Source organism: Kitasatospora sp. NPDC093679, from assembly GCF_040683455.1.
Classification (GTDB): Bacteria; Actinomycetota; Actinomycetes; order Streptomycetales; family Streptomycetaceae; genus Kitasatospora; species Kitasatospora arboriphila.
Map to the genome: position 1 here is coordinate 35749 of NZ_JBFBDW010000024.1, position 56527 is coordinate 92275.

At 73.1% G+C, this 56527-nt stretch carries 53 protein-coding genes (1 of these 53 cut by a window edge); 26 read left to right on the forward strand and 27 right to left on the reverse strand.

The annotated features are described in order from the left end of the window. Window positions 1-87 precede the first annotated feature (87 nt). The 3 genes from AB0O09_RS20680 to AB0O09_RS20690 all read right to left on the reverse strand — a co-directional run bounded on the left by AB0O09_RS20680 (window position 88) and on the right by AB0O09_RS20690 (window position 1740). Window positions 88-759, reverse strand: coding sequence for an RDD family protein (locus AB0O09_RS20680; RefSeq protein WP_363543270.1), 672 nt, complete (start codon window positions 757-759; stop codon window positions 88-90). A 142-nt stretch (window positions 760-901) separates the two neighbouring features. Then, window positions 902-1336, reverse strand: a complete 435-nt coding sequence (locus tag AB0O09_RS20685; RefSeq protein WP_363543272.1) for a DUF2752 domain-containing protein — start codon at window positions 1334-1336, stop codon at window positions 902-904. Next, window positions 1333-1740 (reverse strand): hypothetical protein, encoded by a 408-nt coding sequence (locus AB0O09_RS20690; protein WP_344623517.1) that lies wholly within the window; start codon window positions 1738-1740, stop codon window positions 1333-1335. Before AB0O09_RS20690 ends, AB0O09_RS20685 begins: the two co-directional genes overlap by 4 nt. A gap of 316 nt (window positions 1741-2056) precedes the next feature. On the opposite strand from AB0O09_RS20690, the gene AB0O09_RS20695 reads away from it, so the two are divergent. The 7 genes from AB0O09_RS20695 (at window position 2057) to AB0O09_RS20725 (ending at window position 9049) form a co-directional block, all read left to right on the forward strand. Beyond that, the gene (locus tag AB0O09_RS20695) at window positions 2057-2911 is read left to right on the forward strand and encodes a bifunctional methylenetetrahydrofolate dehydrogenase/methenyltetrahydrofolate cyclohydrolase (protein ID WP_363543275.1); all 855 of its coding nucleotides are present in this window, start codon (window positions 2057-2059) and stop codon (window positions 2909-2911) included. 4 nt (window positions 2912-2915) lie between these two features. Beyond that, entirely contained in the window at window positions 2916-3329 is a 414-nt protein-coding gene (locus AB0O09_RS20700) for a DUF3017 domain-containing protein (RefSeq protein WP_344623519.1), read from the forward strand. 217 nt (window positions 3330-3546) lie between these two features. Continuing rightward, window positions 3547-4539, forward strand: a complete 993-nt coding sequence (locus AB0O09_RS20705; protein WP_344623520.1) for a malate dehydrogenase — start codon at window positions 3547-3549, stop codon at window positions 4537-4539. A gap of 80 nt (window positions 4540-4619) precedes the next feature. Beyond that, on the forward strand, window positions 4620-5933 hold the full coding sequence (locus AB0O09_RS20710) for a hemolysin family protein (RefSeq protein ID WP_363543277.1): 1314 nt from the start codon (window positions 4620-4622) through the stop codon (window positions 5931-5933). Between the two features lie 30 nt (window positions 5934-5963). After that, window positions 5964-7001 carry a tryptophan--tRNA ligase gene (gene trpS / locus AB0O09_RS20715; RefSeq protein ID WP_363543278.1) on the forward strand — a complete coding sequence of 346 codons (1038 nt, stop codon included), beginning with the start codon at window positions 5964-5966 and terminating at the stop codon, window positions 6999-7001. Further along, window positions 7001-7579, forward strand: coding sequence for a 2'-5' RNA ligase family protein (locus AB0O09_RS20720; RefSeq protein ID WP_363543280.1), 579 nt, complete (start codon window positions 7001-7003; stop codon window positions 7577-7579). The genes trpS and AB0O09_RS20720 overlap by 1 nt, the downstream gene beginning before the upstream one ends. A 42-nt stretch (window positions 7580-7621) precedes the next feature. Further along, window positions 7622-9049 carry a glycosyltransferase gene (locus AB0O09_RS20725; protein ID WP_363543282.1) on the forward strand — a complete coding sequence of 476 codons (1428 nt, stop codon included), beginning with the start codon at window positions 7622-7624 and terminating at the stop codon, window positions 9047-9049. A gap of 73 nt (window positions 9050-9122) precedes the next feature. Here AB0O09_RS20725 and AB0O09_RS20730 read toward each other — a convergent pair whose 3' ends face one another. From AB0O09_RS20730 to AB0O09_RS20740, 3 genes are all read right to left on the reverse strand, one after another. Further along, on the reverse strand, window positions 9123-10664 hold the full coding sequence (locus tag AB0O09_RS20730; RefSeq protein ID WP_363543285.1) for a hypothetical protein: 1542 nt from the start codon (window positions 10662-10664) through the stop codon (window positions 9123-9125). 98 nt (window positions 10665-10762) lie between these two features. Beyond that, window positions 10763-13090: a CDP-glycerol glycerophosphotransferase family protein gene (locus AB0O09_RS20735; protein ID WP_363543287.1), complete on the reverse strand. Its 2328-nt coding sequence runs from the start codon at window positions 13088-13090 to the stop codon at window positions 10763-10765. Between the two features lie 225 nt (window positions 13091-13315). Further along, window positions 13316-16873: a bifunctional glycosyltransferase family 2 protein/CDP-glycerol:glycerophosphate glycerophosphotransferase gene (locus AB0O09_RS20740; RefSeq protein ID WP_363543289.1), complete on the reverse strand. Its 3558-nt coding sequence runs from the start codon at window positions 16871-16873 to the stop codon at window positions 13316-13318. 283 nt (window positions 16874-17156) lie between these two features. On the opposite strand from AB0O09_RS20740, the gene AB0O09_RS20745 reads away from it, so the two are divergent. From AB0O09_RS20745 to AB0O09_RS20755, 3 genes are all read left to right on the forward strand, one after another. Further along, window positions 17157-18320, forward strand: a complete 1164-nt coding sequence (locus tag AB0O09_RS20745) for a glycosyltransferase (protein ID WP_363543292.1) — start codon at window positions 17157-17159, stop codon at window positions 18318-18320. A gap of 146 nt (window positions 18321-18466) precedes the next feature. Continuing rightward, the gene (locus AB0O09_RS20750; protein WP_363543293.1) at window positions 18467-19378 is read left to right on the forward strand and encodes a YhjD/YihY/BrkB family envelope integrity protein; all 912 of its coding nucleotides are present in this window, start codon (window positions 18467-18469) and stop codon (window positions 19376-19378) included. A gap of 157 nt (window positions 19379-19535) precedes the next feature. Next, entirely contained in the window at window positions 19536-20414 is an 879-nt protein-coding gene (locus AB0O09_RS20755; protein WP_363543295.1) for a class I SAM-dependent methyltransferase, read from the forward strand. A 34-nt stretch (window positions 20415-20448) separates the two neighbouring features. On the opposite strand, the gene AB0O09_RS20760 is transcribed toward AB0O09_RS20755, so the two are convergent. Further along, entirely contained in the window at window positions 20449-21732 is a 1284-nt protein-coding gene (locus tag AB0O09_RS20760) for a D-alanyl-D-alanine carboxypeptidase (RefSeq protein WP_363543297.1), read from the reverse strand. A gap of 127 nt (window positions 21733-21859) precedes the next feature. Between AB0O09_RS20760 and AB0O09_RS20765 the strand changes: the two genes are divergently transcribed. Next, a complete protein-coding gene (locus AB0O09_RS20765) occupies window positions 21860-22114 on the forward strand; it encodes a hypothetical protein (protein WP_363543299.1) in 255 nt (84 codons plus the stop codon). Window positions 22115-22201: 87 nt separating this feature from the next. After that, entirely contained in the window at window positions 22202-23791 is a 1590-nt protein-coding gene (locus AB0O09_RS20770; protein ID WP_363543302.1) for a hypothetical protein, read from the forward strand. Between the two features lie 71 nt (window positions 23792-23862). Here the strand turns inward: AB0O09_RS20770 and AB0O09_RS20775 are convergent, their stop codons facing one another. Genes AB0O09_RS20775 through sdhC form a run of 4 tightly spaced genes read right to left on the reverse strand, consistent with a single transcriptional unit; the run spans window position 23863 to window position 27284 of the window. After that, complete coding sequence (locus AB0O09_RS20775; protein ID WP_263105034.1) at window positions 23863-24636, reverse strand: succinate dehydrogenase iron-sulfur subunit; 774 nt, start codon at window positions 24634-24636, stop codon at window positions 23863-23865. Beyond that, a complete protein-coding gene (gene sdhA, locus AB0O09_RS20780; protein WP_363543305.1) occupies window positions 24636-26378 on the reverse strand; it encodes a succinate dehydrogenase flavoprotein subunit in 1743 nt (580 codons plus the stop codon). The genes AB0O09_RS20775 and sdhA overlap by 1 nt, the downstream gene beginning before the upstream one ends. 27 nt (window positions 26379-26405) lie before the next feature. After that, a complete protein-coding gene (sdhD, locus tag AB0O09_RS20785) occupies window positions 26406-26900 on the reverse strand; it encodes a succinate dehydrogenase, hydrophobic membrane anchor protein (protein ID WP_363543307.1) in 495 nt (164 codons plus the stop codon). A 6-nt stretch (window positions 26901-26906) separates the two neighbouring features. Then, the gene (gene sdhC / locus AB0O09_RS20790) at window positions 26907-27284 is read right to left on the reverse strand and encodes a succinate dehydrogenase, cytochrome b556 subunit (RefSeq protein ID WP_344623535.1); all 378 of its coding nucleotides are present in this window, start codon (window positions 27282-27284) and stop codon (window positions 26907-26909) included. Window positions 27285-27535: 251 nt separating this feature from the next. Between sdhC and AB0O09_RS20795 the strand changes: the two genes are divergently transcribed. Continuing rightward, window positions 27536-28282 carry a hypothetical protein gene (locus tag AB0O09_RS20795; protein WP_363543309.1) on the forward strand — a complete coding sequence of 249 codons (747 nt, stop codon included), beginning with the start codon at window positions 27536-27538 and terminating at the stop codon, window positions 28280-28282. Window positions 28283-28350: 68 nt separating this feature from the next. Here AB0O09_RS20795 and AB0O09_RS20800 read toward each other — a convergent pair whose 3' ends face one another. Together AB0O09_RS20800 and AB0O09_RS20805 are read right to left on the reverse strand one after the other, a co-directional pair. Further along, complete coding sequence (locus AB0O09_RS20800) at window positions 28351-28848, reverse strand: 2-oxo-4-hydroxy-4-carboxy-5-ureidoimidazoline decarboxylase (RefSeq protein WP_363543369.1); 498 nt, start codon at window positions 28846-28848, stop codon at window positions 28351-28353. Between the two features lie 315 nt (window positions 28849-29163). Further along, window positions 29164-29907 (reverse strand): SDR family oxidoreductase, encoded by a 744-nt coding sequence (locus AB0O09_RS20805; protein WP_344623537.1) that lies wholly within the window; start codon window positions 29905-29907, stop codon window positions 29164-29166. A gap of 208 nt (window positions 29908-30115) precedes the next feature. Between AB0O09_RS20805 and AB0O09_RS20810 the strand changes: the two genes are divergently transcribed. The 8 genes from AB0O09_RS20810 (at window position 30116) to AB0O09_RS20845 (ending at window position 40553) form a co-directional block, all read left to right on the forward strand. Then, window positions 30116-31696 (forward strand): methylmalonyl-CoA mutase family protein, encoded by a 1581-nt coding sequence (locus AB0O09_RS20810; protein ID WP_363543311.1) that lies wholly within the window; start codon window positions 30116-30118, stop codon window positions 31694-31696. Window positions 31697-31981: 285 nt separating this feature from the next. After that, window positions 31982-33172, forward strand: a complete 1191-nt coding sequence (locus AB0O09_RS20815; RefSeq protein WP_363543371.1) for an amidohydrolase — start codon at window positions 31982-31984, stop codon at window positions 33170-33172. A gap of 266 nt (window positions 33173-33438) precedes the next feature. Further along, a complete protein-coding gene (locus tag AB0O09_RS20820) occupies window positions 33439-34503 on the forward strand; it encodes a BMP family ABC transporter substrate-binding protein (protein WP_363543313.1) in 1065 nt (354 codons plus the stop codon). A 249-nt stretch (window positions 34504-34752) separates the two neighbouring features. Then, the gene (locus AB0O09_RS20825) at window positions 34753-36354 is read left to right on the forward strand and encodes an ABC transporter ATP-binding protein (RefSeq protein ID WP_363543373.1); all 1602 of its coding nucleotides are present in this window, start codon (window positions 34753-34755) and stop codon (window positions 36352-36354) included. Between the two features lie 3 nt (window positions 36355-36357). Beyond that, window positions 36358-37512, forward strand: coding sequence for an ABC transporter permease (locus AB0O09_RS20830; RefSeq protein WP_363543315.1), 1155 nt, complete (start codon window positions 36358-36360; stop codon window positions 37510-37512). Beyond that, window positions 37509-38774, forward strand: coding sequence for an ABC transporter permease (locus AB0O09_RS20835; RefSeq protein WP_363543317.1), 1266 nt, complete (start codon window positions 37509-37511; stop codon window positions 38772-38774). Before AB0O09_RS20830 ends, AB0O09_RS20835 begins: the two co-directional genes overlap by 4 nt. Beyond that, window positions 38771-39166, forward strand: a complete 396-nt coding sequence (locus AB0O09_RS20840) for a cytidine deaminase (protein ID WP_363543319.1) — start codon at window positions 38771-38773, stop codon at window positions 39164-39166. The genes AB0O09_RS20835 and AB0O09_RS20840 overlap by 4 nt, the downstream gene beginning before the upstream one ends. Before the next feature lie 109 nt (window positions 39167-39275). Continuing rightward, window positions 39276-40553, forward strand: coding sequence for a thymidine phosphorylase (locus AB0O09_RS20845; RefSeq protein WP_030263185.1), 1278 nt, complete (start codon window positions 39276-39278; stop codon window positions 40551-40553). A gap of 39 nt (window positions 40554-40592) precedes the next feature. On the opposite strand, the gene AB0O09_RS20850 is transcribed toward AB0O09_RS20845, so the two are convergent. Together AB0O09_RS20850 and AB0O09_RS20855 are read right to left on the reverse strand one after the other, a co-directional pair. Next, entirely contained in the window at window positions 40593-41147 is a 555-nt protein-coding gene (locus AB0O09_RS20850) for a Uma2 family endonuclease (protein ID WP_363543321.1), read from the reverse strand. Window positions 41148-41175: 28 nt separating this feature from the next. After that, window positions 41176-42486: an MFS transporter gene (locus AB0O09_RS20855; RefSeq protein ID WP_363543322.1), complete on the reverse strand. Its 1311-nt coding sequence runs from the start codon at window positions 42484-42486 to the stop codon at window positions 41176-41178. 63 nt (window positions 42487-42549) lie between these two features. Between AB0O09_RS20855 and AB0O09_RS20860 the strand changes: the two genes are divergently transcribed. Then, on the forward strand, window positions 42550-43506 hold the full coding sequence (locus tag AB0O09_RS20860) for a LysR family transcriptional regulator (RefSeq protein WP_363543324.1): 957 nt from the start codon (window positions 42550-42552) through the stop codon (window positions 43504-43506). Window positions 43507-43554: 48 nt separating this feature from the next. On the opposite strand, the gene AB0O09_RS20865 is transcribed toward AB0O09_RS20860, so the two are convergent. Together AB0O09_RS20865 and AB0O09_RS20870 are read right to left on the reverse strand one after the other, a co-directional pair. Then, the gene (locus tag AB0O09_RS20865; protein WP_344623546.1) at window positions 43555-43956 is read right to left on the reverse strand and encodes an SRPBCC domain-containing protein; all 402 of its coding nucleotides are present in this window, start codon (window positions 43954-43956) and stop codon (window positions 43555-43557) included. Next, window positions 43953-44264, reverse strand: a complete 312-nt coding sequence (locus AB0O09_RS20870) for a metalloregulator ArsR/SmtB family transcription factor (RefSeq protein WP_363543326.1) — start codon at window positions 44262-44264, stop codon at window positions 43953-43955. The genes AB0O09_RS20865 and AB0O09_RS20870 overlap by 4 nt, the downstream gene beginning before the upstream one ends. Window positions 44265-44378: 114 nt before the next feature. Here AB0O09_RS20870 and AB0O09_RS20875 point away from each other — a divergent pair, with 114 nt between their 5' ends. Both AB0O09_RS20875 and AB0O09_RS20880 read left to right on the forward strand, forming a co-directional pair. After that, on the forward strand, window positions 44379-45524 hold the full coding sequence (locus AB0O09_RS20875; RefSeq protein WP_363543327.1) for an adenosine deaminase: 1146 nt from the start codon (window positions 44379-44381) through the stop codon (window positions 45522-45524). A gap of 221 nt (window positions 45525-45745) precedes the next feature. Then, window positions 45746-46144 (forward strand): hypothetical protein, encoded by a 399-nt coding sequence (locus AB0O09_RS20880; RefSeq protein WP_363543329.1) that lies wholly within the window; start codon window positions 45746-45748, stop codon window positions 46142-46144. An 84-nt stretch (window positions 46145-46228) separates the two neighbouring features. On the opposite strand, the gene AB0O09_RS20885 is transcribed toward AB0O09_RS20880, so the two are convergent. The 5 genes from AB0O09_RS20885 to AB0O09_RS20905 all read right to left on the reverse strand — a co-directional run bounded on the left by AB0O09_RS20885 (window position 46229) and on the right by AB0O09_RS20905 (window position 50135). Continuing rightward, a complete protein-coding gene (locus tag AB0O09_RS20885; RefSeq protein WP_263105051.1) occupies window positions 46229-46411 on the reverse strand; it encodes a PspC domain-containing protein in 183 nt (60 codons plus the stop codon). A 531-nt stretch (window positions 46412-46942) separates the two neighbouring features. Then, window positions 46943-47593 carry a VanZ family protein gene (locus tag AB0O09_RS20890; protein WP_363543331.1) on the reverse strand — a complete coding sequence of 217 codons (651 nt, stop codon included), beginning with the start codon at window positions 47591-47593 and terminating at the stop codon, window positions 46943-46945. Between the two features lie 56 nt (window positions 47594-47649). Further along, window positions 47650-47916, reverse strand: coding sequence for a hypothetical protein (locus AB0O09_RS20895; RefSeq protein ID WP_363543332.1), 267 nt, complete (start codon window positions 47914-47916; stop codon window positions 47650-47652). Continuing rightward, a complete protein-coding gene (locus AB0O09_RS20900) occupies window positions 47913-49400 on the reverse strand; it encodes a HAMP domain-containing sensor histidine kinase (protein WP_363543334.1) in 1488 nt (495 codons plus the stop codon). The genes AB0O09_RS20895 and AB0O09_RS20900 overlap by 4 nt, the downstream gene beginning before the upstream one ends. A 54-nt stretch (window positions 49401-49454) precedes the next feature. Next, window positions 49455-50135, reverse strand: a complete 681-nt coding sequence (locus tag AB0O09_RS20905; protein ID WP_263105055.1) for a response regulator transcription factor — start codon at window positions 50133-50135, stop codon at window positions 49455-49457. Window positions 50136-50740: 605 nt separating this feature from the next. On the opposite strand from AB0O09_RS20905, the gene AB0O09_RS20910 reads away from it, so the two are divergent. After that, window positions 50741-51349 carry a SigE family RNA polymerase sigma factor gene (locus AB0O09_RS20910; RefSeq protein WP_363543374.1) on the forward strand — a complete coding sequence of 203 codons (609 nt, stop codon included), beginning with the start codon at window positions 50741-50743 and terminating at the stop codon, window positions 51347-51349. A 223-nt stretch (window positions 51350-51572) separates the two neighbouring features. Here AB0O09_RS20910 and AB0O09_RS20915 read toward each other — a convergent pair whose 3' ends face one another. From AB0O09_RS20915 to deoC, 5 genes are all read right to left on the reverse strand, one after another. Further along, window positions 51573-52217, reverse strand: a complete 645-nt coding sequence (locus tag AB0O09_RS20915) for an ATP-binding protein (RefSeq protein WP_344622117.1) — start codon at window positions 52215-52217, stop codon at window positions 51573-51575. 91 nt (window positions 52218-52308) lie between these two features. Beyond that, complete coding sequence (locus AB0O09_RS20920) at window positions 52309-52716, reverse strand: hypothetical protein (protein ID WP_363543335.1); 408 nt, start codon at window positions 52714-52716, stop codon at window positions 52309-52311. 150 nt (window positions 52717-52866) lie between these two features. Then, a complete protein-coding gene (locus tag AB0O09_RS20925; protein ID WP_363543337.1) occupies window positions 52867-53769 on the reverse strand; it encodes an aldehyde dehydrogenase family protein in 903 nt (300 codons plus the stop codon). Then, complete coding sequence (locus AB0O09_RS20930) at window positions 53762-55264, reverse strand: aldehyde dehydrogenase family protein (RefSeq protein ID WP_363543339.1); 1503 nt, start codon at window positions 55262-55264, stop codon at window positions 53762-53764. The genes AB0O09_RS20925 and AB0O09_RS20930 overlap by 8 nt, the downstream gene beginning before the upstream one ends. Window positions 55265-55269: 5 nt before the next feature. Beyond that, on the reverse strand, window positions 55270-56256 hold the full coding sequence (deoC, locus tag AB0O09_RS20935; RefSeq protein WP_344622192.1) for a deoxyribose-phosphate aldolase: 987 nt from the start codon (window positions 56254-56256) through the stop codon (window positions 55270-55272). 124 nt (window positions 56257-56380) lie between these two features. On the opposite strand from deoC, the gene AB0O09_RS20940 reads away from it, so the two are divergent. Then, a protein-coding gene (locus tag AB0O09_RS20940; protein WP_363543341.1) for a TetR family transcriptional regulator crosses the window boundary here: on the forward strand, window positions 56381-56527 show its beginning. It continues 465 nt past the right edge of the window; the window shows 147 of its 612 coding nt (coding positions 1-147); it begins with the start codon at window positions 56381-56383; its stop codon lies off the right edge, out of view.

Here is a 56527-nt window from a genome sequence, read left to right on the forward strand (position 1 = left end):
TCTCATCCCCTTGCCCCGACCCGCGCGACCCCCCCCAACCCGCGGGGGGGGGGGGGCCTTCGGCGTTGCGGCCGGCGGGAGGGCCGATCACTGGGACTTGACGACCACCGAGCTCATGATCTTGTCGGCGAAGGTCTGCTTCTTGGCGTCCCACAGCGGCCACAGGTAGCCGAGGCAGCAGATGCCGTCGACGGCGTGGCAGATCTTGCGGACGAAGGCCATGCCGAAGCCCAGCGGCTGGCCGTCGGCCTCGCGCAGGACGCGGATGTTGACCATCTTCTTGCCCGGGGTCTGGCCGGTGGTGCCCTCGCGGTGGATCAGCCACAGGCCGCCCGCGATCGCCAGCAGCCAGCCGATGGCCATGATGGCCATGCCGGCGCCGGAGACGCCGCCGCCGGTGCAGCTGTAGGTGTAGGTGGTCGGGTCGGTGGTGCACTCCGCCTTGGAGATGCCGACCGCGGCACCGATGCCGTAGAAGATGCCGGCGGGCACGCCGACGATCAGGTAGTCGACGATGTACGCCGCCACCCGCGAACCCCAGCCCGCGTAGAACTGCTGCACCTGGGCCGCGTTGCCGTACGGGCCCGGCTGCGGCGGGATGCCGTAGCCGCCGGGGGCGCCGTAGCCGGGGGCCGGCGGCGGGGCCTGCTGCGGGTAGCCGTAGCCCGGCGCGGGCGGCGGGGCCTGCTGCGGGTAGCCGTAGCCCGGCGCGGGCGGCTGCTGGCTGTACGGGTTGTTCGGGTCGGGCGGGTAGCTCATCGAATGCCTCCGGGCAGGAAGGAGTGTGGACGGAACTGCAGGAAAACCCTGGGACGGACGGGCAGTTGAGGCACCGACCGGATGGGACACTAGCGGAGGGGCCTGACATCGGGAGGTCAATGCCCGTCAGGTCCCGCGGACTTCAGGGACGCGAGATGCCGAGTCGGTTCAGCTGCCACGTCCAGGCCAGCAGTAAGGCGGCGCCGATCACCGCGTTGCGCCGCTTGTTCGACAGCTCCCACCACCAGCGCCCCGGGCCGAGCGGTGCGAGCAGCAGCGCGAGCGCGGCCACCACGGTGACCGGGTTGGCGGCCAGCGCGGCCGCCCAGTTGCCGTGTCCGGCCTCGATGAAGACGGTGGTGCTGCCGCAGGCCGGGCAGGGGATGCCGGTGAAGCGGCGCAGCAGGCAGAGCACGCCGGGGTCGTGGGCGTCGTGCAGCTGGGCCACCGCGACCGCGGCGACCGCGCCGCCGGCTCCGCGCAGCAGCACCCGCATCAGCCCGCCCGACACCGTGCCGGCGGTCCGCCGCCAACGGGTCGTCAGCGCACCTGCGGACGGGGGCGCGGCGACGGTCACGGCTGGACGCTGAAGTAGAAGACCACGATCGCGATGGAGATCAGCACCGCGAGGACGTTCAGCACGATCCCGCCGATGGCCGCGTTGCGGCCGACGCCCGTCTGGTTCGACTTGTTCAGGCCGGCGATGCCGACGCCGAGGCCGATCAGGCCGAGGAAGCCGCCGTAGAAGCAGGACGTCAGGATGGCGACGAAGCCCAGCACCACGGACGCGGTGGCCGGCGAGTTCGCCTGGACGACCACCGGGCCGGCCGGGGCGTACGGCTGGGGCTGCTGCGGGTAGCCGTAGCCGGGCTGCGGCTGGGGCTGCTGGTACTGCGGTGCGCCGTACCCGGGCGTGCCGTAGGGCTGCTGCTGCGGCTGGCCGTAGCCGCCGTAAGGATCCGGCTGGTACGGATTGCTCACTGTGGTCTTCCCCCGACGATCGTCCCCCGTGGTCCCCGATGGCCTGTCACCAGGACGCGGGCAGCAGAGATTGCTCGGGCCATCGTGGTCGTTACCACGGCGCGCTGTCCAGCCGCGACCGCCCCGCGGACGCAACTGTGGCGCAACCGCAACCGGGCCGCGCACGCCCTGCCCGCCTTTGCGGCGGTTCGTTCCGGAGGCGCGCCGGCCGGGCCGCCCGGGGCACCGGGGCGGCGCGCACACCGAGGGCCGCGCCCCCGGGCGGCGGCCCGGCCCGCGGCGCGTCCGCCTCCGCCGATCCGGGACAATGGGGGCCATGACTGCCCAGATTCTCGATGGCAAGGCCACCGCCGCCGCGATCAAGTCCGAACTCGCCGTCCGCGTGGCGGCCCTCAAGGAGCGGGGCGTCGTCCCCGGCCTCGGCACCGTCCTGGTCGGCGACGACCCGGGCAGCCGCTGGTACGTCAACGGCAAGCACAAGGACTGCGCCGAGGTCGGCATCGCCTCCATCCAGCGCGAACTGCCCGCCACCGCCACCCAGCAGGACGTCGAGGACGTCGTCCGCGAGCTCAACGCCGACCCGGCCTGCACCGGCTACATCGTGCAGCTGCCGCTGCCCAAGGGCCTCGACCAGAACACCGTCCTGGAGCTGATGGACCCGGACAAGGACGCCGACGGCCTGCACCCGACCTCGCTCGGCCGCCTCGCCCTCGGCATCCGGGGCCCGCTGCCGTGCACCCCGCTCGGCATCGTCGAGCTGCTCCGCCGCCACCAGGTCGAGATCGACGGCGCCGAGGTGGTCGTGATCGGCCGCGGCGTGACCGTCGGCCGCTCCATCGGCCTGCTGCTGACCCGCCGCAGCGAGAACGCCACCGTCACCCTCTGCCACACCGGCACCCGGGACCTCGCCTACCACCTGCGCAAGGCCGACATCGTGATCGCCGCCGCCGGTGTGCCGCACCTGGTCAAGCCGGCCGACGTCAAGCCCGGCGCGGCCGTCCTCGACGTGGGCGTCAGCCGCAGCGAGGGCAAGATCGTCGGCGACGTGCACCCCGGCGTGGCCGAGGTCGCGGGCTGGATCTCCCCGAACCCCGGCGGCGTCGGCCCGATGACCCGCGCCATGCTGCTCAACAACATTGTCGAGGCGGCCGAGCGCCGCGCCGACGGCTGAGCCGATGGCCGTCGTGCGCGCCCCCCGCACCGGACGCCGTCCGCTGAAGACCACCGGCACCCTGCCGCCGGAGGGCTCGGCCGCGGCGCTCGGGCGCGGCCACTCGCTGCCGGTGCGGCAGTGGCCGATAACGCTCTGCCTCGCGGTGGCCGGGCTCGGTCTCGCCGTCATCTGGTTCGCCGATTTCAAGATCGGCCTGTTGATCGTCGGCCTGGCCCTGCTGCTGGGCGCCGCCCTGCGCGCCGCCCTGCCCGAGGTCGGCATGCTCGCGGTGCGCAGCCGGTTCACCGACGTCGGCGTGCTGACCTTCCTCGGCGGTGTGATCGTGCTGCTCACCCTGGTCGCGCAGCCCGATCCGTGGCTGCACCTCTCGTGGCTGGACGACATCGGGCGGCTGGTCGGCCGGCCCCGGCACTGACCCGGCGGGGGCGCGGGGCGGTCGCGGGACGGGCGGCCCCGCGCCCCGCCCCGACGGCGTGGCGCGCGCTGTGTGACGCAACAGCCACGCCCGGCGAGGCGGCATACCCTTGCCTTTGCGATAACCTGACGCAGGTCTCTCGACGTCGAGAGATCATCCTCGGCTCCAGTGCGCCGACGTGCCTGGGGCACCTGGCGATTTGCTGGAGAAGGTAGAAATGACTCGCACCCCCGTCAACGTCACCGTTACCGGAGCGGCCGGCCAGATCGGCTACGCCCTGCTCTTCCGCATCGCCTCGGGCCACCTGCTCGGTGCCGACGTCCCGGTGAACCTCCGCCTCCTGGAGATCCCGCAGGGCCTGAAGGCCGCCGAGGGCGTCGCGATGGAGCTCGACGACTGCGCCTTCCCGCTGCTGCGCGACATCACCATCACCGACCAGGCCGCCACCGCCTTCGACGGCGCCAACGTCGCCCTGCTGGTCGGCGCCCGCCCGCGCACCGCCGGCATGGAGCGCGGCGACCTGCTGCAGGCCAACGGCGGCATCTTCGGCCCCCAGGGCAAGGCCATCAACGACCACGCCGCGGACGACATCAAGGTCCTGGTCGTCGGCAACCCGGCCAACACCAACGCCCTGATCGCCCAGCGCAACGCCCCGGACGTGCCGGCCGAGCGCTTCACCGCGATGACCCGCCTCGACCACAACCGCGCCGTTGCCCAGCTCGCCAAGAAGGCCGGCGTCACCGTCGAGGACGTCAAGAAGGTCACCATCTGGGGCAACCACTCCGCCACCCAGTACCCCGACGTCTTCCACGCCGAGATCGCCGGCAAGTCCGCCTTCGAGGCCACCGGCTCCGACCAGGCCTGGGTCCAGGACTTCTTCATCCCGAAGGTCGCCAAGCGCGGCGCCGAGATCATCGAGGTCCGCGGCGCGTCCTCGGCCGCCTCGGCCGCCAACGCCGCCATCGACCACGTGTACACCTGGGTCAACGGTACCCCGGCCGGCGACTGGACCTCCATGGGCATCGTCTCCGACGGTTCCTACGGCGTGCCGGAGGGCCTGATCTCCTCCTTCCCGGTCACCACCGAGAACGGCACCTTCACGATCGTCCAGGGCCTGGAGCTCTCCGAGTTCGACCGCGCCCGCATCGACGCCTCCGTCAACGAGCTGGCCGAGGAGCGCGACGCGGTGCAGGAGCTCGGCCTCATCTGAGCCCCGCGGCCGACGCGGCCCGCACAGGAAGGACGGCCGGGTGCCCGGGGGGCGCCCGGCCGTCCTTCTACACTCCTGCCGTGACCGAAAACATCGAGGACGCCGCGCTCGTCCTCGTCTTCATCATGCTGGGCGGTCTGTTCAACGTCGCCGAGATCTCGCTGATCTCGCTGCGCGAGGGCCAGATCCGCGCCCTGGAGGCGGTCGGCACCCGGCGCGCGGCCCGGGCCGCCCACCTCGCGGCCGACCCCAACCGCTTCCTCGCCGCCGTCCAGGTCGGCGTGACCTGCATGGGCTTCCTCTCGGCCGCGTTCGGCGCCGACACCCTGGCCGGCAAGGTCGCCCCGCTCTTCGTCCGCCTCGGCCTCTCCGAAGGACTCGCCGACACCGTCGCCCTGGTCGGGCTCACCCTGGTCATCAGCTACGCCTCGCTGGTCCTCGGCGAGCTGACCCCCAAGCGGATCGGGCTGCAGCGGGCCGACTCCATCGCGGTGCTCGCCGCCCCGGTCGTCGACGTCATGTCGGTGGTGCTGCGCCCGGCGATCTGGGTGCTCGGCCTCTCCACCAACCTGATGGTGCGCCTGCTCGGCGGCGACCCGACGGCCGGCCGCGGCTCGATGAGCTCCGAGGAGCTGCGCGGCCTGGTCGCCGCCAACACCGAGCTGGGCAGCGACGAGCGCGCCCTGATCAACGACGTCTTCGCGGCCGGCGAACGCCAGCTGCGCGAGGTGATGAAGCCCCGCACCGAGGTCACCTTCCTCGACGCCGAGCGCCTAGTCTCCGAGGTCCGCCCGGAGACCGACTCCGCCCCGCACTCCCGCTACCCGGTCGTCGAGGGCTCCTACGACTCCGTCACCGGCTTCGTCCACGTCCGGGACCTCTACGGCGCCCGCGGCGCCAAGGCCGTGCGGGTGCGCGACCTCACCCGGCCGGTCAAGCTGCTGCCCGCCACCAAGCGGGTGCTGGAGGCCATGGGCGAGATGCGCCGCGAGGGCCACCACCTGGCGATCGTCGTCGACGAGTACGGCGGCACCGCCGGCATCGTCACCCTGGAGGACCTCGTCGAGGAGGTCATCGGCGAGATCCGCGACGAGTACGACGCCCTCGACACCACCGCCACCCGCCGGCTGGCCGGCGGCGGCATGGAGCTCGACGGCATGCTGAACCTCGCCGACTTCTCCGACGAGACCGGCGTCGTCCTGCCCGAGGGCCCGTACGAGACGGTGGCCGGCTACCTCGTCCGCGAGCTCGGCCGGCTGCCCGAGTCCGGCGACCAGGTCACCACCGAGGACGGGGTGCGCCTCACCGTCGCCAAGCTCGACGGCCGCCGGATCGAACGGATCCGGGTGAGTGCGGTCACACTGGCGGAACCTCCAGGGGCAGATGTTTCCTGAGCGGTCGGTGAAACTGGAACAATGGCCGACATGGTCAACGCAGCGGTCGCAGGTCCGGTCAAGGACCGTCCCCGGGTGCTCTCCGGCATCCAGCCCACCTCGGGCTCGTTCCACCTCGGCAACTACCTGGGCGCCGTCCAGCAGTGGGTCGCCCTGCAGGACGCCAACGACGCCTTCTACATGGTCGTCGACCTGCACGCGATCACCGTCGAGCAGGACCCGGCCCAGCTCCGCGAGAACACCCGGATCTCCGCGGCCCAGCTGCTCGGCGCCGGCCTCGACCCGGAGCGCTGCACCCTGTTCGTCCAGTCGCACGTGCCCGAGCACGCGCAGCTCGGCTGGGTCATGAACTGCCTCACCGGCTTCGGCGAGGCGTCCCGGATGACCCAGTTCAAGGACAAGTCCGCCAAGCAGGGCAGCGACCGCACCACCGTCGGCCTGTTCACCTACCCGATCCTGCAGATTGCGGACATCCTGCTCTACCAGGCCGACCTCGTCCCGGTCGGCGAGGACCAGCGCCAGCACCTGGAGCTCACCCGCGACCTCGCGGAGCGCTTCAACACCCGGTACGAGCCCACCTTCACCGTGCCGAAGGCGCACATCCTCAAGGAGACCGCCAAGATCCTGGACCTCCAGGACCCGACGGCGAAGATGAGCAAGTCGGCCTCCTCCGCCAAGGGCCTGGTCAACCTGCTCGACGACCCCAAGGCCAGCGCCAAGAAGTTCAAGAGCGCCGTCACCGACACCGGCACCGTCGTCTCCTACGACGAGGAGGAGAAGCCGGGCGTCTCCAACCTGCTGCGCATCCACTCCGCGCTCAGCGGGCAGTCGATCGAGCAGCTGGTCGCCCACTTCGAGGGCCGGATGTACGGCGCGCTCAAGACCGAGCTGGCCGAGCTCTTCACCGAGTGGGTCACGCCCTTCCAGGCCCGCACCCGGACCTACCTCGACGACCCGGCCGAGCTCGACCGGGTGCTCGGCCTCGGCGCGGAGAAGGCCCGCGAGGTCGCCTCGCAGACCCTCGCCACGGTCTACGACCGCATCGGCTTCCTGGCGCCCAAGCGCTGATGGCGCGCACCGCCGGAGCAGGCGCCGACGGCGGCGGCCCCCCGGAGTTCCGCGGACTCCCGGAGGCCGTCACCATCGGCGTGTCGATATCGGTGCCGGAGCCGTACGGCTCCGCCGTCCAGGACGCCCGCGCGGGCCACGGCGACCCGCACGCCCGGTCCATACCCACCCACGTCACGCTGCTGCCGCCGACCGAGGTGCCCACCGTGCGCCTGCCGGAGATCGAGGCGCACCTGCTCGGCGTCGCCGCCGCGCACCGGCCGTTCCCGATGCTGCTGCAGGGCAGCGGCACCTTCCGGCCGGTCTCCCCGGTGGTGTTCGTCCGGGTCGAGGGCGGCGCACAGGAGTGCCGCGAACTGGAGGCCGCGGTGCGCTCCGGGCCGCTCGCCCGCGAGCTGGCCTTCCCGTACCACCCGCACGTCACCGTGGCGCACGGGCTGCCCGAGGACATCCTCGACGAGGCCCAGGAGAAGGCCCGCGCCTTCCACGCCGCCTTCACCGTGCCCGGCTTCGGCCTCTCCCGGTTCGGCCCCGACGAGGTCTGGCGGCCCTGGCGCGACTACGCCTTCGGCGGGTAGCCGCGCCCGGGCGCCCGGGCGCGGCGACCTATCATGTCCCGCATGGTCGAGCAGGCGATACCCAAGGTCAGCGTGGTCATTCCGGTCTACAACGCGGTGGACCACCTCGACGAGTGCCTGGGTTCGATCCTCGACCAGACCCTCGGCCGCGACCTGCTGGAGGTCGTCGCGGTGGACGACGGCTCCACCGACGGCAGCGGCGCGGCACTGGACCGCTGGGCCGCCGAGCACCCGCAGGTCACCGTCGTCCACCAGCCCAACAGCGGCGCCCCCGGCGGCCCGCGCAACCGCGCGATCGCCCTCGCCCGCGGCGAGTTCCTCTTCTTCGCCGACCCCGACGACCACCTCGGCCCCGACGCCCTGCGGCGCATGGTCGACGCCGCCGAACGGGACGGCTCCGACGTCGTCCTCGGCCGGATCAGGGGCGTCGGCCGCAGCGCCGCCCGCATACCGTTCGAGACCGGCGTCACCACCGGCGACGTCCGCACCACCCGCGCCGTGTGGAGCCTGACCGCGCACAAGCTGTACCGCCGCTCCCTCGTCGCCGAGCACGGCCTGCGGTTCGCCGAAGGAGTCCGGCTCGCCGAGGAGCAGGCGTTCGTCGTCCCCGCCTACTTCCTGGCCCGCGCCATCTCGGTGGTCGCCGACTACGACTGCTACTACCTCGTGCAGCGCGACGGCTTCGACCACCTCACCCGGCAGGTGGTCGAGCCCGAGCCCTTCTACGCCCAGGTCCGCGGCGCCGTGGAGACGGTGCTCGCGCACACGGAGCCCGGCGCCGACCGGGACGGGCTGCTGCTGCGCTGGGTCCAGGAGGAACTGCTCAACCGGTTCCGCGGCGAGTTCCTCGACTGGTCCGACGACCTGCGCGAGCGGTACGCCCGCGAGTCCGGCGCGATCCTGGCCGAACTCGTCCCCGACTCGGCGCTCACCGCACTGCCGCCGCTCGACCGGATCCGCGTGCGGCTGCTGCGCGAGGGCCGGCGCACCGAACTCGAAGACCTCGCCCGCCTCCAGCAGGCCGGCTGCCCCGACCACGGCGCCGTCCACCGCGACGGCCGCGGCTACCTCGTCGAGACGCGCACCGCGCTGACCCTGCCGCCCGGCGCCTACGGCCCCGACCGGCCCCGGCAGAGCCTGCTGCTGCGGCGCACCGGCGGCGGACCGGAGGTCGAGCTCCCGCTGCCCGCCGAGGACGGCGGCCTCTTCACCGCCCGCGTCCACGTCGACCCGGCCGCCCTGCCCGCCCCGGGCAGCTGGCGCCTCCTGCTGCGCCTGCGGCTCGGGACGGGCACCTACGACATGCCGCTGCGCCCCGACGGCCTCGGCCCGGCCGGACGGGCCAGGCCCGCACTGACCGGCGGCCGACCGCGCGCGACCCGGATCCGCACCGACCGCAAGGGCGAGGCGCTGCTCGACGTCCTCTCGCCGCGCGCGGCGGCCGGCGCACTGCGCCGCCGACTGTTCTGAAACGCCTGCGGGCGCCGCCGCGGGCCGTACCGGTCCGCGGCGGCGCCCGCAGGTGCTGCTCGTGCCCGCAGCGCTACTTGCGCTCGCGGGCGCGGCGCGCCGCCGCGAACAGCCCGAGGCAGAGCGGCCCGATGAACAGCGGGGCCACGTTGTAGCGGAACAGCCCGGCGGGCGTGGAGACCATCAGCATCAGCTGCATGCCCAGCAGCACACCGGCCGTCCCCCACACCGCCCGGTTCCGGCGTCCCACCGCGTAGCAGGCGAGCGCCGCGTACGCCAGGTACGTCCAGGTGGCGCCGCGCCACAGCAGCGTGTCGAAGTGCCGGGCCTTCGAGAGGTTGGTGAGCCAGGTGGCGGCCAGGTTCAGGCTCTTCGACAGCGGGTGGCTGCGCAGCGCCGGGAGGTAGGGGCTGTCGGCCATCCGGCCGCTGATCTGCACCGCGCCGGCCGCGGGGTCGGCGGTCTCGGGGGCGGCGGCCCATCCCCACAGGTCACCGGGGCGCTCCAGCGGCGCGACGATGGTGGCGCCGGCGTCCACGCTCCAGTCGGAGAACGGGTCCCAGGCGATCGCGCCGCGGCACAGCCGGGCGTCGACGAGCACGTCGGGCCGCTTCTTGAAGACCTTCGTCCAGAGGCCGACCAGCTCGTCGTTGTGCTGCTGGGCGGCGTTCCGGTCGAACGGGGCCTTGCTGTTGGAGAGCAGGTCGGCGGTGCGGCAGTTGGCGCCGGTCTCCCAGGTGGACATCGGCGCGACCTCCGCCAGCAGCCGGCGGTCGGCGCCGCTGAACACCCACGGCACCTCCTTGTAGGCGACCGCGATGTCCGCGTAGTTCATGCCGAACACGGAGTTGGCCGGGGGCTGCGCGACACCGAGCATCCGGTAGCCGCCGAGCTGGGCGGCACCCGGCAGGACGACCGCGACCAGCGTCAGCACCGCCAACGACCTGCGGAGCCCGGGCAGGAACGGCAGCAGCACCAGGCCGGCGAAGAGCGCGACGATCAGCCCGTTGTTGCGGAACAGCCCGAGGCCCAGCAGACCGGCGGAGAACACCAGCAGGTCGAAGCGGTAGCCGCCGGGCCGCAGCCAGCGGCCGGGCTCCGGCGCGGTGCCGCGCCGGGCGACCAGCCGGGCCGCCGCGGCGAACACCAGCACCGCGCTGATGGTGAAGGGCACGTCCTTCCAGACGAACACCACGAAGGTCCCGGTCGGCGGCAGCGCGGCGGTGGCCAGCGCGGCGGGGACGCACCAGCGCGCCCGCACCCCGAGGTCCCGCACGGCCGCGCAGGTGTAGCCGAGCGCCACCGACATCACGGTCGTCTGCGCCAGCGTGAGCAGCGCGAACTTGCCCGGGAGGTGCAGCGCCAGCCAGACCGCGGCGTCGTAGAGCACCGAGTGGTCGGAGGTCCAGTGCCCGGTGGTGACCTGCCAGGTGTACATCACCGAGTCGTAGCTGAGCAGGCCCGGGTAGAAGGCCGCCCAGTAGAACAGCCAGATCACCTGGCAGCCGACCGTCACCAGCAGCGGCATGCGCCACCGCGGTGCGACCCGCCGGGCCGCCCGGTGGAGGCGCCGGCCGGCGGCGGGACCGACGGCGACGGCTGAGGTGTCCAGCACGGTTCACTCCGTATGGGGTTGCGGGGGCGGCGCGGAACGGGTGTCCGAGCGGTGCCACCCTATCGGGCGGGTCCCGGCCGGCCCCCGCGGCGGTGGCGTCAGCCGGCGAGCATCCGGTCGACGACCCGGGCGCTCGCCTTGCCGTCGTCCAGCACGCAGTGCAGTGCACGGAACGCCGCGTACCGCTCGGCGTGGTCCGCGGTGGCGGCCGTCACGTCGCGCAGCGCCTCGACCAGCTCCGAGGAGGTGTGGACCAGCGGTCCGGGGGCCTCGGTCTCGAAGTCGAAGTAGAAGCCGCGCAGGACGTCGCGGTAGCGCTCCAGGTCGTAGGTGAAGAAGAGGATCGGGCGGCCCGTGATCGCGAAGTCGAACATGATCGACGAGTAGTCGGTGACCAGCACGTCGGCGATGAGCAGCAGCTCCTGGACGTCCGGGTAGTCGCCGACGTCGTACAGGAAGCCGTCCCCGGCACCGGGCAGCGGCTCCCGGACGTGTGCGTGCGGGCGCACCAGCAACACGTGGTCCTCGCCGAGCGCGGCCCGGGCCGCCTCGGTGTCCAGCTGCAGGTCGAGGCGGAAGCCGGCGCCGTTGTCCCGCTGCTGGTCCTCGCGCCAGGTCGGCGCGTACAGCACGATCCGGCGGCCCTCAGGGATGCCGAGCCGGGCCCGGACCCGCGCCGCGAGGGCGTCGTCGCCGGTGGCCAGCAGGTCGTTGCGGGGGTAGCCGGACTCCAGGATCTCGCCGTCGTAGCGGAACGCCCGGCCGAGGATCGGGGTGGCGAACGGGCTGGGGGAGACCAGCACGCTCCAGTGCGGCGTCTCGTGGTCCAGCGCCTCCAGGTAGCCGGCGTCGGCCAGCCAGGCGTTCTCCACGTCGTGCGCGATCCGCTTGAGCAGCGAGCCGTGCCAGGTCTGCACGACCACCTGGCCGGGCCGGCGCTCGACGAAGTCCGGGAAGTGCGTGTTGCCGACCAGGTAGCGGCTGGTCGCCAGCGCCTCGTACCACTCGGGGCTCTGCACCCGCACCGTCCGCACCCCGGCCGGCACCTGCCCCTGGGCGTCGTTGACGGCCCAGATGTGCTCGACGTCGACGCCGCGGCGGACGAGCTCGCGGTGGATCGCGCCCGGGGAGTCGGCGTACCCGCGGCCGCCGAACACGTCGTAGAAGACCGCCTCGCGCAGCTCGCCGTGGCCGGCCGCCGGGTAGTCCACCGTCCGCAGCCTGTGCTGGGCGAAGGCGCTGCGCTCCTCGGCGGTCAGGACGGAGGAGGAGTCCACGAAGAGGGTGTCCAGCCAACGGCGTTCCAGCTTCACCGTCTTGGGGCCGACGGTGACCGCGGCCGGCAGGGCGTCGAAGGCGGCCGGCGCCACGGTCACCCGCCGTTCGGTGCCGTCGGCGGTGCGCAGCAGCAGCTCCCACACGCCCATCCGCAGCGGGAGGCGGTCGCCGCCGGCGGTGGCCGTCCCGGCGGGCAGGGTGACCCGGAAGCGCTCGGCGCTGGTCGCGGTGGCGGGGTGGCGCAGTTCGGCGGTGCCGTCCGAGTGCCGCAGCACGAGTTCCAGCGGGCCCTGGCCGGTCGTCGGGGTGGAGCCGCCGAGGACGAAGCCGTCCTGCAGCTCGGTGATCTCGTCGACCCGGGCGACGGGCGGGCGGACGGCGAGTTCGAGGGCGTCCCGGCGGTCCCGCGCGACGTGCAGCAGGTCCGCGGTGCCCGGCAGCGGGAACTGGCCGGTGACCGGGCCGCCCCGCTCGTCGACGACCAGCGGCTCGGTGCGGCCGTCGGCGTGCACCAGCTCGGCCTGCCACGGCTCGTCGGACTCCGCACCGCCGGTCAGCACCGCCAGCGGTATGCGGGCGGTGAAGCCCGCGCCGTCGGCGGTCAGGTCGACCACCGTCTCGGCGCCGCCCTCCGGGCGGTGGAGCCGGATCGCGGTGCGCCCGACCGCGCCGTCGACGGCGCCGGAGAGTTCGAGCGCGTCCTCGGTGAGGACGGCCGCGCGCACCCGGACGGGTATGCGCTCGACCCGCAGCCGCAGGTGCTTGGCGCGGAACACCGGGACCACCCGGACGTCGTCCGCGACCCAGTGCGCCGGCGGCGTCTCCGCGGTGCCGCACCAGTGGCCCTGGAACCCGCCCTGGCTGCGCCTGAGGCCGGTGAAGACCGTGGCGGACACCCGCCACTCGCCCTCCGTCCAGGTACCGCGGCGCCGGAACCGGGTCGGGTCGATCGCGGCCGTGAAACCGGCCCAGTCGTGGTTGAGCTCCGCCAGGCCGCTGTCCTCGGTGGACTCGGGGAGGTACACCGGGCTGGTGTTCACCCAACCGAACGCCCGGCTGCCGGTGCGGCGCAGCACCAGCAGGGTCCGGGCGCTGCCCCGGGTGGCCGAGGGCCGGTCCTGCGGGTGCGCGAACCCGGTCAGCAGCAACGTGTCGTCCTCCCAGCGCAGGGAGCGTATGACGGCACGCGGCTCGGTCGGCGACGGAGCGCCGGCGGATTTCACAGACACGGGAGGCGGCCCTTCACGGCGGGAGCCGGTCAGGAGGAGTGACCGGCGGACCCGGCCGCCGTCGGGCGGTCCGGGTCCGGGACATCTCACACCGTGACGCCCCCGCCGGTCAACAAACGCGGCGGGGGCGCCCGGTGGAGCGGATCAGCCCTCGTGCGCGAGCAGTCCGTCCACGACCCGGGCGCTCGCCCGGCCGTCGTCCAGGTGGCAGTAGGCCTCGCGGAAGGCCTCGTACCGGTCCGCGTACTCCTCGGTGACCTCCGCCGTCCGGCCGAGCGCATCGACGAGCGCCTCGGAGGTGCGCAGCAGCGGGCCGGGCGCGGTCGCCTCGAAGTCGAAGGAGAAGCCGCGCAGGTTGTCCCGGTAGTGCTCCAGGTCGTGCGTGAAGAACAGCATCGGCTTGCCGGTGACCGCGAAGTCGAACATGACCGAGGAGTAGTCCGTCACCAGCACGTCGGCGACGAGCAGCAGCTCCGCGGTGTCCGGGTAGGTGCTGACGTCCCAGACGAAGCCGTCGCCGGCGCCCGGCACCTGGCCGCACATCAGCGGGTGCCGCCGCACCAGCAGCACCTGGTCGTCGCCCAGGGCGGCCCGGGCCGCCGCCAGGTCGATCCGCAGGTCCAGCTGGTAGCCGTCCTGGGGGCGGCGCATGTCCTCGCGGAAGGTCGGCGCGTAGAGCACCACCTTCTTGCCGTCCGGCAGGCCGAGACGGGTGCGGACGAGTTCGGCGGTCTTCTCCCGGTCGGCGGCGAGCAGCACGTCGCTGCGCGGGTTGCCGGCCTCCAGGATCTCGCCGCCGTAGTCGAAGGCCCGCCGCAGCACCGGCGTCGAGAAGCCGTTGCCGGACACCAGCAGGCTCCAGTGCGGCACCTCGCGCCGCAGGTGCTTGACGTACTCGGCGTCGGTGAACCAGACCTTCTCGAAGTCCAGGCCGATCCGCTTGAGCGGGGTGCCCTGCCAGGTCTGCAGCACCGTCTGGCCGGGCCGCCGCTCGAAGAAGTCCGGCAGGTGCGCCTCGGTGACGACGTACCGGGCGGTGGCCAGCGCCTCGTACCACTCGGCGCTGTCCTGGCGCAGCGCCTCGACGGTGCCGGGCAGCTCGGCCTGCTGGTCGTCCACGCTCCACAGGTGGCGCAGCGGCAGGCCGCGCTGCAGCAGCTCCTCGTGCACCGCGCGCGGGGCGCCCGCGTACCGGTCGCCGTGCGAGGTGAGGTACAGCACCGTGTCGGTGACCGGGCGGGTGCGGGCCGCGGGGTACTCGTTGATCCGCAGCTGTCGGTGCCGGTAGCCGCTGCGCTCCTCCGGGAGGAGGTCGGAGTGGGCCAGCAGCGTCAGCGAGTCGTAGCCGCGGCGCTCCAGCACGACCCGCTTGCCGCGGGTCTCGGTCTCCACCGGCAGCGCGGCGTGGCAGCGCGGCGCGAGCAGGACCGGCGGCCACACCTCGTCGGCGGGCGCGCCGACCGGCCGCAGGAAGACCTCCCACAGGCCCCGGCGGAGCGGCACCTGGCCGGCGAAGGCCGCGGTCGGCACGGCCGGCAGCGCCGCCCGGAACCGCCCGTCGACGATCTCCACCGGGTAGCAGTGCTCCTCCTCGTGCCAGTCGTGGCGGATCACCAGCTCGTAGGTGTGGGTGCCGGGCAGCGGGAAGGTGCCGCTGAGCAGGAAGCCGTCCGTGCCGCGCGCGGTGACCTCCTCCACGACCGGCTGCAGCACCTGGTCGCTGAACTGCAGGTACCCGCTGGGGGAGGCCTTGGTGTAGAGCGCCCGGGTGTCGTTCTCGACGGGCAGGTCGAGTTCGACCACCGCGGTGCGCTCGTCGAGCACGACGGGCACCCGCTTGCCGTCGGCGAGCTGCAGCTCGGTGTCCCAGCGGTCGCGCAGGCGCTCGGCGGACGCCGGGTCGAGGGCGGCCCAGGCCTTGCGGACGGCCGTCATGTCGGCGACCGGGAAGTGTGCGGCGAACGGCACCTCGCGGCCCACCGGGGAGCCGAGCTCCAGCGGGAAGAGCAGCTCGCGGTCGGACTCCACGTGCAGCAGCCGCAGCCGGGCGTCGGCCAGGTCCAGACCGGAGGCGGCCCGGCCGCGGACGGTCACCGTGCCGTGCTCGGCCGTCACGCCGGCGGCGCGCGCCCGGACCTTCTCGACCCGCAGGTTGACGTGGTTGTCCTTGAGCCACGGCACGACCCGGACGTCGTCCTCGACCCAGTGCACCGGCGGGTACTCCGCCCGGTCGCTCCAGCCGCCGGAGATCCGGCCCTTGTACACGCCGCCCTTGCCGATGCCGGCGATCAGGACCCGCCAGGAGCCCTCGCGCCACTCGCCGCGGTGCTTCAGCCGCTTCGGGTCGATGACGGCGCGGAAGCCGGCCCAGTCGCAGCTGTACAGGTCGTGCGGGGAGCTGGAGGTGGCCTCCGGGCTGTACTGCGCCTTCGCGGGCAGGGCCAGCACCCGGCGGCCCTTGGCCTCGCGCAGGACCAGCACCTTGACCATGTCGCTGCGGTGCTCGGCGCCCAGGTGCTCGGGGAAGGCGTGCCCGGTGAGGTGCAGCTTGCCCTCCGTCCAGGAGGCGTCGTAGAGCCGGGTGCGCATCACCAGCGCGTTGTCCAGGCGCAGCACGTCCGCGGGCACGCTCTTGCGCCCGCCGCGCAGGAACGGGTAGTCGGCGAAGGGGCGCAGCAGGCCGCGCGCGGGCGCGGCGCCCTTGGTGTCCCGCTCGAAGCGGATCTGCTCGACCAGCTCGTCGATCCGGCCCTGCAGGGTCAGGTGGTACTTGAGGCGCAGCGGCGCGCGCAGCTTGCGGATCTGCTCTGGCCCGATGGCGCGCAGCAGCCGGCCGGCGCACTCCAGGTAGGCGTCCCGGTAGTCCGTGTCGCCGTCCAGGACGGACCCGAAGAACATCGGGATCTCCTCGACGAGGTTGTTCTCGTCGTAGGTGCGCAGGTAGCGCTTGAACTTCGGGTCGGTCTGCTCCAGCAGCCAGGCCCGCACCAGCTCCATCGAGGTGACCCGGTCGATCAGGCCCTTGGGGTTGGTCTTCATCTGCGTGATCGACATCTCGCCGACCTCGCGCTCGCGCCAGTGGTAGATCGGCTCGGAGAGCACGTCCACGCTGGTCGCCAGGTAGTGGTGCGGCACGCTCACCGGGGCGTCCTCGTACAGGATGCCCTCGGGGTAGAGGATGCCGGCGCCGTCGAAGAAGCTGCGGCGGTAGACCTTGTTCCAGGCCGTCCGGTCGGTGACCAGGGTCGGGATCTCGGTGACGTGCGTCCGCAGCCGGGTCTCCTTGAACGGCTTGCGGTGGCCGCCCGACTGGTAGTAGCCGACGGCCCGGAAGCGCTGGACGTTGCCGGTGCAGAAGTCCGAGCCGGTCTCGTCCAGGGTGCCGATCATCAGCTCGTAGGCGCTCGGCGGCAGGGTGTCGTCGCTGTCGACGAAGGCGAGGAACTCGGTGCCGTCGGCGATGTGCCGGTAGCCGGTGTTGCGGGCCGCGCCGAGGCCCTTGTTCTCCTGCCGGACGAGCCGGAACCGCGCGTCCTTCGCGGCGTAGGCCTCGGCGATGGCGGCGCTGCCGTCCTTGGACCCGTCGTCGACCATGACGCATTCCAGGTCGCTGAAGGTCTGGGCGGCGATGGAGTCCAGGCACTCCTCGAGGTAGCGCTCGACGTTGTAGATCGGGACGACGACGGAGAGGCGAGGGGCCATCGGGCGTGCGGGCCTTTCATCGGGGGCGTCGGGCCGCGGGCGAATCGGCACAGATGTACGGAGATCCTACCGTCCGTGGGCGTCCCGGCCCGGGAGCGGTCCGGGCCCGCCGGACGGTGCGGACGGGGGCGGCGGGCGCACGCCGCGGGTGTGCACTCCGCCCGCCCGGGGGTGCGCGCCCCCGGCTGCGGCGGCTACTCTGCCGCTGGCCGCGCGCCGGTTCCCGGGCGAGACCCGTCCGGAGATCACGGTCGACTGAGCGCCCCCTTAGAATGAGCTGCAAATGCCCCGCTTCAGCGTGATCGTCCCCGTCTACCAGGTCGAGGAGTACCTGGCCGAGTGTCTCGACTCGGTGCTGTCCCAGTCGTGCGCGGACTTCGAGCTGATCGCCGTCGACGACCGCTCGCCGGACGGCTGCGGGGCGATGCTGGACGAGGCCGCCGCGCGGGACGCGCGCGTCCGGGTGCTCCACCTCGACGAGAACGTCGGCCTCGGCCGCGCCCGCAACGCCGGCCTGGCCGTCGCCGCCGGCGACTACGTGATCTTCCTGGACAGCGACGACACCCTCACCCCCGGCCTGCTGCAGGCGATCGACGAGCGGCTGAGGGCCTGCACCGACCCGGACATCCTGGTCTACGACTACGCGCGCACCTACTGGGACGGCCGTGTGGTCCGCTCCGCCTCCGCCCCGCTGTTCGCCCGCTCCGGCCCCGACGTGTTCGACCTCGACGGCCGCCCCGACCTCCTCGACCTGCTCATGGTGGTCTGGAACAAGGCCTACCGCCGCGACTGGATCGACGCCGAGGGCCTCACCTTCCCCGCCGGGTACTACGAGGACACCCCGTGGACCTTCCCGGCGCTGCTCGCCGCCGGGCGGATGACGGTGCTCGACCGGGTCGGCGTGCACTACCGCCAGCGCAAGCAGGGCGGCAACATACTCGCCACGGTCAGCCGCAAGCACTTCGACATCTTCGACCAGTACGACCTGGTCTTCGCCTTCCTCGACCGGCGGCCCGACCTCGACCGCTGGCGGCCGGTGGTCTTCGCCCGGATGGTGCACCACCTCAACACCGTGGTCAGCCGCCCCGACCGGGTGCCGCCCGGCGACCGCCGGGAGTTCTTCCGCCGCGCCGCCCAGCACTGCGCCCGGCTCCGCCCGGCCGACTACAAGCCCGCCGCCGGTGCCGAGGGCGTGCGCACCGAGCTGCTCAGCCACGGCCACTACCTGACCTACCAGAGCGTCCGCGCCCTCGCCCGGACGCGGCAGCTCGCCGCCCGGGCCGCACGCCGGGCCAAGCGCGCCGCGAGCGTCCGCGACGCCACCCCCGTGCAGGGCCGCCCGGCGGCGCCGCAGGCCGGCCAGGAGGCCCGGCCGGCCCCGTCCGGGCAGTCCGCCGCCCGGACGGACGGCACCGCCTCGGACGTCGGCACCCCCACCGGTTCCTGACCCCGTCCTGCCCCCGGCGGCCCGGCTGTAGGCCAGCCAGGGTCAGCCCGCCCGGCGCGCCGACGCGTCCGGCCGCACCTGATCACCGCGCACGGTATACAGGACCGGTCGTCGCTCGTTCAGGTGATCCCGAGGGGGGTGGGCCCGTGGACTTCCTCACCCGTCTCCCGGTCGTCGGTCCGCTGCTGGCCCGGCTGATGCGCAGCCGCGCCTGGCAGGCCTACCAACTGTTCGGCGACACCCAGGGCAACCGGCTGGCGGGCGCCGTCACCTTCTTCGGCTTCCTCGCGCTCTTCCCGCTGCTCACCGTGGCCCTGGCGATCGCCGCGGCGGCCCTCTCCCAGCAGCGCGTGGACGAACTCCAGAAGGACATCGCCGACCAGGCCTCCGGCCTCTCCGACGCGATCGACCTGAACTCCCTGGTGGACAACGCGGCCACGGTCGGCGTGATCAGCGGCGTGGTGCTGCTGCTCTCCGGGCTCGGCTGGGTGGAGACCATGCGCGGCTCGGTCCGGGCGATCTGGCGGCTGCCCCAGGACCCGGGCCGGGTGTTCGTCCGCAAGGCCTGGGACTGCGTCGTCCTGCTCGGCCTCGGCGTGGTCTGCCTGCTGTCGCTCGGCGTGTCCGCCGGCGCCACCACGCTCGCCCGGCGGCTCGCCGACGCGATCGGGCTGACCGGCGGCGCGGGCCGCGCCGTGCTGACGGTGGTCGGCTTCCTCGTCGCCGTCGGCGCCGACCTGCTGCTCTTCGCCTACCTGCTCGGGCCCTTCCCGAGGATCACCGACCAGTCCCGCCGTGCCCTGTTCGGCGGTGCGCTGATCGGCGCGGTCGGCTTCGAGGTGCTGAAGGTCGCGCTGTCCTCCTACCTCGGCTCGGTCGCGGGCCGCAGCCTCTACGGCGCCTTCGGCGTCCCGGTCGCGCTGCTGCTCTGGATCGACTTCGTCGCCCGGCTCCTGCTGTACTGCGCGGCCTGGACGGCCCTCGCCGACCCGGCCGCCGCCCGGATGCGCGCACGCGAACAGGGCCGCAGGCTGATCGAAGCGTCGGCCGAGAAGTGAGATCGTGCCCCTGTCGGGCACACTCGGACGTGACTAGGATCACGTCCACGTCTCATCCGGTTCTCATCCGGTCCTCATCAGGCTGTCGCCCACGCACACCCCCGCCGGCGGGAGCCCCGCATCGCGCCACCCGTCCGCCGCACCCATGGAGCCCCCCGTGACCAGCGCAGACACCGTCACCGCCACCCCCGTCCCACGTACGCTGGACGACGTACCAGGGTGGTTCTGGAAGGCGGACCAGGAGATCTTCGGCTGGCTGCTCCGCCGCCAGACCGCCGCCGGCACCGGCGGCGACCTGCTGGAACTCGGCGCCTACCTCGGACGCAGCGCCGTCGTCCTGGGCCAGTACCTGCAGCCCGGCGAGACCTTCACGGTCTGCGACCTGTTCGACTCCGACGCCCCCGACGCCGACAACTCGGCCGAGATGGCCATGTCCTACCGCAAGACCCTCACCCGGCAGGCCTTCGAGGCCAACTACCTCGCCTTCCACGAGGAGCTGCCGGTGATCGTCCAGGCGCCGACCTCGGTGCTCGCCGACGGCCGCGTCCCGGCCGGCTCCTGCCGCTTCGTCCACGTCGACGCCTCGCACCTGTACGAGCACGTGGCCGGCGACGTCCTGGTCGCCCGGGACGTCCTGGCCAAGGACGGCGTGGTCGCCTTCGACGACTACCGGGCCCCGCACACCCCCGGTGTCGCCGCCGCCGTCTGGGAGGCCGTCTTCGACCTCGGCCTCAAGCCGGTCTGCCTCACCCCGGAGAAGTTCTACGGCACCTGGGGCGACGCCGAGGCCGTCCAGAAGGACCTGCTCGCCCGCGACTGGCGCGCCGAGGGTTTCCGGATGGACGACGAGCAGATCGCCGGCCACACCTGCTACCGGCTGGCCTTCGACGGGCCCCAGCCGAACGGCGCCCCGCAGACCCGCACGGCCCCGGAGCGCTCCACCGCCCGCCGGATCGCCATCGACGTGCTGCCGCCGTTCGCCACCCGGGCCGCCCGCAAGGCGCTGCGCGCCGCCCGGGCCCGCGGCACCCGCTGACCGACCCCGCCGGGACGGGGGCGGCGCGGCGCCGTCAGCGCCGTCGCACCGCCCCCGTGCCCGCCCAGCGGCGCAGCGCCGGCCGCAGCGACAACCGTCCGGCCCGGTCCCGGCGCAGCCGCAGCGCGGCTGCCGCGGCCGCCGCCGTGCACAGGCCCGCGGCCAGCATCCCCGCCGTACCGCCCGAGTGCCGGGCGTGCTCCGGCTGCCGCGCGTCCGCCGGCGCGGCGACCGGCGGCGCCGCCGGCACCGACCGCGGCGGGCTCGGTGCGGCCGAGGGCACGGTGTCCGGAACCGGGTTGGGCCTCGGCTCCGCCGTCGGGGCCGCCGCCCCGACCGCCGAGGTGTCCTCGGCCAGCTCGCCGACCGGGTTCACCCGGTCGGCCGCGGCGAAACCCCAGTCGAGCAGGGCCGCCGCCTCGTCGTACACCTTCTGGTAGGTCGTCGTGTGCATCACGGTGACCAGCAGCAGCCGGCCGTCCCGCTCGGCCGCCCCGGTGAAGGTCGACCCGGCGTTGGTGGTGTAGCCGTTCTTCACCCCGATCAGCCCCGGGTACGTGCCCAGCAGCCGGTCGGTGTTGGCGATCCCGAAGCTGCCGCGCTGCCCGGTCGCCCGGTCCACCGCACCGGGGAACTGGGCGTCCCGGGTCGAGCAGTACGCCCGGAAGTCCGGGTTGCGCAGCCCGGCCCGGGCGAACAGCGTCAGGTCGTACGCCGAGGAGACCTGGCCGTCCTGGTCGTAGCCGTCCGGGGTGACCACGTGGGTGTCGCGCGCCTGCAGCGCGTCCGCCCTGGCCTGCATCTGGGCGACCGTCCGGTCGATGCCGCCGTTCATGTGGGCGAGCACGTGCACGGCGTCGTTGCCCGAGCTCAGGAAGACCCCCCGCCACAGGTCCTCGACCTTGTAGTCGAGGTCCTCCTTGATCCCGACCAGGCTGCTTCCCGCCCCCAGCCCCGCCAGCTCCTCCGGGGCGACCCGGTGCACCGCCTCCCGGTCCAGCTTCGGCAGCACGGTGTCCGCGAACAGCATCTTCAGCGTGGACGCCGGCGGCAGCTCGGCGTGCGCGTTGTACGAGGCCAGCACTTCGCCCGAGGTGCCGTCCGCGACCAGCCAGGACCGCCCGGTGAGGTTCCCGGGCAGCGCCGGCGCGTCCGACCGGGGCGCCACCTGCACCCCCGGCCGGGCCAGCCGCTCACCGCCGACCACCTCGGCGGCGGCCCGCGGCCGGGCGGCCGCCGGGGCGGACGGAGCGAGGGCGAACAGGCCGGCTGCGGCTGCGGCGGCACATCGGTGCGCGAAGTGACGGTCGATCAGCATTGCCGGAACGTACCCGCACGCCCCCGCCCCGCCGCCCCGCCGCCGACGACTCCCCCCGAACGGATGCGCCCGGCCGGGCTGCGCATACTGGACGGGCAGCACCTCCGATGCCCCGCGAAGGATCCCGATGAAGCTCAGCCGCCGCACGTCCTGGTTCCTCACCGCCTTCGGCGTGTGGTCCCTGATCATCTGGACGACCTTCGTCAAGAACCTCTGGAAGGACTCCGGCGGGCAGGCCTTCGTGAACGGCGACCACTCCCAGCCGACCGCCTTCTTCTGGGTGCACCTGCTGCTGGCCGTGACCTCGCTGGTGCTCGGCGTCGCGGTCGGCGCCGTCGGCGTGCGCGGCATCCGCGGCCTGCGCGAGCGCACCGCCGACTGACGCCGAAACCCATTGCCCGGCGGAGAGTTCGGCTGGAATGATCTCCGCCGTGTGCGCACCGTGCGTACGCGCGTGCGTCTCCTCGGGATGGGTCACACAGTGTTCCGTACGGTCTCTCCGCGCCTGCTGGCCCCGGCCGCCGGCATCGCCCTCGCCACCGGCCTGCTGGCCGCACCGGCGGCCACCGCCGCCACGGACGGCAGGGCCACCGACCCCGCCGTCGTGCCGAGCCCGGGCTTCTTCGGCACCGGCGTCCGCACCGACGCCTGCGACGGCACCACGGCGCCCGGCTGGATCGCCACCGCCGCACCGGCCCTCACCGCCCGCACCACCGCGGACCGGGCGCGCTTCAAGGTCTGGGACGAGACGGGCAGCAAGGTCTTCGACGGCGAGGGCGACGCGGTCGACGGCACCGCCACCGCACGGCCCACCGGCCTCACCGAGGGCCGCACCTACACCTGGCAGGCCAAGGGCACCGGCGGCGGGGCCCCGACCGCCGAGTGCCGGTTCCGGATCGACACCACCGCGCCGGCCCTCACCGTCGACTCGGCCGACTTCCCGGCCTCCGACAGCGGCCGGACCCCGCAGAAGTACGCCGGCCAGACCGGCACCTTCACCGTCGCGGGCAGCGACGCCGCCTCCGGCGTGGCCTGCTACCGGTACGTACTGAACGGCACCCCGAGCGTCGGCAACGACTGCACCGGTGCCGTGCGGCCCGCCGCGGACGGCACCGCCACCCTCACCCTGAAGCCGACGGACTGGGGCACCAACATCCTCACGGTCCAGGCCTTCGACGAGGCCGGCAACGCCTCCCGGCCGGTCAGCCACACCTTCTACGCGCCGTGGAACCCCGCTCCGCCGCCGAGCGCCCCGGGCGACGTCGACGGCGACGGCGTGCCGGACGTCCTCGTCCCCGGCAGCGACGGCTCCCTGCAGATCGTCAGCGCCGCGGCCGACAGCACCGCCTCGGCCACCGCCCTCCCCGCCACCCTCGCCCCCGACCGGACCGACTGGTCCGCCTACCGGCTCGCACACCGCGGCTGGGACCCGGGCAGCCACGGCCCGGTCGACGACCTGCTCGCCCACCGGCCCGGCGGGGCGGCGCTGTACCTGTACCCGAACGTCGACCAGGGCGCCTTCCGGCACGGTGCCACCCTGGTGGACCGCCCGGAGTCCGCCGACCCGGCCTTCACCGCCGACTGGTCGCACACCGAGCAGCTCGTCGCGCTCGGCTCGCTCGACGACCACCAGCAGAGCTCCCTGCTGACCGTCGAGGACGGCGACCTCTGGCTGCTCACCGACCCCGGCTTCGACTACGGCTACCAGACCGTCAAGCGCCTCTCCACCAACGGCGCCTGGGCCGGCTACGACGTGGTCGCGCCCGGCAAGGCGGCCGACGGCAGCCTCGCCCTGTGGTCCCGCGAGCGGGCCACCGGCACCCTGCGCACGTACCCGATCGCGAAGCAGGCCGACGGCACGTACGACTTCTCCGCGCTCGCCGACCCGTCCGCCGGCACCGCCGTCGGCACCTTCCCGGCCGCCGAGTACCCGCTGCTCGGCAGCTCCGGCGACGGCGACGGCGACGGCCGCCCCGACCTGTACGCCGTCACCGCCGCCCGCCACCTGCTGACCTTCGACGGCACCGCCGCCCCGAAGGACCTGGGCGCCCTGCGCTGAACCCCGCACGGCAGAACGCCCGAGGGCCCGACCGGACGTCCGGTCGGGCCCTCGGGCGTTGCCGCGGGCGCTCAGAAGCGGCGGGTGACCAGCGCGCGCTTCACCTCGGCGATCGCCTTGGTGACCTCGATGCCGCGCGGGCAGGCCTCCGAGCAGTTGAAGGTGGTGCGGCAGCGCCACACGCCCTCACGGTCGTTCAGGATCTCCAGCCGCTGCTCCGCACCCTCGTCGCGCGAGTCGAAGATGAAGCGGTGCGCGTTGACGATCGCGGCCGGGCCGAAGTACTGGCCGTCGTTCCAGAACACCGGGCAGGACGACGTGCACGCGGCGCACAGGATGCACTTGGTGGTGTCGTCGAACCGCTCGCGGTCCTCCTGGGACTGCAGGCGCTCGCGCGTCGGGTCGTTCCCCTTGGTGATGAGGAACGGCATGACGTCCTTGTACGCCTGGAAGAACGGGTCCATGTCGACGATCAGGTCCTTCAGGACCGCGAGGCCCTTGATGGGCTCGACCGTGATCGGCTTCTCCGGGTTGACGTCCTTGATCAGCGTCTTGCAGGCCAGCCGGTTGCGGCCGTTGATCCGCATGGCGTCCGAACCGCAGATGCCGTGGGCGCACGAGCGGCGGTACGTCAGGGTGCCGTCCTGCTCCCACTTGACCTTGTTGAGGGCGTCCAGGACGCGCTCCTTCGGGTCCATCAGCAGCTGGTAGTCCACCCACACCGGGTCCGGGTGCTCCTCCGGGTTGAACCGGCGGATCCGCAGGGTGACGTTGATCAGCGCGGTCGCGCCCGCCTCGGCCGCGTCCAGAGCGGCCGAGTGCTTCTCCAGGGTCGGAGTGCTCATCAGTACTTACGCTCCATCGGCTGGTAGCGGGTCTGCACGACCGGCTTGTAGTCGAGGCGGACGGAGGTGCTGCCGTCGGCGGCCTCCTCGCGGTACGCCATGGTGTGCTGCATGAACTTCACGTCGTCGCGGGTCGGGAAGTCCTCGCGGTAGTGACCGCCGCGGGACTCCTCGCGGGCCAGCGCCGAGACGACCGTCACCTCGGCCAGGTCGAGCAGGTTGCCCAGCTCGATGGCCTCCAGCAGGTCGGTGTTGAAGCGCTCGCCCTTGTCCTGGATGGCGACGTTCTTGTACCGCTCGCGCAGCGCGGCGATGTCGGCGACGGCCTGCTTGAGGGTGTCGCCGGTGCGGTACACGGACGCGTTGGCGTCCATGCTCTCCTGCATCTCCTTGCGGAGCTGCGCCACCGACTCGGTGCCGGTCGACTCGCGCAGCGAGTCGACCATGTTCTGCACCAGCGCGGCCGGGTTCTCCGGCAGCGGCACGAACTCGTTGTTCGCGGCGAACTCGGCGGCGGCGAGGCCCGCGCGGCGGCCGAACACGTTGATGTCCAGCAGCGAGTTGGTGCCCAGGCGGTTGGCGCCGTGCACCGAGACGCAGGCGACCTCGCCGGCGGCGTACAGGCCGGGGACGACCTCGGTGTTGTTCAGCAGCACCTCGCCCTCGACGTTGGTCGGGATGCCGCCCATGCCGTAGTGCGCGGTGGGCTGGATCGGGATCGGGTCCGTGTAGGGCTCGATGCCGAGGTAGGTGCGCGCGAACTCGGTGATGTCCGGCAGCTTGGCGTCCAGCTGCTCCGGCGGGAGGTGCGTCAGGTCCAGGTAGACGTGGTCGCCGTCCGGACCGCAGCCGCGGCCCTCGCGGATCTCGCTGTAGATCGCGCGGGAGCAGACGTCGCGGGAGGCGAGGTCCTTCATGACCGGTGCGTAGCGCTCCATGAAGCGCTCGCCGTCCTTGTTGCGCAGGATGCCGCCCTCGCCGCGGGCGCCCTCGGTGAGCAGGATGCCCATGCGCCAGATGCCCGTCGGGTGGAACTGGAAGAACTCCATGTCCTCCAGCGGCAGGCCCCGGCGGTACGCCACGGCCTGGCCGTCACCGGTCAGGGTGTGCGCGTTCGAGGTGACCTTGAACATCTTGCCGGTGCCGCCGGAGGCGAAGACGACCGCCTTGGCCTGGAAGACGTGGATCTCGCCGGTGGCCAGCTCGTAGGCGACGACGCCGGCCGTGCGGCCCTCGTTGATCAGCAGGTCGAGGACGTAGAACTCGTTGAAGAACTCGACGCCGTGCTTGACGCAGTTCTGGAACAGCGTCTGGAGGATCATGTGACCGGTGCGGTCGGCCGCGTAGCACGAGCGGCGGACGGGCGCCTCGCCGTGGTTGCGCGAGTGGCCGCCGAAGCGGCGCTGGTCGATCCGGCCCTGGTCGGTGCGGGAGAAGGGGAGACCCATCTTCTCCAGGTCGATGACCGCGTCGATGGCCTCCTTGCACATGATCTCGGCGGCGTCCTGGTCGACCAGGTAGTCACCGCCCTTGACCGTGTCGAAGGTGTGCCACTCCCAGTTGTCCTCCTCGACGTTGGCGAGGGCGGCGCACATGCCGCCCTGGGCCGCGCCGGTGTGGGACCGGGTGGGGTAGAGCTTGGTCAGCACCGCGGTGCGGCTGCGCTGCGTCGACTCGATGGCCGCACGCATGCCCGCGCCGCCGGCGCCGACGATGACCGTGTCGTACTGGTGAATCTGCATGGGGGTAAGCGCCTCTGGCTCTGCCGATTAGATGTTCGGGTCGAAGGTGAAGATCACCAGGGTGCCGAGCAGCACGGTGAACACCGCGGCGGCACCCATGAGGGTCTTCAGCCAGAGCCGAGTGGAGTCCTTCTCGGCGTAGTCGTTGATGACGGTCCGCATGCCGTTGGCACCGTGGAGCATGGCGAGCCACAGCATCAGCAGGTCCCAGCCCTGCCAGAACGGCGAGGCCCAGCGGCCGGCGACGAACGCGAAGCTGATCTTCGATACGCCGCCGTCCAGCACCAGCATGATCAGCAGGTGGCCGAGGATCAGGACGACCAACACGACGCCGGAGAGGCGCATGAACAGCCACGCCAGCATCTCGAAGTTGGTGCGGGTGCGGCGCGGCGTCCTCTTGGTGCGCGTGCGGGCCGGCTCGACGACGAACGCGTCGGCGGGGTTTCCGGTGCCGAGGCCCTGGCCCGTGTGGGCCTGGGCGGCGGGCACGACCAGCTGGTCGACGGGGGTGTCAGAAGCCATTGCGGATCACCCGAACCACGTGCGGAGAGTGTGCTGAAGGATGTGGTAGAACGACGCGGCCATCAGGACGACCCAGACGCCGACGACGGACCAGAGCAGCTGCTTCTGGTACTTGGCGCCCTTCGACCAGAAGTCGACCGCCACGACCCGCAGGCCGTTCAGCGCGTGGAACAGGATGGCGGCCGTCAGGCCGTACTCCATCAGGTTCACGATGGGGTTCTTGTACGTCTCGATGACGGTGTCGTAGTCCTGCGGGGACACACGGACCAGCGCGGTGTCGAGGACGTGCGCGAAAAGGAAGAAGAAGATGAGGACGCCGGTGACTCGGTGAGCCACCCAGCTCCACATGCCTTCCCGGCCGCGGTACAGCGTTCCAGCCGGCACGGAAAACCCTCCGGAAGCGATTGGGGGCTCGGCCGGCTTCGGTGTCGGTCAGCCCGGCCGGGTACGGTCCACCGGCCGCGAGCATCCTATCGACGCGTTGTCGGGAAACGCCTCCGGGGGGCTCAGGTGTGATCAATCAGGCACTCACGGCCTAACGGTTCCGGGAACCATGACAGGCTGTGTCCGGACGGTCGCGCTGCGGTGTGCGCCCGCCCCACTGCCGCCTGCCCGCGCCCACCCGAAGGACCGCCGTGCCCCACCGTCCGACCGCCCTGCTGTGCTGCGCCGCGCTGTTCGCGGCGGGCGGCTGCACCACCGTCTCCGCCTCCGCGGACCGGGTGCCGAAGCCGGCCGGGCACGCCCTGGACGCCGCCGCCCTGCGGGCCGCCGCGGTCACCGGGGCCGACCTCGGCAGCGGGTGGACGGTCACCGTGGCGGCACCGGAACAGGGGAGCGCGGCGCCGCCCGCGGCGCGCGAGGCGGCGGACGTGCCGGAGTGCCAGCCGGTGCTGGACCTGCTCGCCCCGGCGGGCGCGCGCTCCGGCCCGATCGCGGAGGCGGACCTGAACGCGGCCAGGGCCGGCCGCCCCCGGGAGACCGTCCACGCCGGGCTGCTCGCCTTCGAACCGGGCCGGGCGGAGCTCGTCCGCAGCGCGCTGGACCGGCTGTTCCCTCGGTGCCGGGCGTTCCGCTCCACGCCGGCGGCCGGGCCGGCCCGCGGCCCGGCCGGCAAGGGGGCCCCGGCGAAACCGGTGCCGGTGCTGCACCGGTTGCAGCCGTCCGACGCGGCCGTGCCGGAGGGCGTGGACGCGGTGACCGCATTCACCCTGACGGACGAGTCGGGCGGCTCCGCGGTCAGCCGGCGGGTCGTGGTCGCCCGGGTCGGGGCGGCGCTCGCGCTGTTCGTCACGCTCGGCGGCGCCCGCGAACCGGTGCCGGCCCCGGACGAGCGGCTGGTCCGGATGCAGGCGGCGCGGCTGCGGGCCGCACAGCGCTGAGCCCCGCCCCGGCGGACCGGGACGGGGCATCGGGCGGCGGGGCCGTCGGGCGGTGCCGGGCGGCCGGATCAGCGGGCGCCGGCCTCCGCGGAGTGCCGGGTGACCAGGTGCGCGAGGCGCATCAGCGCTATCCGGCGCAGTTCGTCGGCGGCGACCAGGCGCTCCTCGTCCAGGTCGTTGGCGAGCCGGGTACGGATGGAGGTGAGCACGGTGTCGAGCATCTCCTCCGGGTCCACGCCCTCCAGGCAGACGACGAAGACGTGGCCGAACCGCGCCTCGTACGCGGCGTGCGCCGCCCGGAGCGCGGTGTGCGCGGCCTGGCTGCCGGGGGCCCGCATGCCGAGCAGCGGCTGCGGCATCCAGCTCTCGTCCGCCAGGGCCTCGGCGAGGTCGGCGGGGCGCAGGTCGTAGGAGGCCTCGCTGGCCGCCGCGAGCAGGGACTCTATGTCGGGGTAGGGCCGGTGGGCGGTCAGCCGCAGGGCCCACCGGTGGCTGCCGCAGCAGGCGAGCAGGGCCTCCTCGGCGGCGCCGGGCTCGGCCTCGTTGAAGCGGTGCAGCCCGAGCAGGGACGGATCCGTCGAAGCGTCGAGGCGCTGCGGCGGGATGTCGCTGGCCAGCGGGTCCTCCTCGTGAGGGCGGGAAGGGGGGTTGCTCCAGAGACGAAAAGGTAGGTGCTGCGAAGACGCGCGGCGTGACCGGGAAGGAGCCGGGACGGGGAAGAGGGAAGACCGCGGGGCGCGGAGAAGCGCGCCCGCGCCGTGTCTTCACGGTAGTTGAGGGCTCATCAGTTGGGGAGGGAGCGGGCAGAATTCACCCGAACGAGCTATCAAGTTGTGACGTTGACGGTTGCTCGACAGCTCCCTCCCCTCCGGAGGGCGGGCTCAGAGCTCCCGGTGGACCTTGTGGTTGGCCGCCTGCGCGCGGGGGCGGACCACCAGCAGGTCGATGTTGACGTGCGGCGGGCGGGTGACCGCCCAGGAGACCGTGTCCGCGACGTCCTCCGAGGTCAGCGGCTCGGCCACGCCCGCGTACACCGAGGCGGCCTTGTCCTCGTCGCCGCGGAAGCGGGTCACCGCGAAGCCCTCGGACTTCACCATCCCCGGCGCGATCTCGATCACCCGGATCGGCTCGCCGCACAGCTCCAGCCGCAGGGTGGCCGCGATGGTGTGCGCCGCGTGCTTGGCCGCCACGTAGCCGCCGCCGCCCTCGTACGCCGCCATCGCGGCGGTGGAGGACATCACCAGCACCGTGCCGTCGCCGGTGGCCCGCAGCGCCGGCAGCAGCGCCTGGGTCACGTTGAGCACGCCGATCACGTTGACCTCGTACATGGCCCGCCAGTCGGCCGGGTCGCCGCTCTCGACGCTCTCCGCGCCGATCGCGCCGCCGGCGTTGTTGACCAGGACGTCGACCCGGCCGACCTCGGCCGCGAAGGCGTCCACGGCCGCCCGGTCGGTGACGTCCAGGGTGCGGGCGCGGCCGCCGATCTCCTTCGCCAGGGCCTCGATCCGGTCGGTGCGGCGGGCGGTCAGCACCACGTCGAAGCCGTCCGCGGCCAGCCGCCGCGCCGTCGCGGCACCGATGCCGCTGCTGGCGCCGGTGACGACGGCCACCTTCTGCTCGGTCATTGCCCCTCCCGGGGAGAAGTTCCGGTCTGCGGAACCGATCATCCCAGCCCGCCCCGGAGCACCGCCGGGCGGTGCCCCGCCCGCGCCTGCGCCCGGACCCGCGCCCGCGCCTCCGCCCGCGGCGGGCCGCCGCCGGTTAGATTGCGGAGCAGGCCGAAGTCCGTCCGCCCGGGCCGCCGCGTCCGGGCCCCGTGCCCCGGAGGACGCCATGCCGCCCGAGCCCCGCCGGTCCGAGTCCGGGCTGCCGATCGAGCCGGTCTACGGCCCGGAGAGCCTCGCCGGCCGCACCCCGGACGCCCGGCCGGGCGAGTACCCGTTCACCCGCGGCGTGTACCCGACGATGTACACCGGCCGGCCGTGGACGATGCGCCAGTACGCCGGCTTCGGCACCGCGGCCGAGTCCAACGCCCGCTACCGGCGGCTGATCGGCGACGGCACCACGGGTCTGTCCGTCGCCTTCGACCTGCCCACCCAGATGGGCTACGACTCGGACGCGCCGCTCGCGGCCGGCGAGGTCGGCAAGGTGGGGGTGGCGGTCGACAGCGTCGAGGACATGGCCGTGCTGTTCGACGGCATCCCGCTGGGCGGGGTCTCCACCTCGATGACCATCAACGCCCCGGCCGCCGTGCTGCTGCTGCTCTACCAGCTGGTCGGCGAGGCCCAGGGGGTGCCGCCGGCCGCGCTGACCGGCACCGTCCAGAACGACGTGCTCAAGGAGTACATCGCCCGGGGCACGTACATCTTCCCGCCGCGGCCCTCGCTGCGGCTGGTCGCCGACCTCTTCCGGTACTGCCGGGCCGAGGTCCCCCGGTGGAACACCATCTCGATCTCCGGCTACCACATGGCCGAGGCCGGCGCCGATCCCGCGCAGGAGATCGCCTTCACCCTCGCCGACGGCATCGAGTACGTGCGCACGGCGGTCGCCGCGGGGATGGCGGTGGACGACTTCGCCCCGCGGCTCTCCTTCTTCTTCGTCGCCCGCAGCACGCTGCTGGAGGAGGTCGCCAAGTTCCGGGCGGCCCGCCGGATCTGGGCCCGCGTCATGCGCGAGGAGTTCGGCGCGCGGGACCCGCGGTCGCAGATGCTGCGCTTCCACACCCAGACCGCCGGGGTGCAGCTCACCGCCCAGCAGCCCGAGGTCAACCTCGTCCGGGTCACCGTCCAGGCGCTGGCCGCGGTGCTCGGCGGCACCCAGTCGCTGCACACCAACAGCTTCGACGAGGCGATCGCGCTGCCCACCGAGAAGGCCGCCCGGCTGGCGCTGCGCACCCAGCAGGTGCTGGCGTACGAGACCGACGTCACCGCCACGGTCGACCCCTTCGCCGGCTCCTGGGCCGTCGAGCGGATGACCGACGACCTGGAGGAGGCGGTGCTGGCGCTGATGGCCCGGATCGAGGAGCTGGGCGGCGCGGTCGCCGCGATCGAGCAGGGCCACCAGAAGGCGGAGATCGAGCGGACGGCCTACCGCCTCCAGCAGGAGCAGGACGCCGGCACCCGGACGGTGGTCGGCGTGAACCGGTTCCGGCTGGACGCCGAGGAGCCGTACGAGCCGCTGCGGGTGGATCCGGCGATCGAGCAGCAGCAGGCGCGGCGGCTGGCCCGGCTGCGCGCGGAGCGGGACGGCCCGGCGGTCTCCCGCACCCTGGACGGGCTGCGGCGGGCCGCGGAGGGCACGGACAACGTGCTGTACCCGATGAAGGAGGCGCTGGCCGCCCGGGCGACGGTGGGGGAGGTGTGCGACGCGCTGCGCGCCGTGTGGGGCACCCACGCGCCGGTCGAGCGCTTCTGACGCTCCGTCGGGGCGGGCCGGCCGCCCCGACGGGTTCGGTGCAGCCGGGAGCCCGGCCCGCGTGTCCCCGCGGCGGCGGGGTCGTTGCACAGGTCGGTGATCACCCGGGAAGGCGGCTGAATCGGAATGTCATACCCATCTGTGCGGCCGGTATGCACCGAAAGGGGCACGACTTCGTGGGAAGTCGGGCCAAATCCCCCCGCCCGGCCTACTCTTGTTGAGGTGAACGATCCTCAGCCCGTCGATCGGGCCGCCCTCGCCACCGCCGTCCGTGCCGGACGGGACCTGCGCGCCCGGGTACGGGCGCACGAGGCCGAGCTGATCGCCTTCCGCCGCGATCTCCACCGACACCCGGAGCTGGGTCGGCAGGAGTTCCGCACCACCCGCCTCCTGCGCGAGCGGCTGGTCGCGGCCGGCCTGGAGCCGCGGGTGCTGCCGGGCGGCACGGGGATGACGGTGGACGTCGTCCCGCCTGGCACCGCCGAGGGCACCCCGCTGCTGGCGTTCCGGGCGGACATCGACGCGCTGCCGATCGACGACGCCAAGACCGACGTGCCGTACCGCTCGACCCTGCCGGGCCGCGCGCACGCCTGCGGGCACGACGTGCACACCGCGGTGGTGCTGGGCACCGCCCTGGTGCTGGCCGAGGCGGCCCGTACCGGCGGGCTGCGGCAGCCGGTGCGGCTGGTCTTCCAGCCCGCCGAGGAGGTCATGCCCGGGGGTGCGCTGGACGTGATCAAGGCCGGCGGGATGGACGGTGTCGGCCGGATCTTCGCGGTGCACTGCGACCCCAAGGTGGAGGTCGGCCGGATCGGGCTGAAGGTCGGGGCGATCACCTCGGCCTGCGACCGGCTGCTGCTGTCGCTGGACGGCCCCGGGGGCCACACCGCCCGGCCGCACCTGACCACCGACCTGGTCACCGCGGTGGCGCGGATGGCGGCGGACCTGCCCGCCGCGCTGGGCCGCCGGATGGACCCGCGCTGGGGCGTCAGCCTGGTGTTCGGCCGGATCGCCGCCGGCTCCGCGCCCAACGCGATCCCGCAGCACGCGGAGCTGGAGGGCACCGTCCGCTGCCTTGAGCTGGCGGGCTGGCGGGAGGCCCCGGAGATCCTCGACGAGCTGATCGCCCGGATCGCCGAGACCCACCGGGCGAAGTGGACGCTCGACTACCACCGCGGGGTGCCGCCGGTGGTCAACGAGCACACCTCGATCGCCCTGCTGGAGCGGGCGATGACCGACTGCTTCGGCGACGGCGGCGCCCCGGTGGTGGAGGACACCGAGCAGAGCCTCGGCGGCGAGGACTTCTCCTGGTACCTGGAGCACGCGCCGGGCGCGCTGGCCCGCCTCGGGGTGCGGTCCCCGCACGAGAAGGGCGTCCGCGACCTGCACCAGGGCCGGTTCGACGTGGACGAGCGGGCGATCGGCATCGGTGTGGAGCTGTTCTGCGCGATCGCCCTGGAGCACGGGACGGTCTGAGCGCGTACGACCGGGGCCGCGTCGGACCGGTGTCCGGCGCGGCTCGCTCCTGTCGTGGACGCATCGGCGTACTGTGGTGGTCGAAAATCACTCGGTAGTGACATCGCGTTGAGCAAAGGTGGCGATCTGTCCGTATTCGTCCCGGCAGATGACCACATTTTGATAACAACCCGAATGCCTCCGCAGCCCGTAATACAACCGTGTTCTACGCGCGTTACGGTGGCGCTCGACCACGCCAAACGGGTGTGTGAGAAGGAGATACTCCCTTGCGCCGTTCACTGAAGCTCGCCGCGGTAGTGCTCTCGGGTTCCCTGGGCATCGCCTCGCTCGCCGCTTGCGGCGCAAAGAGCACCGACAACAACACCTCGTCCGGCGCCTCCTCCGGCGCCTCCAGCGTCAAGGTCGGCATGGCCTACGACATCGGCGGCCGCGGCGACCAGTCGTTCAACGACTCCGCCGCCCGCGGTCTCGACCAGGCCAAGGACCAGCTGGGTGTCCAGGTCACCGAGGCCGAGGCCAAGACCGGTGAGGCCGAGGCCGACAAGGAGGCCCGCCTCAAGTCGCTGGTCAGCGCCGGCTACAACCCGGTCATCGCCGTCGGCTTCGTGTACCAGGCGGCCGTCGAGAAGATCGCCAAGGAGAACCCGAACGTCAAGTTCGCGATCATCGACTCGGCCTCCGACACCCAGCCGAGCAACGTCACCTCGCTGACCTTCTCGGAGCAGGAGGGCTCGTACCTCGCCGGCGTCGCCGCCGCCTCCAAGAGCAAGGCCAAGCACATCGGCTTCATCGGCGGCGTGCAGTCCGAGCTGATCAAGAAGTTCGAGGCCGGTTACAAGGCGGGCGCCAAGTCCGTCGACCCGAACATCGTGGTCGAGACCACCTACCTCACCACCCCGCCGGACTTCAGCGGCTTCAACGACCCGGGCAAGGGCAAGGAAGCGGCTCAGGGCCAGCTGGACAAGGGCGCGGACGTCATCTACTCCGCCGCCGGCTCCTCCGGCAACGGCTCGATCGAGGCCGTCGCCAGCAAGGGCAAGTGGGCCATCGGCGTCGACTCCGACCAGGCCAACCAGCCGGCGCTGTCGAAGTACAAGGCCAACATCCTGACCTCCATGGTCAAGAACGTGAACGTGGCCGTCTTCGACTACATCAAGGCGTACAAGGACGGCAACCCGCTGACCGGCGTCAAGAACTTCGACCTGAAGGCCGAGGGTGTCTCGCTGGCCCAGACCGGCGGCTTCCTGAAGGACATCCAGCCGAAGATCGACGCCGCCACCCAGGCGATCACCTCCGGCGCCACCAAGATCCCCACCACCCCGGAGAACTGATCCGACGCTCCTGACCACCGCCACCTGCCGGCGGTGCCACCGGGGCCGACGAACATCACCGGAGGGCCCGGCGGGGCGCGCAGGACGCGTCCCCGCCGGGCCCCGCCCGTTCCACCCACAGACAGAACACCAGGCACTCCGGCGCAACGGTGCGCACGACGACTTCAGGAGATCGCCATCACCGCTTCCGATCCCGCCCTCGACCAGGGCGGCACCCCCAGCGCGGGGACGGCGACACCGGCCGTCGAACTGCGCGGCATCACCAAGCGCTTCCCCGGCGTCGTGGCCAACCACGACATCGACATCACCGTGCGACGCGGCACCGTGCACGCCCTCATGGGCGAGAACGGCGCCGGCAAGTCCACCCTGATGAAGATCCTCTACGGCATGCAGCGGCCGGACGAGGGCACCATCGCCATCAACGGCAAGCAGGTCCAGCTCACCACCCCGGCCGACGCGATCGACCTCGGCATCGGCATGGTGCACCAGCACTTCATGCTCGCGGACAACCTGACCGTCTGGGAGAACATCGTCCTCGGCGGCGAGAAGCTCCACGGCATGGGCGGCAAGGCCAAGGCGAAGATCCAGGAGATCTCCGACCAGTACGGTCTGGGCGTGCGCCCGGACGCCCTGGTCGAGGACCTGGGTGTCGCCGACCGGCAGCGCGTGGAGATCCTCAAGGTCCTCTACCGCGGCGCGAACATCCTGATCCTCGACGAGCCGACCGCCGTCCTCGTGCCGCAGGAGGTGGACGCGCTCTTCGACAACCTCCGCGAGCTCAAGGCGGAGGGCGTCACCGTCATCTTCATCTCCCACAAGCTGCACGAGGTGCTCGCCGTCGCCGACGCGATCAGCGTCATCCGCCGCGGCACCACCGTGGGCGACGCCGACCCCAAGACGGTCACCGCCCGCCAGCTCGCCGAGATGATGGTCGGCGCCGAGCTCCCCTCGCCGGAGAGCCGAGAGTCGACCGTCACCGCGGACGAGATGCTCGGTGTGAACAGCCTGCGGATCGCCAAGACCGACGCCGAGGGCATCGAGCGCGTCGTCCTCGACGACGTCTCGCTGAGCATCCGCCGCGGCGAGGTGCTGGGCATCGCCGGCGTCGAGGGCAACGGCCAGGCCGAGCTCGTCGAGGCGATCATGGGCATGATCCCGCTCGACGCGGGCACCGTGACGCTGGACGGCAAGGACGTCACCACCGAGCTCACCCGCGCCCGCCGCGAGGCCGGCATCGGCTACATCCCCGAGGACCGCCACCGGCACGGCCTGCTGCTGGAGGCCCCGCTCTGGGAGAACCGCATCCTCGGCCACGTCACCGAGACGCCCAACTCCAAGGGCGTCCTGCTCGACCCGGCCGGAGCCCGCAAGGACACCCAGCGGATCGTCGAGGAGTACGACGTCCGCACCCCCGGCATCGAGGTCACCGCGGCCTCCCTCTCCGGCGGCAACCAGCAGAAGCTGATCATCGGCCGCGAGATGAGCCACAACCCGAAGCTGCTGGTCGCGGCCCACCCGACCCGCGGCGTCGACGTCGGTGCACAGGCCCAGATCTGGGACCAGATCCGCAAGGCCCAGCGCGAGGGCCTCGCGGTGCTGCTGATCTCCGCCGACCTGGACGAGCTGATCGGTCTCTCCGACACGATCCGGGTGATCTACCGCGGCCGCCTGGTCGCCGACGCCGACCCGGCCACCGTCACCGCCGAGGACCTCGGCACCGCGATGACCGGCGCCGCCCGCGGCCACATCGAGTCCGAGCCCGACGCCGTCGCCGATGAGAAGGCGGTCGCCGCCGAGGGCACCGAGGCCGCGTCCGACCGTTCCGCCGACGACACGCAGGCGGGGGAGTAATCCATGACCAGTCCCAACCCGCCCGCCAAGCGCTCGTTCGCCTCGCGGTTCGACGCCGAGAAGATCGTTCTCGCGCTGGCCGCCCCGGTGCTGGCCGTCCTGCTCTCGGTGGCGATCTGCTCCGTCCTGCTGGCGGTCTCCGGCAAGGACCCGTTCGACGCCTTCGACGTGATGATCCGGTACGGCACCGCCTCCGACGGCCAGGTGCTGACCCTCAACCGGGCCACCGTCTACTACATCGCCGGTTGTGCCGCGGCGTTCGGCTTCCGGATGAACCTGTTCAACATCGGCGTCGAGGGCCAGTACCGCCTCGGCGTGCTGTTCGCCGCCTACGTCGGCAGCGTCGTCGACCTGCCGTCCTTCATCCAGATCCCGCTGCTGCTGGTCACCGCCATGCTCGTCGGCGGTCTGTGGGCCAGCGTCGCCGGTGTGCTGAAGGTCTACCGCGGCGTCAGCGAGGTCATCTCGACCATCATGCTGAACGCGATCGCCACCGCCGTCGTCGGCCTGCTGCTCATCCCGGGCCGCTTCGCCCCGGCGAAGAGCGCCAACGCCAACGCGATCCAGACCGCCCCGGTCTCCGAGTCGAGCCACTTCTTCTCGATCGAGACCGCCGGCGGCACGCTCTGGGGCTTCATCTTCGTCGCGATCCTGATCGGCGTGCTGTTCCAGTTCACCCTGACCCGCACCCGGTTCGGCTTCGACCTGCGCGCCACCGGCCGCTCGGAGACCGCCGCCAAGGCGTCCGGTGTCAACGTCAAGCGCATGGTGCTGACCAGCATGGCGGTGTCCGGTGCCATCGCCGGCCTCATCGGCATCCCGGAGCTGCTGCAGAGCTCGTTCTACTTCGGTCAGAGCATCCAGCTGAACCTGGGCTTCATCGGCATCTCGGTGGCCCTGCTCGGCCGCAACAGCCCGATCGGCATCGCCTTCTCGGCCCTGTTGTTCGCCTTCCTCGACGTCTCCGGCACGCAGCTGCCGCTGCAGGGCAACTACCCGCAGGAGATCGTCCTCGTCATGCAGGGCACCATCGTCATCTGCGTCGTCGTTGCCTACGAGCTGGTGCGCCGCTACGGCCTCAAGCGCCAGCAGCAGAAGGTCGGCGCCGAGCTCGCCGCCCAGGCCGCCGCGGCCGCCAACAAGGAGGTTGCCGCGTGAGCACCGCCACCACCGCCCGGCCGAAGACGCCGGGCGCCCCGACGAAGAAGTCGAAGCTCACCTGGCCGATCGTGCTGCTGCTGATCGCGGGCGCGCTCGTCCTGGTCTCCGCCGTCGGCGCGGCCACCGGCAACCACGGCCTGACCGCCTCCGGCCAGGTCAACGCCGCCCTCGGCGCGGCCGTCCCGATCGCGATGGCCGGCCTCGGCGGTCTGTGGTCGGAGCGGGCCGGCGTGGTCAACATCGGCCTCGAAGGCATGATGGTCGCCGGCACCTTCTGCGGCGCCTGGGTGGGCTTCCTGGTCAACCCCTGGGTCGGCCTGCTCGCCGGCATGGCCGGCGGCGCGCTCGGCGGCCTGCTGCACGCGCTGGTCACCGTCACCTTCGGCGTCGACCACATCGTCTCCGGCGTCGGCATCAACCTGCTGATCCCGGGCATCTGCGCCTACGTGAACCGGATCTACTACCGGGACTACGTGGCCAACGGCGCGGGCGCCAACCAGTCGCCGCCGGCCGACTCGCTGCCGAACATCACGATCCCCGGGCTGTCGGACTGGCTGGCCGACGTCGAGAAGCACCACTGGTTCCTGGTCTCGGACGTGGCGGGCATCGTCGGCGGCGTGGTCACCGACCTGTCGGTGGTCATCGTGATCGCCGCCGCGCTGATCGTCGCCAGCTACTTCCTGCTCTGGCGCACCGTCTTCGGCCTGCGCCTGCGCTCCTGCGGCGAGAACCCGACCGCCGCCGAGACGCTGGGCGTCAACGTCTACAAGTACAAGTACTTCGCGGTCGTCGCCTCGGGCGCGTTCGCCGGCCTCGCCGGTGCGTACCTGTCGCTGGTCGCGGCGCACTTCTACAAGGACGGCCAGACCCAGGGCCGGGGCTTCATCGGCCTCGCCGCGATGATCTTCGGCAACTGGATGCCGGGCGGCCTCGCCATCGGCTCGGGCCTGTTCGGCTTCACCGACAGCCTCCAGCTGCGCGACGCGGACAACGTCCACGTGCTGCTGCTGGTGATCGCGCTGGCCATGGGCCTGCTCGCGATGTGGCACGGCTACCGCCGCAAGTACACCACCGCGGTGATCAGCCTGGTGGTCGCCGGCGGCCTCGGCCTCTGGTTCGCGCTGACCGACTCGGTGGAGCGCCCGCTGATCGTGGCCACCCCGTACGTGATCACGCTGGTCGTGCTCGCGCTGGCCTCGCAGCGCCTGCGTCCGCCGAAGGCCGACGGTCAGATCTACCGCAAGGGCGAAGCCAAGTGACGACCGCACCCGCGCCCGACTGGGAGACGCTGCGGGAGGCGGCGCGCGGCGCCATGGCGCACGCGTACGCCCCCTACAGCAAGTTCCCGGTCGGGGCGGCGGCCCTGGTCGACGACGGTCGGATCGTCACCGGCTGCAACGTGGAGAACGCCTCGTACGGACTCGGCCTGTGCGCCGAGTGCGGCCTGGTCTCCGCGCTGCACGCCAGTGGCGGCGGCCGGCTGACGGCCTTCACCTGCGTGGACGGGGCCGGCAGCCTCTTGATGCCGTGCGGCCGCTGCCGGCAGCTGCTGTACGAGCACGGCGGCCCCGAGCTGCTGGTGGACCTGCCGTCCGGGGTGAAGACCATGGACGAGGTCCTGCCGGACGCCTTCGGGCCGGAGCGGCTCTAGCACCTCCCGTTGTTACGCGCGTAGAGTGTCGCGGAGGGGCCCGTTCGGGGCCCGCCGCGGCACTCTTCGCATTCCTGCACCTGAGCACCCTGCACCTCTTGGAGACCCCATGGACGCCCCCTCCGTCATCAGGACCAAGCGCGACCGCGGAGAGCTGACCGACGGCCAGATCGACTGGGTCATCGACGCCTACACCCGCGGCGAGGTCGCCGACGAGCAGATGTCGGCCCTGGCCATGGCCATCCTGCTGAACGGCATGAACCTCCGCGAGATCAGCCGCTGGACGGACGCGATGATCCGCTCCGGCGTCCGGATGGACTTCTCCTCGCTCGGCGTGCCCACCTCCGACAAGCACTCCACCGGCGGCGTCGGCGACAAGATCACCCTGCCGCTCGCCCCGCTGGTCGCCGCCTGCGGCGCCGCCGTCCCGCAGCTCTCCGGCCGCGGCCTCGGCCACACCGGCGGCACCCTCGACAAGCTGGAGTCGATCCCCGGCTGGCGCGCCCTGCTCTCCAACGAGGAGATGCTCCAGGTCCTCAACGACACCGGCGCCGTCATCTGCGCCGCCGGCGACGGCCTCGCCCCCGCCGACAAGAAGCTCTACGCGCTGCGCGACGTCACCGGCACCGTCGAGGCGATCCCGCTGATCGCCTCCTCGATCATGTCGAAGAAGATCGCCGAGGGCACAGGGGCGCTCGTCCTCGACGTCAAGGTCGGCTCCGGCGCCTTCATGAAGAACCTCGCCGACGCCCAGGAGCTCGCCCGCACCATGGTCGGCCTCGGCAAGGCGGCCGGCGTCAACACCGTCGCCCTGCTCACCGACATGTCCACCCCGCTCGGCCTCACCGCCGGCAACGCGCTGGAGGTCCGCGAGTCCGTCGAGGTGCTGGCCGGCGGCGGCCCCGCCGACGTCGTCGAGCTCACCCTGGCGCTCGCCCGCGAGATGCTCGACGCGGCCGGCGTGCACGGCAAGGACCCGGCCGACGCGCTGCGGGACGGCTCCGCGATGGACCACTGGCGCCGCATGATCGCCGCCCAGGGCGGCGACGTCGACGCCCCGCTGCCGGTCGCCCGCGAGCAGCACGTGATCACGGCCCCGGCCTCCGGCGTGCTCACCGCCCTCGACGCCTACGCCGTCGGCGTCTGCGCCTGGCGCCTGGGCGCCGGCCGCGCCCGCAAGGAGGACCCGGTGCAGGCCGGCGCCGGCGTCGAGATGCACGCCAAGCCCGGTGACACCGTGGTGGCCGGCCAGCCGCTGCTGACCCTGCACACCGACACCCCCGAGCGCTTCGACTACGCGATCGAGGCCCTCAAGGACGGCGTCACGGTCGCCCCCGAGGGCACCGCCTTCACCCCGAACCCGATCGTCCTCGACCGCATCGCCTGACGCACCTCACCTCCGGGGCTGCCGGCGCCCGCCTGCCCGTCAGGCGTACGTCAGCAGCCCCGAGGTGTCGACCCGCCAGGGGCCGACGCTCACCGTGTCGCCGAACACGAAGTGCGTCCGCGAGGCGTATCCGGGCTCGTCGTGCACGATGCCGGTGCCCTTGCGGGGGTCGACCAACAGGTAGAGCGGGATGCCCATGGCCGCGTAGTCGCGGACCTTGGCCTCGTAGTCGTTCTCCGGGTTGGACTCGGAGACGATCTCGACCACGAGCAGCACCTCGTGGGGCAGTACGGCGGGCTGTTCCCCTTCCAGGGTGGCTTCGGGGAAGACCATGAGATCCGGGCAGCGCAGCCGGCCGAGGCCCACATCCTCCAGGTCGGCGCCGGGGTGGGCGACGAAGCCGGGGTGGGTGTCGGGGAGCTGGGCATTGAGCTGGCGGGCGATCCGGTGCACGGCCAGTTCGTGACGCTTCACGGGCGACATCATCATGACGATCTCGCCGTTCGCGATCTCGACCTTCCCTATCCCCGGGACCTTCGGCAGCCGAGCCGCGATCTCGCGCAGCCGGGCGTATACAGCCGGGTCGATGCTCATGCCCGGAGTTTAGCTTCGCTCCTCTTCGTCAGCGGGCCGTGGCGAGGGTGCGGCGTTCGACGACCGCGCGACGGGTGGCGTAGAGGGTGATGCCGGCCGCCAGGGTCATCGCGCACAGGCCCACGGCCGCGGCGCCGGACCAGCCGGTGGCGTGGTAGGCGTCGGCGCCGATCGTGCCGCCGAGGCTGTTCCCGAGGTAGTAGGCGATCAGGTAGAGCGCCGAGGCCTGGGCGCGGCCCTCGGTGGCGGTGCGGCCGACCGCCGAGGAGGCGGTGGCGTGACCGGCGAAGAACCCGGCCGTGATCAGCACGAGCCCGGCCAGGGCGGCCACCAGCGAGCCGGAGAGCGAGAGCAGCAGGCCCGCGGTGGTGAGGCCGATCGCCGTGTAGAGGGTGCCGCGGCGGCCCAGCCGGCCGACCAGCTTCCCGGCGGAGGCCGAGGAGACCGTGCCGACCAGGTAGACCACGAAGATCGAGGCGGCCACCGACTGCGGCAGGTCGAACGGCGCGGCGACCAGCCGGTACCCGACGGTGTTGTAGACGGCGCCGAACACCGCCATGAAGAGCAGCCCCAGGGCGTACAGCCGCAGCAGCAGCGGGTTGCGCAGGTGCCCGCCGACGGTGCGGGCGAGCGCGCGGGCGTCCACCCGGGCCGGGGTGAAGTGGCGGGCCGCCGGGATCAGCGCACGGAAGGCGAGCACCGACAGCAGCGCCAGCAGGGCCGAGACGGCAAGGCCCCAGCGCCAGCCCCAGGCGGCCGCGGCCCAGCCGGAGACCAGCCGTCCGCTCATCCCGCCGATCGAGTTGCCGGCCACGTACAGCCCCATCGCCGAGGCCAGCGCGGTCGGGTGGACCTCCTCCGCGAGGTAGGCCATCGCCGTGGCGGGCAGCCCGGCGAGCGCCGCGCCCTGGAGGACCCGCAGCACCACCAGGGTGGTGAGGTCCGGGGCGAACGGCAGCGCCAGCGCCAGCACGGCGGCGGAGGCGATCGAGACCGACATCACCGCGGTGCGCCCGAACCGGTCGGACAGCGCACTGGCGGGCAGCAGCGCGAGGGCCAGTCCCAGGGTGGCGGCGGACGCCGTCCAGCTGGCCTGACCGGGAGTCAGGTCGAGGTCGGCGGAGAGGATCGGCAGCAGGCCCTGCGTGGAGTACAGCAGGACGAAGGTGGCCACACCCGCGGCGAACAGGGCCAGGTTGGCGCGCCGGAAGGCGCGGTCCCCCGGCCGGAGGCGGCGGTCGGCGGCCGCTGCGGAGGCGGCATCGGCGGCGGAAGGGGACGACGGTGTGAGGGCACCCGGCAGCGTGGCTGCGGATGCCCCGGTACTGGCGGGCGACATGGCTCGAACGTAGGCCCCGCACGGCTGATGCGTCCAATACATGAATCGTGGAGAATCCATGCCATGACGCATGACAGCAGCTCACCGCCGCTGCGCCTGGCCGAGCTCGATCCGGAGTCGGCCGTGGTCCGCCTCACACCCCAGCTGGCGCAGTTCGCCGCGGTCGCACGGCTGGAGCACGTCACCCAGGCCGCGCAGTCGCTCGGGATGCCGCAGCCGACGCTCTCCCGGTCGGTGGCCCGGCTGGAGGCCGAACTCGGCGTGGACCTGCTGGCCCGTCAGGGCCGGACGGTACGGCTGACCCGGGCGGGCCGTCTGCTGCTCACCTCCGTCGAGCGGGCGCTCGCCGAACTGGAACGCGGCGCCGAGGCGGCCCGGGCCGAGGCCGACCCCGCGGCGGGCCGGGTGGCGTTCGGCTTCCTCCACACCATGGGGACGGAGGCGGTGCCCGCGCTGCTGCGGGACTTCCGCGCCTCCCACCCACGGGTCCGCTTCCAACTGGTCCAGGACTACGTGGCGGCGATGCTGGAACGGCTGCGGGCCGGCGAACTCGACCTGTGCCTGGTCTCGCCGCTGCCGGACGCCCCCGACCTCACCGCCCGGCACCTGGACGAGCAGCGGCTGCCGCTGGCCGTCCCGGCCGACCACCGGCTCGCCGGCCGGCGCCGGATCCGGCTCGCCGAGGTCGCCGAGGAACCGTTCGTCGCGGTGGAGGAGGGGTACGGGCTGCGCGTGATCACCGACGGCTTCTGCGCGGAGGCCGGCTTCGCACCGCGGATCGCCTTCGAGGGCGAGGAGGCGGAGACGCTGCGCGGGCTGGTCGCGGCCGGGCTGGGCGTGGCACTGCTGCCGCCGGCGCTGGTGCCCCGGCCGGGCGTGGTGGAACTGGAGGTGACGGCACCGCGGACCCGCCGGGCGATCGGGCTGGCCTGGGTGTCGGGGCGGCCGCTCACTCCGCCGGCGGCGGCCTTCCGCGACTTCGTGCTGTCGCGCAGGGGCGCGCTGCTGGGGCGGCACTGAGGAGTGCCCCTTCGAGGAGGGCGCCCATGAAGGGGCTGATCCCGTACGTCAGGCGAGGACCGTGTCGAGGCGGGCGAGGACGCCCGGCCAGCCCTTGCCCATGCCGTCGAGGGCGGTGCGGCCCATAGGGGAGTCGAGGTCGAAGCCGGCGTGTTCGAGGAAGAGCCGGGTGCCGCGGCCCTCGGGGACGAGCCGCCAGGTGACGGTGGTGTCGAGGCTGCCCTCGGCGAAGGTGTAGCGCAGCAGCCGCTCCTCCTCGACGGCCGTCACCTCGCACGGCTGGCTGCCCCAGGGGCCCATGTCCAGGCTGAAGCGGTGCCCGACGACCGGCCGCACGTCGCCGGCCGCCCACCAACGGGCGTGCAGTTCGGGGTCGGTGAGGGCGCGCCAGACGGCGGCGGGCGGGTGCGGCAGGAAGCGGTCGCAGTGGATCGTGTCGGAGTCGGTCACGGTCTCTCCTCGTCGAGCAGGTCGCTGAGGGCGCGCAGCCGGTCGCGCCAGTAGTGTTCGAACGGATGCAGCCAGTCCCCGACCTCGGCGAGGGGGCCCGCGTCGAGGTGGTACCAGCGCTGCCGGCCGCGGGGCTCCTCGCGGACGAGCCCGGCCTGCCGCAGCAGCTGGAGGTGTTCGGAGACCGCCGGCCGACTGAGGTCGAAGAGGCCCGCCAGGTCGTTGACCGGGCGCGGGCCGTCCAGCAGGGCCGCGAGCAGGGCGCGCCGCACGGGGTTGGCGAGCGCGCCGAAGACGTCGGTTGCCATGCCCCGAAGATACGTCGGGTTTTTCCGACGCGTCAAGCGTCGGAAAATTCCGACATGGCGACACGCCCGGCGATCCGAGTAGGAATCTACGCGCGTAGGAGCTACACTCCCGCAATGGAGAAGCAGATCCCTGCCACCGCGGGCACCACTGGCCCCCGCATTCCCACCGCCGAACAGATCGCCCGTGCTCCCAAGGTGCTCCTGCACGACCACCTGGACGGCGGCCTGCGCCCCGAGACGGTCGTCGAGCTCGCCGCCGCGTGCGGCTACGAGGGGCTCCCCACCACCGACCCGGTCAAGCTCGGCGAGTGGTTCCGCGAGGCCGCCGACTCCGGCTCGCTGGTCCGCTACCTGGAGACCTTCGCCCACACCTGCGCCGTCATGCAGACCCGCGAGGCGCTGATCAAGGTCGCCGCCGACTGCGCCGAGGACCTCGCCGCCGACGGCGTCGTCTACGCCGAGGTCCGGTACGCCCCCGAGCAGCACCTGGAGGCCGGGCTCACCCTCGACCAGGTCGTCGAGGCCGTCAACGAGGGCTTCCGGCTCGGCGAGGCCAACGCCCGCGCCGCCGGCCACCGCATCCGGGTCGGCACCCTGCTGACCGCGATGCGCCACGCCGCCCGCTCCACCGAGATCGCCGAGCTCGCCAACCGCTACCGCGACCAGGGCGTGGTCGGCTTCGACATCGCCGGCGCCGAGGCGGGCCACCCGCCCACCCGGCACCAGGCCGCCTTCGACTACCTCAAGGGCGAGAACAACCACTTCACCATCCACGCGGGCGAGGCCTTCGGCCTGCCGTCGATCTGGGAGGCCCTGCAGTGCTGCGGCGCCGACCGGCTCGGCCACGGCGTCCGGATCGTCGACGACATCACCGTCGGCGAGGACGGCGCGGTGCAGCTCGGCCGGCTCGCCGCGTACGTCCGCGACAAGCGCGTCCCGCTGGAGATGTGCCCCACCTCCAACCTGCAGACCGGTGCCGCCGACTCCTACGCCGAGCACCCGATCGGCCTGCTCAGCCGGCTGAAGTTCCGCGTCACCGTCAACACCGACAACCGGCTGATGAGCGGCACCAGCATGAGCCGCGAGTTCGAGCACCTCGTCGACGCCTTCGGCTACACCCTGGGCGACATGGAGTGGTTCACCGTCAACGCCATGAAGTCGGCCTTCCTGCCCTTCGACGAGCGCCTCGCCATGATCAACGACGTGATCAAGCCGGGCTACGCCGAGCTCAAGGCGGAGTGGCTGTTCGCCGGCGCCTGAGCCGGAGGGCCGGACGCGTCCGGATCTCCGGTCGGGGCGGGGCCGTCGCCGGGGCCCCGCCCCGACCGGTTGTCTGACTAATCAGTCCTGTGGGTGACGCTCCGTTGATCCGCATTCGATGTTCTCACTACGGTGTGCCAGTCACTGTTGACCCGGTGTGACGACGGGCGCTCCCCGGAACGGCCGTACCACGGGCACCGACGAGAACCGAGGACCAACGCATGAAGCAGGCAACTCTGAAGGCCGCAGGCACCGCCGCTCTGGGCGTCGCGATCGCCGCCGTGGCCGCAGGCACCGCCTCCGCGGCCGCCCCCGGCGGGCTCGGTCTCCCGACCAGCGCGCTGACCAACCCCGGTCTGACCGGCGCGGTGCCCGGTGCCGTTCAGAAGGTGCCCGGCGGCAGCGAGGTCACCCAGGCCGTCGGCACCCTCAACCCCGAGGTCGGCGGCAAGCTGACCCCCGCCGCGGAGGCGCCGGCCGCCGACGCCGCCGCGGACCGCGCGCTGCCGCCCGTCCCGGGCGCCCAGGGCCTGGAGAAGACCCCGGTCGGCGGCGTGCTCGGCACGGTCGGCGGCCTCGGCGCGGGCCCCGGCGGCGCCCTGCCCGGCATCGGCGGCTGACACCGGCCGCAGCCGGTCGGCCGGCACGGCACGGAAACGGCGAAGGGCCGCCCCCGCGGTGCGGGGGCGGCCCTTCGCCGTGCCTCACGGCTCCTGCGGGAGCAGCAGCCAGAGCGCCAGGTAGATCAGGAACTGCGGGCCGGGCAGCAGGCAGGACAGCAGGAAGATGATCCGCACGGTCCACGGGGCGAGGCCGAAGCGCTTGGCCAGCCCGGCGCAGACGCCGGCGATGACGCGGTTGTGGCGGGGGCGGGCGAGCGTGCTCATGGGGTGGCTCCCGGGTCGCGGGCCCGGTCCGGTCCGTCCGGCGGGCATGGGTCCATCCTGCTCGGCCGGGCCGTTGGAAACGTCAGCCCCGATAGTGATCCACGCCCCTGACCTCTCACCGGGGCGGCGGACGCCGCTCTCAGGGTCCCCCTCAGGGCCGCCCCCGAGACGCACGGCCGGCCGGGGTGCCGACGGGCCCGTGGGAGAGGCTCGTCCGGGCCCGGTCGCGGGCGGCCGCGTGGGCGGCGCCGGCGGCAGGTTCGCGGTGGGGAAGCGGCGTTGCCGGGCCGCGGCGGAAGCCGGGTTCGCTCGCGCGGGCCCGCGGGGGCGGCTCGTGCGGGTTCGCGGGGGCGGCTCGTGCGGGTTCGGGAACCAAGGCGTGGCGCCGGGTCGCGGGCGGCCGCGTGGGCGCCGCCGGCGGCAGGGCCGCGGTGCGGGAACGGTCTCACCGGGCCGGGGCAGGAGCCGGGTCCGTCCGGACAGGCCGTGCGCCGCCGCCGGGACGCGCCCGCCGGCCGTGCCGCGCGGGTGTCACCGGACGGTGGGGCTGCCCGGGGTGGTGAGGCGGCCCAGCGGGGCGGCCGGGGAGGCGAGTTCGTAGGTGCGGTGGTGCGGCTGCGCGGCCGGGAGGGCGGCGCGGCGCCGGCGGCGGGCCCGCAGCCGGAGCAGGGCGCGGGCGGCCGGCACCAGCAGCAGGTGGCAGGCGGCCGCACCGGCCGTGCCGAGGATGATGTCGTCGACGTTCAGCACGTGGCCCGGGGTCCAGCTCTTCAGGATCTCCAGCCCGGTCGCCAGCAGGGCGGCTCCGCCGACGGTGCGCAGGAAGGACGGCAGCACGGGCGTGCGCAGCCGGCCGACCGCGATCGGCAGCAGCACCCCGAACGGGGCGAGCGGCAGGATGCCGGCCGCGAGCTGCCGGGCCCCGGCGTAGCCGCCGAGCGCGAGCGCCCGGTCGACGGAGGCCAGCGGGGTCAGGTTGGCCGGGTAGGTCCAGTTCACCGCGTTGGGCGTCAGCACCAGCCAGGCGAGCAGCACCGCATAGCCGGCCAGCAGGAGCCGTGCGGTCGTCCGCAGCGTGCGGCAGGCCTCCGGCGGCTGGGTCCGACCGGTCGGCCCGGTGTCCTCGATCGGGTCGTCCCCGGCCGCTGCGCCGGTGCGGGTGGTGGTGCCATGTCGGTGCACAACCGGGTGGACGCGGTCTCGGCCGCGGACGGTTCCACCGCCCCGGCCCGGGCGGCTCAGGGGCAGTGCGAGGCCGAAGCGCTCGGCGTCGGCGTGACGCTGAACAGCGGCGCCGGGCTCTTCGCCGCGACGGACGGCGCGCCGGTCGGGGCCGGCGAGGCCGCCGTCGGCGTGGCCGCCCGCGGCACCTGCACGGGGCTCGGGCAGGCCGTGCGGCTGGCGGGCGCCCCGGCGTCCACCGGGACCGCCGTCGGCCGGATGCCGCAGCCGGCCGCGGCTCCGGCCAGCAGGACCAGTGCCGCCGCCCTCCGTACCGCGTTCACTGTGCGTCCTCCTGGCTGGGTGGGGTGTGCGGCAGGGTCAGGGTGAAGACCGCGCCGCTCTCCCCGTTGGCGGCCGTGATGGTGCCGCCGTGGATCTGTGCATTGGCCATCGCGATGGACAGCCCGAGGCCGCTGCCCTCGGAGCGGGCCCGCCCCTTGTCGGCCTTGTAGAAGCGGTCGAAGACGTGCGGCAGCACCTCCTCGGGGATGCCCGGCCCGCTGTCGCGGACCTCGACGACCACCCGGTCGCCCTCCTGCCGGACGACGACCCGGACGGGAGAGCCGCCGTGCTTGAGGGCGTTGCCGATCAGGTTCGCGAAGACGACGTCCAGCCGGCGCGGGTCGGCCATCAGCCGGATGCCGCGCGGCGCGTCCACCTCGACGGCGTCGTACCAGGCCCGGCCGTCGATGCAGGACATGATCAGGTCGGCTATGTCCACCTCGTCGGCGACCAGCTTGGCGGTGCCGGCGTCGAAGCGGGTCACCTCCATGAGGTTCTCCACCAGGTCGGACAGCCGCCGGGTCTCGCTGACCACCAGGCGCACCGCGGGCTCGATCATCGGGTCCAGCGAGTCCGCCTCGTCCTCCAGGATGTCGGTGACGGCGGTCATCGCGGTGAGCGGGGTGCGCAGTTCGTGCGACATGTCGGCCACGAAGCGGCGGCTCTGCGCCTCGCGGGCGCTCAACTCCTCGACCTGGTGCGACAGCGACTCCGCGGTGCGGTTGAACGTCCGGGCGAGGTCCGCGAGTTCGTCGCCGCCCTCGACCTCCAGCCGGGTGTCCAGCTTGCCCTCGCCGAGCCGCCGGGCGGCCTCGCCGAGCCGGCGCACCGGCCGCAGCACGGTCGAGGAGGCGGCCTGCGCCAGCAGCGCCGAGCCGATCAGCGCCAGCAGCGTGGCGATCGCCAGCGACCAGCCCAGCGTGTTGAGATCGGCCCGCTCGTCCTCCAGCGACTTGAACATGTACGCCGTCGGGCCGGAGGGCACCACCTTCGTCCCGCCGACCAGGAACGGCCGGTTGCCCAGGTTCACCCGCTGCCAGTACAGGTGGTACGGGTACTGGTTGCCCGCGCCGACCTCCCGCTGGGCGGCCACCGCCCGCTGCAGCGCCTGCGGCACGTCCTGCAGGGCGAACCGTGACGGGTCGGTGGAGACCGCGCACCCCGGCTGCGCCGGATCGGTCACCACCACGTCGTAGTTGAGCCCCGACGAGGCCACCTGCTGCGCCAGGTAGGCGAGTTCCGGGCAGGTGGACTCCAGCGGCAGGTCGGAGACGTTCCGGGTCAGGGACACCCGGAAGTCGTTCAGCGCGGTGTCCTGGGCGCGCTTGAGGACGGCGTCGCGGTTCAGCCAGTACGCGATGCCGGACGCCGACACCGCGGTGATCAGCGCGACCGCGGCGAACACGGCGATCAGGCGGACCCGGAGCGAGCGCAGCCGCCGCCAGGGACGGCGGCGGCGCGGCGGGGTCTGGGGGTCAGTCAACAGGTCTCACAGACGGGAACGGGAACAGGCGGTCGGCCGGGCGGCGGACGGGAGTCACTGCAGCGGCGGGTCGAGCCGGTAGCCGACCCCGCGCACGGTGCGGATCAGCGTCGGTGCGGACGGCACGTCCTCGACCTTGGCCCGTAGCCGCTGCACGCAGGCGTCCACCAGCCGGGAGTCGCCCAGGTAGTCGTGCTCCCACACCAGCCGCAGCAGCTGCTGCCGGGACAGCGCCTGGCCGGGCCGGCGGCTCAGCTCCAGCAGCAGCCGCAGCTCGGTCGGGGTGAGCTGCAGGTCCTGGCCGTCCTTGGTGACGGTCATCGCCGAGCGGTCGATGACCAGGCTGCCGTAGGTGGAGGAGTCCGAGGACTCGCGTTCGCCCCGGCGCAGCACGGCCCGGATCCGGGCGTCCAGGACGCGCGGCTGGACCGGCTTGACGACGTAGTCGTCGGCGCCGGACTCCAGGCCCACCACCACGTCGATGTCGTCGGAGCGCGCGGTGAGCAGGATGATCGGCAGCTGGTCGGTCCGGCGGATGCGACGGCACACCTCGAAGCCGTCGATGCCGGGCAGCATGACGTCCAGGACGATGAGGTCCGGACGTTGCTCCTTGAACAGCTTCAGGCCGTCCTCGCCCGAGGCGGCGGTGGCCACGCGGTGGCCCTGGCGGGTGAGGGCGAGTTCGAGACCGGTCCGGATGGCGTCGTCGTCCTCGATCAGAAGCAGGAAAGGCACGGGCTCATTCTGGCCCACCCGCGGCCACAGATCACCCACCCGGGTGGTTGCTGAACGGTCGCGGGAACCGGAGGCGCCGGTTCGGGCGTCCGGGCGGGTGTGACAGCAGTGTGCCCGGACGCCCCGGGCGCTGTGACAGCCCTGTGACAGTCGGCGGACACCGCCATGACGACGGGCGGGCAGGATTTTCCTTGTCGCCGGGAACGACCGGGTGAGAACCGGGAGGAACGGCGACGGGGAACCGCACGTACCGACCATGGGGGCGCACGATGAACGCAACGCTTCTGACCCGCAACGCGGCCGTCCGCGCAGCGCGTTCGACCGCGAACCCGCGGACCAGGTACGAGGTGCGGACCGACGAGACTTCCGGTGCCGTGATCGTACGGGGGTGCGCACACCGCACCGGAGCCCACCGCCCCAACGGCGGCGGGCACGGGGGGGAGCTGTACGGGATCGGCCACCGGGGGAACGCGGCCGACAGCAGCTCGACCATGACGCTCCGGGGGATCCTCCCGGTGGGTCAGGGTCGGGCCATCCCGACGGGGGAAGGCCTGCGCGGCGCCGGCTCGGGGGAGCCGGACGCCCGCCAGGCCGCAGGCACCACGCTGCTGCGGCTCACCCCCGCGGCGGCCGGTGCCGAGGACGGCCGACAGGGAGGCGCGCAGGGGGAGTGCTCGCCCGAGGCGGCGGACCGCATCGCGGAGTTCACCGCATACGTGCGCGAGCGCCGCGCCTCCCTGTACGCCACCGCGTACCACCTCACCGGTGACCGCTACGAGGCCGAGGACCTGCTGCAGAGCGCGCTCTTCAGCACCTACCGCGCCTGGGACCGGATCACCGACAAGGCCGCGGTCGGGGGCTACCTCCGCCGCACCATGACCAACCTGCACATCTCCGCCTGGCGGCGCCGCAAGGTCAACGAGTACCCGACCGAGGAGCTGCCGGAGACGGCCGGCGACACCGACGCGATGGGCGGCACCGAGCTGCGCACCGTGCTCTGGCAGGCGCTGGCCAAGCTGCCGGAGAACCAGCGGACCATGCTGGTGCTCCGCTACTACGAGGGCCGCACCGACCCGGAGATCGCCGACATCCTCGGCATCAGCGTCGGCACCGTCAAGAGCAGCATCTGGCGTGCGCTGCGCCGGCTGCGCGACGACGAGCAGCTCAACCGGACGGGCGACACCGTGCACGCCTTCGGCGAGCTGGTCGCCTGACCGCACACCACAGGACTCCCGTCGGGGGACGGGTGAAGGGGTCGCGGAAGCGCGGAGGGCCTACTCGGGGGAGTGGCCGCCGACGGGGGAAGCCCGCAGCCCCGCAACAGCAGGAGCCCGGTGCCGGGGAGAGGCACCGGGCTCCTGTGCGTTCGTCGTGCAACGCCGTGCGACACCGCCCCGGGGGCGCCCCCGGGACCGTGCAGGGCCGTCCGGGCCGTGCTCAGGCCGCGACGCGGACCGGCCGGACGTCCGCCACCGCACGGACCCGCCGCTCGGCCTCCGGGCCGGCGCAGGCGTGCGCGCCGAGGGCGGTCTGGCGGGACACGATGCCGCGCTCGGCACGCATCAGCCGCCAGCCGCGCCGCAGCAGGTAGGGCACCGACTTGCGGCCCTCGCGGACGTCCCGGCGGAAGCGCCGCCAGGCCGTGGTGGACGGGCGGTTGCGCAGGCACAGCGCGTCGCCGAGCAGCCCCTCGGCCTCGCAGCGGCCGACCAGCTCGGCGGCGAAGATGCCCTCCGCGACGAACGCGGCCGCGCCGCCGAGGTCGAACGGGCGGACCCCCACCCGGCCGTTGTCCGGGATCGAGTACACCGGGACGTCCGCACGCCCGTCCTCGACCAGCGCCCGGATCACCGCCATCGCCTGTTCGGCGTGCCAGGAGGCGGGCGAGTCCCAGTCCGTGCCGCCGTCGTCCGGCAGCTGCGGCAGCGTCGGGTCGTCGCCGTCCTTGTAGAAGTCGTCGAGCTGGAGCACGGGCAGGCCGGTGCGCTCGGCGAGGGAGGACTTCCCCGATCCGGAGGGTCCCGACAGCAGGATGACGCGGGCGCGCTGGATCGGCGCCGGGTTCAGCGGGGTGTCACTCACGGGACACCAGTCTGACGCATCACCGGCGTTCACCGGTACCGTCGGGACGCCCCCGGGCCAATCTCACACGGACCTCCATGGGAGTGCGCCGTCAGACCGACCCGTCCACCGGGCCGCCGAGGGCGAGCCGGGTGGTCACCAGGTAGCGGCTGTGCACCTGGACGAACACCGCCGCGCCGCCGTCCGGCGGCAGGTAGCCGGTGGCCGCCCGGTCCTGGTCGAACCAGTCCTCCGGCTCCGGGTCGCGGTGCTCACCGCCGAGCCCGAACTCCAGCCACGGGTGCCGGCGGGAGCCGAAGGCGGCGGTGGGCCGGCCCGGGGTGAACAGCAGGCTCCCGTTCTCGAACGCGGCCGGCCAGCCCGGGCGCTCCGAGCGGACCGAGCACGGAATGCGGGTCGGCAGGCCGGCCATCAGCCGCCGGCGCGCCCGCCGTGCGCGCAGCGCCCGCAGCGGCCCGTCCCCGAACAGAACCGCCAGGTCGGCGGCCAACTCCCACATCGTTTCGTCCTTCCGGTCGTTCCTGCCCGGTTGGACTCGCGCAGGGGTCGGCCAGTTGCCCGCCGACCGGCCGGAACCCGCAACGACGAAAGTGGGACCCGCACCCCCGGTCGGGAGGGTGCGGATCCCACTTTCGTCGCGGCCCGGTGGTCAGATGCCCATCGGGTGCCAGACCGTCTTGGTCTCCAGGAAGGAGGTCAGCCGCTTGGTGCCCGGCTGCCGGGTCCAGTCCGCGGCGGCCGGGTCGGCGGCCGGCCGCAGGACGCGCTTGAGGGTCTCGGCGGCGGCGGCCTCCAGGGCGGCGGGCGAGCCCGGACCGTCCTGGTGCACCGCGCCGGTCAGGTCGAGACCGTTGACGTCCTGGTGGGACGCCAGCGTGGGGGCGATGTCGGCCGTGCGGCCGGACAGCACGTTGACCACACCGCCGGGCAGGTCGGAGGTGGCGAGCACCTCGCCCAGCGACAGCGCCGGCAGCGGCGCCTCGGCGGCGGCGGCGACCACGGCGGTGTTGCCGGTGGCGATCACCGGGGCGATCACCGACACCAGGCCGAGGAAGGAGAAGCCGTGGCCGGCCTGCGGCGCCAGCACGCCGACCACACCGGTCGGTTCGGGCGTCGACAGGTTGAAGTACGGGCCGGCGACCGGGTTGGCGTTGCCGGCGACCTGGGCGACCTTGTCCGTCCAGCCCGCGTACCAGACCCAGCGGTCGATCGCGGCGTCCACCAGCGCGGCGGCCTTCTTGACGCCCAGGCCCTCGGCGGCGGCGACCTCGGCGGCGAACTGCTCGCGGCGGCCCTGCAGCATCTCGGCGACCCGGTACAGCACCTGGCCGCGGTTGTACGCGGTGGTGCCGGACCAGCCCTTGACCGCGGCGCGCGCGGCCACGACGGCGTCCCGGGTGTCCTTGCGGGTGCCGAGCGGGGCGTTGCCGAGCCACTGGCCCTTGGAGTCGGTCACCTCGTACACCCGCCCGCTCTCGGACCGCGGGAACTTCCCGCCGACGTACAGCTTGTAGGTCTTGAGGACGTCAAGACGCAGGGTCGTGTCAGACATCTCGGGCCTCGACATTCAGGTAGGGCTCCAGACCGTGCCGGCCACCCTCGCGGCCGTAACCCGACTCCTTGTAGCCGCCGAACGGCGAGGCCGGGTCGAACTTGTTGAAGGTGTTGGCCCAGACCACACCGGCCTTGAGCCGGCTCGCCGTCCACAGGATGCGCGAGCCCTTCTCCGTCCAGATGCCGGCGGAGAGGCCGTACGGGGTGTTGTTGGCCTTCTCGACCGCCTCGGCGGGGGTGCGGAAGGTCAGCACCGACAGCACCGGGCCGAAGATCTCCTCGCGGGCGATCCGGTGGGCCTGCGAGACGCCGGTGAACAGGGTCGGGCGGAACCAGTAGCCGGTGCCCGGCAGGTCGCAGGAGGGCGACCAGCGCTCGGCGCCCTCGGCCTCGCCGGCGTCGGTCAGCTCGGTGATCCGGGACAGCTGCGCCGAGGAGTTGATGGCGCCGATGTCGGTGTTCTTGTCCAGCGGGTCGCCGACCCGCAGGGTCGACATCCGGCGCTTGAGCGCCTCCAGGAACTCGTCCTGGACCGACTCCTGGACGAGCAGCCGGGAGCCCGCGCAGCAGACGTGGCCCTGGTTGAAGAAGATGCCGTTGACGATGCCCTCGACGGCCTGGTCGATCGGCGCGTCGTCGAAGACGATGTTCGCGGCCTTGCCGCCGAGCTCCAGCGAGAGCTTGGTGCGGGTGCCGGCCAGCTGCCGGGCGATCGAGCGGCCGACCGGGGTGGAGCCGGTGAAGGCGACCTTGTCCACGTCCGGGTGGGCGGTCAGCGCGGCGCCGGTGCGGCCGTCGCCCGTGACGATGTTGACGACGCCCTTCGGCAGGCCCGCCTGGCGGCAGATCTCGGCGAAGCGCAGCGCGGTCAGCGGGGTGGTCTCGGCCGGCTTGAGGACGACCGTGTTGCCGGTGGCCAGCGCCGGGGCGATCTTCCACGCCAGCATCATCAGCGGGAAGTTCCACGGGATGACCTGCGCGGCGACGCCCACCGGCCGCGGGTTGGGGCCGTAGCCCGCGTAGTCCAGCTTGTCCGCCCAGCCCGCGTAGTAGAAGAACCACGCGGCGACCATCGGCACGTCGAAGTCGCGGGTCTCGCGGATCGGCTTGCCGTTGTCGATCGACTCCAGCACGGCCAGCTCGCGGGAGCGCTCCTGGACGATCCGGGCGATCCGGAACAGGTACTTGGCGCGCTCGCTGCCCGGCAGCGCCGACCAGTCGGCGAAGGCCTTGCGGGCGGCGGCGACCGCGCGGTCGACGTCCTCCCCGGTGCCCTGCGCGAACTCCGCCAGCACCTGCTCGGTGGCCGGGTTGACGGTCTTCAGCGCCTCGCTGCCGGAGGAGTCGACGAACTCGCCGCCGATGAAGTGGCCGTAGGAGGTCGCGATGTCGCCGGCCGCGGCCGGGGACTCCGGGGCGGGGGCGTAGGTGAAGAGGCCGCCGCGGGGGGCCTGCGCCACGGGCGCGTCGGTCTTCTTGGTGTTCTTGGCCATCTGTCTCAGTCCACCGTCACGTAGTCAGGGCCGGAGTACCGTCCGGTGGTCAGCTTCTGGCGCTGCATCAGCAGGTCGTTGAGCAGGCTGGAGGCGCCGAAGCGGAACCAGTGCGGGCTCAGCCAGTCGTCGCCCAGCGTCTCGTTGACCATCACCAGGTACTTCATGGCGTCCTTGGTGGTCTTGATGCCGCCGGCCGGCTTCACGCCGATCTGCACGCCGGTCGCGGCGCGGAAGTCGCGGACCGCCTCCAGCATCAGCAGGGTCACCGGGGGAGTGGCGTTCACCGCGACCTTGCCGGTGGACGTCTTGATGAAGTCCGCGCCGGCCAGCATCGCCAGCCAGGAGGCGCGGCGGACGTTGTCGTACGTCTGCAGCTCGCCGGTCTCGAAGATCACCTTGAGGTGGGCGGAGGTGCCGTCGGGACGCCGGCAGGCCTCCTTGACCGCGGTGATCTCGTTGAAGACGTCCAGGTAGCGCCCGGACAGGAAGGCGCCGCGGTCGATCACCATGTCGATCTCGTCGGCGCCGGCGGCGACCGCGTCCACCGTGTCGGCGAGTTTCACCGGCAGGGCCGCGCGGCCGGCCGGGAAGGCGGTGGCGACCGAGGCGACCTGGATGTCGGTGCCGCGCAGCGCCTCCTTGGCGGTGGCGACCATGTCCGGGTAGACGCAGATCGCCGCGACCCGCGGGGCCGTCGGGTCGGACGGGTCGGGGTTCCGGCCCTTGGTGCACAGCGAGCGCACCTTGCCGACCGTGTCCGCGCCTTCCAGCGTGGTCAGGTCGATCATCGAGATGGCCAGGTCGATGGCGTACGCCTTCGCCGTGGTCTTGATCGAACGGGTGCCGAGGGTGGCGGCGCGAGCCTCCAGGCCGACCTGGTCGACGCCGGGCAGGCCGTGCAGGAAGCGGCGGAGCGAGGCCTCGGACGCCGCGACGTCCGCGAGGCCGCTGCCCGCAGCGCCGGGGGCGTGGGCTGCAAGAGTGGACATAGTCACCAGACCAGCATATCTACGCGCGTAGCGATCCGCTAGGGAGGGGCTGTTTTCGATGCCGGACCGAGATGTGGCGCCCCACCGCCCCCGGACGCCCACGACGGCCGGGAAGAATGCCCTGGTGACTTCCGCAGCCGAACAGCCCGCACCCCGCAAGAAGACCGGCCGGCGCCCCGGCGGCGCGGACACCCGGCGGACGGTGCTGGAGGCCGCCCGGGCCGAGTTCGCCGCCCTCGGCTACCAGAAGGCGAGCATGCGGGCGATCGCC

Coding starts and splice junctions, on each gene's coding strand:
- AB0O09_RS20680 (WP_363543270.1), bottom strand. CDS start 759: ATGAGCTACCCGCCCGACCCGAACAACCCGTACAGCCAGCAGCCGCCC.
- AB0O09_RS20695 (WP_363543275.1), top strand. CDS start 2,057: ATGACTGCCCAGATTCTCGATGGCAAGGCCACCGCCGCCGCGATCAAG.
- AB0O09_RS20700 (WP_344623519.1), top strand. CDS start 2,916: ATGGCCGTCGTGCGCGCCCCCCGCACCGGACGCCGTCCGCTGAAGACC.
- AB0O09_RS20705 (WP_344623520.1), top strand. CDS start 3,547: ATGACTCGCACCCCCGTCAACGTCACCGTTACCGGAGCGGCCGGCCAG.
- trpS (WP_363543278.1), top strand. CDS start 5,964: ATGGTCAACGCAGCGGTCGCAGGTCCGGTCAAGGACCGTCCCCGGGTG.
- AB0O09_RS20720 (WP_363543280.1), top strand. CDS start 7,001: ATGGCGCGCACCGCCGGAGCAGGCGCCGACGGCGGCGGCCCCCCGGAG.
- AB0O09_RS20725 (WP_363543282.1), top strand. CDS start 7,622: ATGGTCGAGCAGGCGATACCCAAGGTCAGCGTGGTCATTCCGGTCTAC.
- AB0O09_RS20740 (WP_363543289.1), bottom strand. CDS start 16,873: ATGGCCCCTCGCCTCTCCGTCGTCGTCCCGATCTACAACGTCGAGCGC.
- AB0O09_RS20745 (WP_363543292.1), top strand. CDS start 17,157: ATGCCCCGCTTCAGCGTGATCGTCCCCGTCTACCAGGTCGAGGAGTAC.
- AB0O09_RS20760 (WP_363543297.1), bottom strand. CDS start 21,732: ATGCTGATCGACCGTCACTTCGCGCACCGATGTGCCGCCGCAGCCGCA.
- AB0O09_RS20765 (WP_363543299.1), top strand. CDS start 21,860: ATGAAGCTCAGCCGCCGCACGTCCTGGTTCCTCACCGCCTTCGGCGTG.
- AB0O09_RS20770 (WP_363543302.1), top strand. CDS start 22,202: ATGGGTCACACAGTGTTCCGTACGGTCTCTCCGCGCCTGCTGGCCCCG.
- AB0O09_RS20775 (WP_263105034.1), bottom strand. CDS start 24,636: ATGAGCACTCCGACCCTGGAGAAGCACTCGGCCGCTCTGGACGCGGCC.
- sdhA (WP_363543305.1), bottom strand. CDS start 26,378: ATGCAGATTCACCAGTACGACACGGTCATCGTCGGCGCCGGCGGCGCG.
- sdhD (WP_363543307.1), bottom strand. CDS start 26,900: ATGGCTTCTGACACCCCCGTCGACCAGCTGGTCGTGCCCGCCGCCCAG.
- AB0O09_RS20805 (WP_344623537.1), bottom strand. CDS start 29,907: ATGACCGAGCAGAAGGTGGCCGTCGTCACCGGCGCCAGCAGCGGCATC.
- AB0O09_RS20810 (WP_363543311.1), top strand. CDS start 30,116: ATGCCGCCCGAGCCCCGCCGGTCCGAGTCCGGGCTGCCGATCGAGCCG.
- AB0O09_RS20830 (WP_363543315.1), top strand. CDS start 36,358: ATGACCAGTCCCAACCCGCCCGCCAAGCGCTCGTTCGCCTCGCGGTTC.
- AB0O09_RS20845 (WP_030263185.1), top strand. CDS start 39,276: ATGGACGCCCCCTCCGTCATCAGGACCAAGCGCGACCGCGGAGAGCTG.
- AB0O09_RS20850 (WP_363543321.1), bottom strand. CDS start 41,147: ATGAGCATCGACCCGGCTGTATACGCCCGGCTGCGCGAGATCGCGGCT.
- AB0O09_RS20855 (WP_363543322.1), bottom strand. CDS start 42,486: ATGTCGCCCGCCAGTACCGGGGCATCCGCAGCCACGCTGCCGGGTGCC.
- AB0O09_RS20860 (WP_363543324.1), top strand. CDS start 42,550: ATGACGCATGACAGCAGCTCACCGCCGCTGCGCCTGGCCGAGCTCGAT.
- AB0O09_RS20870 (WP_363543326.1), bottom strand. CDS start 44,264: ATGGCAACCGACGTCTTCGGCGCGCTCGCCAACCCCGTGCGGCGCGCC.
- AB0O09_RS20875 (WP_363543327.1), top strand. CDS start 44,379: ATGGAGAAGCAGATCCCTGCCACCGCGGGCACCACTGGCCCCCGCATT.
- AB0O09_RS20880 (WP_363543329.1), top strand. CDS start 45,746: ATGAAGCAGGCAACTCTGAAGGCCGCAGGCACCGCCGCTCTGGGCGTC.
- AB0O09_RS20885 (WP_263105051.1), bottom strand. CDS start 46,411: ATGAGCACGCTCGCCCGCCCCCGCCACAACCGCGTCATCGCCGGCGTC.
- AB0O09_RS20920 (WP_363543335.1), bottom strand. CDS start 52,716: ATGTGGGAGTTGGCCGCCGACCTGGCGGTTCTGTTCGGGGACGGGCCG.
- AB0O09_RS20925 (WP_363543337.1), bottom strand. CDS start 53,769: ATGTCTGACACGACCCTGCGTCTTGACGTCCTCAAGACCTACAAGCTG.
- AB0O09_RS20930 (WP_363543339.1), bottom strand. CDS start 55,264: ATGGCCAAGAACACCAAGAAGACCGACGCGCCCGTGGCGCAGGCCCCC.
- deoC (WP_344622192.1), bottom strand. CDS start 56,256: ATGTCCACTCTTGCAGCCCACGCCCCCGGCGCTGCGGGCAGCGGCCTC.